Annotated in this window: 55 protein-coding genes, 3 tRNA genes and 1 pseudogene (2 of these 59 running past the window's edge); 34 read left to right on the top strand and 25 right to left on the bottom strand. The window is 70.9% G+C overall.

Annotated elements, in window-relative coordinates; genetic code table 11:
* From ACZ597_RS07485 to trxA, 7 genes are all read left to right on the top strand, one after another.
* A protein-coding gene (locus ACZ597_RS07485; RefSeq protein ID WP_471326197.1) for a DUF6049 family protein crosses the window boundary here: on the top strand, positions 1-1,110 show its 3' end. The gene continues 1,158 nt to the left of window position 1, outside the view; the window shows 1,110 of its 2,268 coding nt (coding positions 1,159-2,268); its start codon lies beyond the left edge, outside the window; it ends in the stop codon at positions 1,108-1,110.
* A gap of 46 nt (positions 1,111-1,156) precedes the next feature.
* Complete coding sequence (gene murJ, locus ACZ597_RS07480; RefSeq protein WP_471326194.1) at positions 1,157-3,343, top strand: murein biosynthesis integral membrane protein MurJ; 2,187 nt, start codon at positions 1,157-1,159, stop codon at positions 3,341-3,343.
* A gap of 117 nt (positions 3,344-3,460) precedes the next feature.
* A complete protein-coding gene (locus ACZ597_RS07475; protein WP_471326191.1) occupies positions 3,461-5,161 on the top strand; it encodes a protein kinase family protein in 1,701 nt (566 codons plus the stop codon).
* 25 nt (positions 5,162-5,186) lie between these two features.
* Positions 5,187-5,888, top strand: a complete 702-nt coding sequence (gene sigM, locus ACZ597_RS07470; protein ID WP_471326188.1) for an RNA polymerase sigma factor SigM — start codon at positions 5,187-5,189, stop codon at positions 5,886-5,888.
* Positions 5,885-6,856, top strand: coding sequence for an anti-sigma factor family protein (locus ACZ597_RS07465; protein ID WP_471326185.1), 972 nt, complete (start codon positions 5,885-5,887; stop codon positions 6,854-6,856). Before sigM ends, ACZ597_RS07465 begins: the two co-directional genes overlap by 4 nt.
* Positions 6,857-7,003: 147 nt before the next feature.
* The gene (gene trxB, locus ACZ597_RS07460) at positions 7,004-7,963 is read left to right on the top strand and encodes a thioredoxin-disulfide reductase (protein WP_471326182.1); all 960 of its coding nucleotides are present in this window, start codon (positions 7,004-7,006) and stop codon (positions 7,961-7,963) included.
* Positions 7,964-8,013: 50 nt separating this feature from the next.
* A complete protein-coding gene (gene trxA, locus ACZ597_RS07455; RefSeq protein ID WP_471326179.1) occupies positions 8,014-8,352 on the top strand; it encodes a thioredoxin in 339 nt (112 codons plus the stop codon).
* Between the two features lie 95 nt (positions 8,353-8,447).
* Here trxA and ACZ597_RS07450 read toward each other — a convergent pair whose 3' ends face one another.
* The 9 genes from ACZ597_RS07450 to rpmH form a co-directional block, all read right to left on the bottom strand.
* Complete coding sequence (locus tag ACZ597_RS07450; protein WP_007265237.1) at positions 8,448-9,071, bottom strand: GNAT family N-acetyltransferase; 624 nt, start codon at positions 9,069-9,071, stop codon at positions 8,448-8,450.
* An 87-nt stretch (positions 9,072-9,158) separates the two neighbouring features.
* A complete protein-coding gene (locus ACZ597_RS07445; protein ID WP_471326176.1) occupies positions 9,159-10,241 on the bottom strand; it encodes a ParB/RepB/Spo0J family partition protein in 1,083 nt (360 codons plus the stop codon).
* The gene (locus tag ACZ597_RS07440; RefSeq protein WP_471326173.1) at positions 10,238-11,338 is read right to left on the bottom strand and encodes a ParA family protein; all 1,101 of its coding nucleotides are present in this window, start codon (positions 11,336-11,338) and stop codon (positions 10,238-10,240) included. The genes ACZ597_RS07445 and ACZ597_RS07440 overlap by 4 nt, the downstream gene beginning before the upstream one ends.
* A 255-nt stretch (positions 11,339-11,593) precedes the next feature.
* On the bottom strand, positions 11,594-12,331 hold the full coding sequence (rsmG, locus tag ACZ597_RS07435; protein WP_471326171.1) for a 16S rRNA (guanine(527)-N(7))-methyltransferase RsmG: 738 nt from the start codon (positions 12,329-12,331) through the stop codon (positions 11,594-11,596).
* 128 nt (positions 12,332-12,459) lie between these two features.
* On the bottom strand, positions 12,460-12,972 hold the full coding sequence (locus tag ACZ597_RS07430; RefSeq protein ID WP_471326168.1) for a Jag family protein: 513 nt from the start codon (positions 12,970-12,972) through the stop codon (positions 12,460-12,462).
* 14 nt (positions 12,973-12,986) lie between these two features.
* Positions 12,987-14,093, bottom strand: a complete 1,107-nt coding sequence (yidC, locus tag ACZ597_RS07425; RefSeq protein WP_362456714.1) for a membrane protein insertase YidC — start codon at positions 14,091-14,093, stop codon at positions 12,987-12,989.
* A 3-nt stretch (positions 14,094-14,096) separates the two neighbouring features.
* Positions 14,097-14,378, bottom strand: coding sequence for a membrane protein insertion efficiency factor YidD (yidD, locus tag ACZ597_RS07420; RefSeq protein WP_007265231.1), 282 nt, complete (start codon positions 14,376-14,378; stop codon positions 14,097-14,099).
* On the bottom strand, positions 14,375-14,749 hold the full coding sequence (gene rnpA, locus ACZ597_RS07415; RefSeq protein ID WP_471326166.1) for a ribonuclease P protein component: 375 nt from the start codon (positions 14,747-14,749) through the stop codon (positions 14,375-14,377). The genes yidD and rnpA overlap by 4 nt, the downstream gene beginning before the upstream one ends.
* A 21-nt stretch (positions 14,750-14,770) precedes the next feature.
* Complete coding sequence (gene rpmH / locus ACZ597_RS07410; protein ID WP_018547628.1) at positions 14,771-14,908, bottom strand: 50S ribosomal protein L34; 138 nt, start codon at positions 14,906-14,908, stop codon at positions 14,771-14,773.
* A 358-nt stretch (positions 14,909-15,266) separates the two neighbouring features.
* On the opposite strand from rpmH, the gene dnaA reads away from it, so the two are divergent.
* The 11 genes from dnaA (at position 15,267) to ACZ597_RS07355 (ending at position 29,707) form a co-directional block, all read left to right on the top strand.
* The gene (gene dnaA / locus ACZ597_RS07405) at positions 15,267-17,057 is read left to right on the top strand and encodes a chromosomal replication initiator protein DnaA (protein WP_471326162.1); all 1,791 of its coding nucleotides are present in this window, start codon (positions 15,267-15,269) and stop codon (positions 17,055-17,057) included.
* Between the two features lie 864 nt (positions 17,058-17,921).
* Positions 17,922-19,052 (top strand): DNA polymerase III subunit beta, encoded by a 1,131-nt coding sequence (gene dnaN / locus ACZ597_RS07400; RefSeq protein WP_007265226.1) that lies wholly within the window; start codon positions 17,922-17,924, stop codon positions 19,050-19,052.
* A 216-nt stretch (positions 19,053-19,268) separates the two neighbouring features.
* Complete coding sequence (gene gnd, locus ACZ597_RS07395) at positions 19,269-20,144, top strand: phosphogluconate dehydrogenase (NAD(+)-dependent, decarboxylating) (protein WP_471326159.1); 876 nt, start codon at positions 19,269-19,271, stop codon at positions 20,142-20,144.
* A gap of 65 nt (positions 20,145-20,209) precedes the next feature.
* Positions 20,210-21,346, top strand: a complete 1,137-nt coding sequence (gene recF, locus ACZ597_RS07390) for a DNA replication/repair protein RecF (RefSeq protein WP_471326156.1) — start codon at positions 20,210-20,212, stop codon at positions 21,344-21,346.
* Entirely contained in the window at positions 21,343-21,870 is a 528-nt protein-coding gene (locus ACZ597_RS07385) for a DciA family protein (protein ID WP_471326153.1), read from the top strand. Before recF ends, ACZ597_RS07385 begins: the two co-directional genes overlap by 4 nt.
* Positions 21,871-22,317: 447 nt before the next feature.
* Positions 22,318-24,339 carry a DNA topoisomerase (ATP-hydrolyzing) subunit B gene (gene gyrB, locus ACZ597_RS07380; RefSeq protein WP_471326797.1) on the top strand — a complete coding sequence of 674 codons (2,022 nt, stop codon included), beginning with the start codon at positions 22,318-22,320 and terminating at the stop codon, positions 24,337-24,339.
* Positions 24,340-24,384: 45 nt separating this feature from the next.
* A complete protein-coding gene (gene gyrA, locus ACZ597_RS07375; protein WP_471326150.1) occupies positions 24,385-27,006 on the top strand; it encodes a DNA gyrase subunit A in 2,622 nt (873 codons plus the stop codon).
* Positions 27,007-27,009: 3 nt separating this feature from the next.
* Positions 27,010-27,738: a DUF3566 domain-containing protein gene (locus ACZ597_RS07370; RefSeq protein ID WP_471326147.1), complete on the top strand. Its 729-nt coding sequence runs from the start codon at positions 27,010-27,012 to the stop codon at positions 27,736-27,738.
* A 95-nt stretch (positions 27,739-27,833) separates the two neighbouring features.
* Positions 27,834-27,907: transfer RNA gene (locus ACZ597_RS07365), tRNA-Ile, on the top strand.
* A 144-nt stretch (positions 27,908-28,051) separates the two neighbouring features.
* Positions 28,052-28,186, top strand: coding sequence for a DLW-39 family protein (locus tag ACZ597_RS07360; protein WP_208809277.1), 135 nt, complete (start codon positions 28,052-28,054; stop codon positions 28,184-28,186).
* Between the two features lie 159 nt (positions 28,187-28,345).
* Positions 28,346-29,707, top strand: coding sequence for a hypothetical protein (locus tag ACZ597_RS07355; RefSeq protein WP_471326144.1), 1,362 nt, complete (start codon positions 28,346-28,348; stop codon positions 29,705-29,707).
* On the opposite strand, the gene ACZ597_RS07350 is transcribed toward ACZ597_RS07355, so the two are convergent.
* Both ACZ597_RS07350 and ACZ597_RS07345 read right to left on the bottom strand, forming a co-directional pair.
* Positions 29,704-31,020 carry a serine/threonine-protein kinase gene (locus tag ACZ597_RS07350; RefSeq protein WP_471326142.1) on the bottom strand — a complete coding sequence of 439 codons (1,317 nt, stop codon included), beginning with the start codon at positions 31,018-31,020 and terminating at the stop codon, positions 29,704-29,706. The genes ACZ597_RS07355 and ACZ597_RS07350 overlap by 4 nt on opposite strands.
* Before the next feature lie 31 nt (positions 31,021-31,051).
* A complete protein-coding gene (locus ACZ597_RS07345) occupies positions 31,052-31,600 on the bottom strand; it encodes a DNA-binding protein (protein ID WP_471326139.1) in 549 nt (182 codons plus the stop codon).
* Positions 31,601-31,761: 161 nt separating this feature from the next.
* On the opposite strand from ACZ597_RS07345, the gene ACZ597_RS07340 reads away from it, so the two are divergent.
* Positions 31,762-31,834, top strand: a tRNA-Ala gene (locus ACZ597_RS07340).
* 242 nt (positions 31,835-32,076) lie between these two features.
* A complete protein-coding gene (locus tag ACZ597_RS07335) occupies positions 32,077-32,556 on the top strand; it encodes a LysM peptidoglycan-binding domain-containing protein (protein WP_471326136.1) in 480 nt (159 codons plus the stop codon).
* Positions 32,557-32,625: 69 nt separating this feature from the next.
* Here the strand turns inward: ACZ597_RS07335 and ACZ597_RS07330 are convergent, their stop codons facing one another.
* Complete coding sequence (locus ACZ597_RS07330; RefSeq protein ID WP_471326133.1) at positions 32,626-33,336, bottom strand: DUF5324 family protein; 711 nt, start codon at positions 33,334-33,336, stop codon at positions 32,626-32,628.
* Positions 33,337-33,484: 148 nt separating this feature from the next.
* Here ACZ597_RS07330 and ACZ597_RS07325 point away from each other — a divergent pair, with 148 nt between their 5' ends.
* Positions 33,485-34,012, top strand: coding sequence for a peptidylprolyl isomerase (locus ACZ597_RS07325; RefSeq protein ID WP_469114014.1), 528 nt, complete (start codon positions 33,485-33,487; stop codon positions 34,010-34,012).
* A 106-nt stretch (positions 34,013-34,118) separates the two neighbouring features.
* Positions 34,119-34,991, top strand: coding sequence for a rhomboid family intramembrane serine protease (locus ACZ597_RS07320; RefSeq protein WP_471326130.1), 873 nt, complete (start codon positions 34,119-34,121; stop codon positions 34,989-34,991).
* Positions 34,992-35,120: 129 nt separating this feature from the next.
* Here the strand turns inward: ACZ597_RS07320 and crgA are convergent, their stop codons facing one another.
* A complete protein-coding gene (crgA, locus tag ACZ597_RS07315) occupies positions 35,121-35,375 on the bottom strand; it encodes a cell division protein CrgA (protein ID WP_469113869.1) in 255 nt (84 codons plus the stop codon).
* A gap of 91 nt (positions 35,376-35,466) precedes the next feature.
* Here crgA and ACZ597_RS07310 point away from each other — a divergent pair, with 91 nt between their 5' ends.
* The 6 genes and pseudogenes from ACZ597_RS07310 (at position 35,467) to ACZ597_RS07285 (ending at position 39,418) form a co-directional block, all read left to right on the top strand.
* Positions 35,467-36,243 carry a DUF881 domain-containing protein gene (locus tag ACZ597_RS07310; RefSeq protein WP_471326127.1) on the top strand — a complete coding sequence of 259 codons (777 nt, stop codon included), beginning with the start codon at positions 35,467-35,469 and terminating at the stop codon, positions 36,241-36,243.
* Complete coding sequence (locus tag ACZ597_RS07305; protein WP_471326124.1) at positions 36,212-36,931, top strand: class E sortase; 720 nt, start codon at positions 36,212-36,214, stop codon at positions 36,929-36,931. Before ACZ597_RS07310 ends, ACZ597_RS07305 begins: the two co-directional genes overlap by 32 nt.
* Before the next feature lie 103 nt (positions 36,932-37,034).
* A complete protein-coding gene (locus tag ACZ597_RS07300; protein WP_030011120.1) occupies positions 37,035-37,211 on the top strand; it encodes a hypothetical protein in 177 nt (58 codons plus the stop codon).
* Positions 37,208-37,846 (top strand): aminodeoxychorismate/anthranilate synthase component II, encoded by a 639-nt coding sequence (locus tag ACZ597_RS07295; protein WP_125595746.1) that lies wholly within the window; start codon positions 37,208-37,210, stop codon positions 37,844-37,846. The genes ACZ597_RS07300 and ACZ597_RS07295 overlap by 4 nt, the downstream gene beginning before the upstream one ends.
* Positions 37,831-38,673: pseudogene (locus ACZ597_RS07290) on the top strand (class E sortase); the annotation flags it as partial. The gene ACZ597_RS07295 and the pseudogene ACZ597_RS07290, both read left to right, overlap by 16 nt.
* Positions 38,674-38,686: 13 nt before the next feature.
* Positions 38,687-39,418, top strand: a complete 732-nt coding sequence (locus tag ACZ597_RS07285; protein ID WP_471326122.1) for a class E sortase — start codon at positions 38,687-38,689, stop codon at positions 39,416-39,418.
* A gap of 92 nt (positions 39,419-39,510) precedes the next feature.
* Here ACZ597_RS07285 and pknB read toward each other — a convergent pair whose 3' ends face one another.
* The 6 genes from pknB to ACZ597_RS07255 form a co-directional block, all read right to left on the bottom strand.
* Positions 39,511-41,559 (bottom strand): Stk1 family PASTA domain-containing Ser/Thr kinase, encoded by a 2,049-nt coding sequence (gene pknB, locus ACZ597_RS07280; protein ID WP_471326119.1) that lies wholly within the window; start codon positions 41,557-41,559, stop codon positions 39,511-39,513.
* 156 nt (positions 41,560-41,715) lie between these two features.
* Positions 41,716-43,179: a peptidoglycan D,D-transpeptidase FtsI family protein gene (locus tag ACZ597_RS07275; protein WP_471326116.1), complete on the bottom strand. Its 1,464-nt coding sequence runs from the start codon at positions 43,177-43,179 to the stop codon at positions 41,716-41,718.
* Entirely contained in the window at positions 43,176-44,600 is a 1,425-nt protein-coding gene (locus ACZ597_RS07270) for an FtsW/RodA/SpoVE family cell cycle protein (RefSeq protein ID WP_471326113.1), read from the bottom strand. Before ACZ597_RS07270 ends, ACZ597_RS07275 begins: the two co-directional genes overlap by 4 nt.
* Positions 44,601-44,631: 31 nt before the next feature.
* A complete protein-coding gene (locus ACZ597_RS07265) occupies positions 44,632-46,098 on the bottom strand; it encodes a PP2C family protein-serine/threonine phosphatase (protein ID WP_471326110.1) in 1,467 nt (488 codons plus the stop codon).
* Between the two features lie 141 nt (positions 46,099-46,239).
* Positions 46,240-46,740, bottom strand: coding sequence for an FHA domain-containing protein FhaB/FipA (locus ACZ597_RS07260; RefSeq protein ID WP_405979780.1), 501 nt, complete (start codon positions 46,738-46,740; stop codon positions 46,240-46,242).
* Between the two features lie 10 nt (positions 46,741-46,750).
* Positions 46,751-47,557, bottom strand: coding sequence for an FhaA domain-containing protein (locus ACZ597_RS07255; RefSeq protein WP_471326106.1), 807 nt, complete (start codon positions 47,555-47,557; stop codon positions 46,751-46,753).
* 292 nt (positions 47,558-47,849) lie between these two features.
* On the opposite strand from ACZ597_RS07255, the gene ACZ597_RS07250 reads away from it, so the two are divergent.
* From ACZ597_RS07250 to ACZ597_RS07225, 6 genes are all read left to right on the top strand, one after another.
* A tRNA-Leu gene (locus ACZ597_RS07250) sits at positions 47,850-47,932 on the top strand.
* Between the two features lie 130 nt (positions 47,933-48,062).
* On the top strand, positions 48,063-49,754 hold the full coding sequence (locus ACZ597_RS07245) for a sensor histidine kinase (protein ID WP_471326104.1): 1,692 nt from the start codon (positions 48,063-48,065) through the stop codon (positions 49,752-49,754).
* 10 nt (positions 49,755-49,764) lie between these two features.
* On the top strand, positions 49,765-50,424 hold the full coding sequence (locus ACZ597_RS07240) for a response regulator (protein ID WP_471326101.1): 660 nt from the start codon (positions 49,765-49,767) through the stop codon (positions 50,422-50,424).
* Between the two features lie 69 nt (positions 50,425-50,493).
* Positions 50,494-51,966 (top strand): DUF2252 domain-containing protein, encoded by a 1,473-nt coding sequence (locus ACZ597_RS07235; RefSeq protein WP_471326098.1) that lies wholly within the window; start codon positions 50,494-50,496, stop codon positions 51,964-51,966.
* 125 nt (positions 51,967-52,091) lie between these two features.
* On the top strand, positions 52,092-52,922 hold the full coding sequence (locus tag ACZ597_RS07230; protein ID WP_471326095.1) for a J domain-containing protein: 831 nt from the start codon (positions 52,092-52,094) through the stop codon (positions 52,920-52,922).
* A 66-nt stretch (positions 52,923-52,988) separates the two neighbouring features.
* Positions 52,989-53,333, top strand: coding sequence for a rhodanese-like domain-containing protein (locus ACZ597_RS07225; protein ID WP_401245765.1), 345 nt, complete (start codon positions 52,989-52,991; stop codon positions 53,331-53,333).
* A 7-nt stretch (positions 53,334-53,340) separates the two neighbouring features.
* Here ACZ597_RS07225 and ACZ597_RS07220 read toward each other — a convergent pair whose 3' ends face one another.
* From ACZ597_RS07220 to paaA, 6 genes are all read right to left on the bottom strand, one after another.
* Positions 53,341-54,483: an acyl-CoA dehydrogenase family protein gene (locus tag ACZ597_RS07220; RefSeq protein WP_471326092.1), complete on the bottom strand. Its 1,143-nt coding sequence runs from the start codon at positions 54,481-54,483 to the stop codon at positions 53,341-53,343.
* Between the two features lie 134 nt (positions 54,484-54,617).
* A complete protein-coding gene (locus ACZ597_RS07215) occupies positions 54,618-55,718 on the bottom strand; it encodes a 2Fe-2S iron-sulfur cluster-binding protein (RefSeq protein ID WP_471326089.1) in 1,101 nt (366 codons plus the stop codon).
* The gene (gene paaD / locus ACZ597_RS07210; RefSeq protein WP_471326086.1) at positions 55,719-56,225 is read right to left on the bottom strand and encodes a 1,2-phenylacetyl-CoA epoxidase subunit PaaD; all 507 of its coding nucleotides are present in this window, start codon (positions 56,223-56,225) and stop codon (positions 55,719-55,721) included.
* Entirely contained in the window at positions 56,219-56,950 is a 732-nt protein-coding gene (paaC, locus tag ACZ597_RS07205; protein ID WP_471326084.1) for a 1,2-phenylacetyl-CoA epoxidase subunit PaaC, read from the bottom strand. The genes paaD and paaC overlap by 7 nt, the downstream gene beginning before the upstream one ends.
* Positions 56,947-57,231: a 1,2-phenylacetyl-CoA epoxidase subunit PaaB gene (gene paaB, locus ACZ597_RS07200; protein ID WP_362456808.1), complete on the bottom strand. Its 285-nt coding sequence runs from the start codon at positions 57,229-57,231 to the stop codon at positions 56,947-56,949. Before paaB ends, paaC begins: the two co-directional genes overlap by 4 nt.
* On the bottom strand, positions 57,228-57,671 hold the final stretch of the coding sequence (paaA, locus tag ACZ597_RS07195) for a 1,2-phenylacetyl-CoA epoxidase subunit PaaA (RefSeq protein ID WP_125813337.1). The gene runs 573 nt beyond the window's last position; the window shows 444 of its 1,017 coding nt (coding positions 574-1,017); its start codon lies off the right edge, out of view; its stop codon occupies positions 57,228-57,230. The genes paaB and paaA overlap by 4 nt, the downstream gene beginning before the upstream one ends.

The raw sequence follows: 57,671 nt of genomic DNA, 5'->3' as shown, positions 1-57,671 counted from the left end.
ACCGGCGCGCTCGGCTACACCCCGACGGCCGCCCGTCCCATCGGCGCGGGTACCACCGCCGTAGTGGCCGACGCGGACCTCTCCACCGCCTTCGAGGGCGACATGGCCGCCGCCGGGAACTCCACGCTCGCCGTGCAGCGCTTCCTGGCCCACAGCCTCGCCCTGAACCTGCAGAACAGCGACGAGCCGCGCAGCTACGTGGTGACGCCCCAGCGCCGGCCGACCGCCAGCCAGGCGGATTCGATGGCCATCGCCCTGCGCGGGCTCCAGGCGGCCCGCTGGACCCAGCCCTCCGACCTGGAGGCGGCGGCCGCGGCGAAGCCCGACCCCGGCGCCGCGACCCAGGTGCCGGGCGCCGGCCAGTACCCGGAGGCACTGGCCAAGCAGGAGCTCCCGGTGACCGCCTTCGAGAAGATCCGGACCACGCAGAGCACCCTCGACCACTTCAAGGTCATCCTGTCGGCGCCGGACCGCGTCGAGATCCCCTTCGGCAACACCACCAACCGGGAGATGTCGACCTCCTGGCGGGGCCGCCCCGAGGAGGCCGCCGCCTACCGCGACCAGGTCCAGGCCTACCTGATCGGGCTGACCGACAAGGTCAAGGTCGTCCCCAAGTCCGACGCCACCCTGTCCGGCCACAGCGCGACGATTCCCGTCAGCGTCCAGAACAGCCTCGTCCAGGACGTCCACAACCTCGTGCTGCGGGTGAAGTCCGCCAACCCCACCCGTCTGATGTTCGGCGACAGCGGTGAAGCGGAACAGGAAGTCACCGTTCAGGGCGGTCACAGCCAGACGGTAAAGTTCACCGCCAACGCCACCGCGAGTGGTCCGGTCGAGGTCAGCGTACGTCTGTACACCAAGGACGGCGTGCCGTACGGCAAGGAACGCAAGTTCACGGTCGAGGCCACCGAGATCACTCCCACCGTCATGCTCGTCATCGCCGGCGGTGTGCTCCTCCTCGTTCTGGCGGGCATCAAGATGTACGCCAGCCGCAAGCGCGTGGCCGCGCGAGCGGCCGCGGAGGAGAGCACGCAGCCGAGTGACGAGTCCACGGACACCGGACCGCAAAGCACCGAGGGGTCCGGCACGAGTGAGACAGTGGACCGTTGAGCGATGCCGTGGCCGTTCGGCCTGGGGACGATGAGGTGGGGTTGCGATGAACGCGCCGTACAACGGTGACCGCGCGCAGGGCACTGGCGGGCCCATGCCCTCCCAGGGCACTGCCCCGGGCGCTCCGGTGCCCGGACAGGTTCCGGCGCCCGCGCCCGCACAGGACCACGACCCGTACGTCCAGGACGCCTACGACTACGACCCCTACCGGTCGCAGGACCTGTCGGCCCAGGACCCGGTGACCGAGGCCCTCTACGACCGGGCATCGCACCCCCCGCCGCCACCGGGCACCTATCAGGAGGCCGGTCCGCTCTACGCGGCCCCCCAGACGCCCTCGCACGGCCCCGATCCGCGCGTCTGGGCCCAGACCCCGCCACCGGAGCCGGACGGCCCCTCCCGCCACCTGCCCTACGGCGACCACGCGGCGACGACGCAGTTCGTCGGGGTGGACTCGCTGGTGACCAGGGCGTCCGAGGAAGAGCCCGAGCCCGACGCCTTCACGCACCTCTACCGCGACCAGCAGGCCGCCCCCGGCGTCCCCGGCCCGGCCGCCGAGGACGCCCCGGTCGCTGCCCCGGCACCGGCCAAGCCCGCCGGCAAGGCCGCGAGCCTGATGAAGTCGAGCGCCCTGATGGCGGCCGGCACGATCGTCTCCCGCATCACCGGCTTCGCGCGCACCCTGGTCATCGCCGGCGCCATCGGCGTCGCGTCCCTCAACGACTCCTACCAGGTCGCCAACACCCTGCCGACGATGATCTACGTCCTCGTCGGCGGCGGCGCCCTCAACGCGGTCTTCATCCCCCAGCTCGTCCGGGCCATGAAGAACGACGACGACGGCGGCGAGGCCTACGCCAACCGCCTGCTGACCCTCGTGGTGGTCCTGCTGGGCGCGGTCACCACCATCTGCGTGTTCGCGGCACCTCTGTTCATCGGCATGATGTCCCAGAAGATCGCCGACAACCCGGAGCGCATGGACGTGGCGGTGGCCTTCGCGCACTACTGCCTGCCCACCATGTTCTTCATGGGCGTGCACGTGGTCCTCGGTCAGATCCTGAACGCCCGCGGCAGGTTCGGCGCGATGATGTGGACCCCGGTCCTCAACAACATCGTGGTCATCGCCACCTTCGGCACCTTCATCTGGGCCTTCGGCGGCTTCACCGCCACCGGCGTCTCCGAGGCCACGATCACGTCCGAAGGCGTCCGCCTGCTGGGCATCGGCACCCTGCTCGGCCTCGTCGTCCAGTCCCTGGCGATGCTGCCCTACCTTCGCGACGCCGGCTTCAAGATGCGGCTGCGCTTCGACTGGAAGGGCCACGGCCTCGGCAAGGCCGCCGGACTGGCCAAGTGGACGTTCTTCTTCGTCCTCGCCAACCAGCTCGGCCTGGTCGTCGTGACCCAGCTCGCCACCTGGGCCGGTGAGCTCGCAGACAAGCAGGGCCACGGCGGTACCGGTATCACCGGCTACAACTACGCCCTGCTGCTCTGGCAGATGCCGCAGGCCATCATCACCGTCTCCGTCATGACGGCCGTCCTGCCCCGCATTTCGCGCTCGGCCCACGACGGCGACGCCGCCGCCGTCCGCGACGACATCTCCTACGGCCTGCGCACCTCGGCCGTCGCGATCGTCCCCTGCGCCTTCGCCTTCCTCGCGCTGGGCGTGCCGATGTCGACGCTGCTCTACGCCAGCACCGGTGCCGACGACGCCACCAACATCGGCTTCATCCTGATGGCCTTCGGTCTCGGCCTGATCCCGTACTCGGTCCAGTACGTGGTCCTGCGCGGGTTCTACGCCTACGAGGACACCCGGACCCCCTTCTACAACACGGTCATCGTGGCCGCCGTCAACGCCGGCGTCTCCGCCCTGGCCTTCTTCGTCCTCCCGGCCCGCTGGGCCGTCGTCGGCATGGCGGCCGCCTACGGCCTCGGCTACGCCGTCGGTGTCGGCGTGGCCTGGCGCCGCCTGAAGGCCCGCCTCGGCGGGGACCTCGACGGCGCCCACGTGATGCGCACCTACACCCGCCTGATCGGCGCGTGCGTCCCGGCGGCCGTCGTGGCGGGCGCCGCCGCCTACGGGGTCACCCGGCTGCTGGGGAACGGAGCCCTTGGTTCCCTCGCCGCCCTGGTCGCGGGCCTCATCGCCCTCGGCGCCGTGTTCCTGCTCGCTGCCAAGCGGATGCGGATCGAAGAGCTCAACTCCATGGTCGGAATGGTTCGCGGACGTCTGGGGCGCTGATGCGCACAACCGTCACCCCCCTTCGTGTGTCGTGCATAGCGGCGGACTGTGGGCACAATTGGCATGGCTTCGCAGACTGGCCTACAGCGCGTAACGGATGGGGAGGCAGGGACGACGGTGGCGGAACGTAGCACGGCTGCCGTCGACGTGGCCGACAACAGCGGCGAGCAGCCGCTGGCCGCAGATGCGGCCAAGGCCACGGCCGACGGGGTGGACGCCAAGAACGGACAAGCCTCGGACGGACCCATGCCCGAGAAGGACGGCGAACGCGGAACCGCGGCCCCCGCGGCCGCGCCGGAACTCCACAGCGGGCACAAGCTCGCGCGGCGCTACCGCCTGGAGGAGTGCGTCACCCGTCTGGACGGGTTCAGCAGCTGGCGCGCCATGGACGAGAAGCTGCGCCGCGCTGTGGGCGTCCACCTGCTGCCCGCGGACCACCCCAGGGCCCGCAGCGTCCTGGCGGCCGCCCGCTCCTCTGCCCTGCTCGGGGACCCCCGGTTCGTCCAGGTCCTCGACGCCGTGGAGGAGAACGACCTCGTCTACGTCGTCCACGAGTGGCTGCCCGACGCCACCGAACTGACCTCCGTCCTCGCCGCCGGCACCCTCGAACCCCACGAGGCGTACCAGCTGGTCAGCCAGGTGTCCCAGGCCATGGCCGCCGCCCACCGCGAGGGCCTGGCCCACCTGCGCCTGACGCCCAGCGCGATACTGCGCACCTCCACGGGCCAGTACCGCATCCGCGGCCTCGCGGTGAACGCCGCCCTGCGCGGCATCACCAGCGACACCCCGCAGCGGGCGGACACCGAGGCCATCGGCGCGCTGCTGTACGCCTCCCTCACCCAGCGCTGGCCCTACGAGAACGACGCGTACGGCCTACGCGGCCTGCCCAAGGGCGTCGGCCTGCTCGCACCCGACCAGGTCCGCGCCGGCGTCCACCGGGGCCTCGGCGAGCTCGCGATGCGCGCCCTCGCCAACGACGGGGCGACCGCGTCCCGCCAGGAGCCCGCCTGCACCAGCCCCGAGGAGCTGGCCAAGGCCGTCGCCGAGATGCCCCGCATCCGGCCGCCGGAGCCCGCCTTCACCGCGCCTCCGGAGTACCAGCACACCACCTACCAGCAGGGCACCTACGGCCGCCCCGCCCCGGTCGGCCTGCCCTCCACCCAGGCGGTCCCGTCCGTCCCCCCGCCGCCGCTGCAGAGCCGCACCGGCCGCGCCCTGAAGTGGGGCGTCGCCGCCCTGCTGATCGTCGCCCTGGGCCTCGGCAGCTGGCAGCTCGCCGACACCCTCCTGGAGCACAGCAAGTCGGGCGACGGTGACAACACCCAGACCCAGCAGCAGGGCCCCAACGACACCGCGCCGAAGAAGGAGCTCAAGCCGCTCTCCATCAAGGGCGCGAAGGAGCACGCCCCGGACGGCGTCCCGCAGAACGCGGCCGACGTCGGCAAGACGTACGACGACGACGCCTCCAGCTACTGGCGGACCAAGAGCTTCTCCGACGGCCCCAAGATCGTGATCAAGCCCGGTGTCGGAATCGTCTACGACCTCGGCTCCGAGCAGGAGGTCAGCGAGGTCTCGATAGCGCTGAAGTACCCGGGCGACCACACCACCCTGACGCTGTACGCGGCGGAGTCGGCCGACTCGAAGAAGAAGATCGCGGGCACGACCACCAAGGACAGCAACGTCAAGCTGACCGCGGAGAAGCCGGTGAAGACGCGCTACGTGCTCCTGTGGATCACGGCCATGCCGTACGCGGCCTACGACAACTTCAGTGGCGCCGGCTACAAGCAGGGCATCACGGACGTGCAGTTCAAGGGCTGACGCAGGCAGGGGAGGGGGCTCACCGTTGGACGACGCCGCGACCGGCGAGCACAGCGACCAGGATCTCCTTTCCCTGCACGTCGCCGGCGATCCCGACGCCTTCGGGGAGCTCGTACGCCGTCACCGCGACCGGCTCTGGGCCGTCGCGCTGCGCACCCTCGGCGACCGCGAGGAGGCCGCGGACGCCGTCCAGGACGCCCTTGTCTCCGCCTACCGGGCCGCCCACACCTTCCGGGGCGATTCCGCCGTCACCACCTGGCTGCACCGGATCACCGTCAACGCCTGCCTCGACCGCGCCCGCAAGGCCGCCTCCCGCCGGACCGCGCCCCTCGACGACACGGACCGCCTGGAGCGGCTGCTGGAGCCCCACGAGTCCGCCGAGGCGCCCGCGGAGCGCCAGGACCTCCACCGCCAGCTCCTGGCCGCCCTCGGCACCCTCCCGGCCGAGCAGCGGGCCGCCCTCGTCCTCGTCGACATGCAGGGATACCCCGTCGCAGACGCCGCACGCATCCTCGACATCCCCACCGGCACCGTGAAGAGCCGGTGCGCGCGCGGCCGGGCCAAACTCCTCCCGATGCTCACTCATCTGCGCACGAATGCCGGGGATAACACCACCTCGGAGCGGGGAAGGAACCGGACGCCGGGGACAGCCGTCCCACCTGCGGCAGACCCCAGGAATCCAGAACCGGATCCAGACGCTGTGAAGGGCGGAGGTGGACGACCGTGAGCCCCTCAACCGGCACGACCGGCACTGCCGGCACGACCTGGCACCCAGAGGTCTCGGAGATCTCCGACCTCACCGAAGGACTGCTTTCCCCCTCCCGCACCGCCGCGGTGCGCAGCCACCTCGGGGACTGCGCGCTGTGTGCCGACGTCCTCGCCTCCCTGGAGGAGATCCGGTCCCTCCTCGGCACCCTTCCGGGCCCGCCCCGCATGCCCTCCGAAATCGCCGGCCGGATCGACGCGGCCCTCGCCGCCGAGGCGCTCCTCGACTCGACGACCTCCAGGGCCGAGGCCGCCGCCCCCGAGGCACACCCCTTGGGCGATGTTTCACGTGAAACATCGCCGGCGGCCACGGGCGGCTCCGGCCGGAGCGAAGCCCACCGGCCCACCGGTCACCCATCCGGCCCAACGGGTCCCGGCCGTCGTCGCGCCCGGCGCCGTATCGCCGTCCTCACCGGACTGGCCGGGGCCGCCGCCTGCGCGCTCGGCATCTTCCTCTTCAGCGGGCTGGGCGGTACCGGCTCGCACGACACCGCCACGCGCAACGACACGGCCAGGTCCTCCACCTACTCCGCCGCACCCGGCGAGTACACGGCCCAGGGGCTCCGCCAGAGCGTCCGGCAGCTGCTCACGGGCGAAGCCGCCGCGAACGCCCCCAAGACCACACCCGGCGAGACCGACAAGAGCATGGGGCTCCAGAACACCTCCCCCGGTCTGGCTCCCGCCGAGCGGCTCGCCTCTCCGGAGCCGGTCGCGGTCCCGCCGTGCGTCCAGCAGGGCACCGGCCGCACCGAACCGCCGGTCGCCGCCGAGCGCGGCAGCTACCAGGGCGCTCCCGTCTACCTCGTCGTACTGCCCCACTCGGGCGACTCCGCCCGGGTGGACGCCTATCTCGTGCCCGCCGACTGTGCGGACAATCCGGCGCAAACACCGAACAAACCCCTGCTGACCAGTACATATCCCCGCAACTGACGGGATCACGGGGTGGCCTCCCGCGCGTTGAGGTACTGGAGGGGCCAAGCGGGGAATGTGCGCGCCGTAGGATCCGTTGGGTGGGGTGAGAGTCCGCACCGGCCCCCGGTAGGCAGCACGAAGTCCGCAGAGACGAGGAAAGAACCCGTGAGCGACGTACGAAACGTGATCATCATCGGCTCCGGGCCGGCCGGTTACACGGCCGCCCTGTACACCGCACGCGCTTCGCTCAACCCCCTGGTCTTCGAAGGTGCCGTCACCGCCGGCGGCGCGCTCATGAACACCACCGAGGTCGAGAACTTCCCCGGCTTCCGGGACGGGATCATGGGCCCGGACCTCATGGACAACATGCGCGACCAGGCCGAGCGCTTCGGCGCCGAGCTCGTCCCGGACGACGTCGTCTCCGTGGACCTCACCGGTGAGATCAAGACCGTCACGGACACCGCCGGCACGGTGCACCGCGCCAAGGCCGTCATCGTCACCACCGGCTCCCAGCACCGCAAGCTCGGTCTGCCCAACGAGGACGCCCTCTCCGGACGTGGCGTCTCCTGGTGCGCCACCTGCGACGGATTCTTCTTCAAGGACCAGGACATCGCCGTCGTCGGCGGCGGCGACACCGCGATGGAGGAGGCCACCTTCCTCTCCCGGTTCGCCAAGTCCGTCACGATCGTCCACCGCCGTGACAGCCTGCGCGCCTCCAAGACCATGCAGGACCGCGCCTTCGCCGACCCGAAGATCAAGTTCGCCTGGGACAGCGAGGTCGCCGAGATCCACGGCGAGCAGAAGCTCTCCGGCCTCACCCTGCGCAACACCAAGACCGGTGAGACCTCCGAGCTGCCCGTGACCGGCCTGTTCATCGCCGTCGGACACGACCCGCGCACCGAGCTGTTCACCGGCCAGCTCGACCTGGACGACGAGGGCTACCTCAAGGTCGACGCTCCCTCGACGCGCACCAACGTCACCGGTGTCTTCGGCGCCGGCGATGTCGTGGACCACACCTACCGTCAGGCAATCACCGCGGCCGGCACCGGCTGCTCCGCCGCCCTCGACGCGGAGCGCTTCCTCGCGGCGCTCGCGGACGCCGAGCCGGCGGCCGCGACCGTCTGATCCGGCTCCATCCCCACACCCCACACCCCGTAGAAGAGAAGGAGGCCGCTGTGGCCGGCACCCTCAAGAATGTGACCGACGCGGACTTCGACGAAGCCGTCCTGCGCAGCGACAAGCCCGTGCTGGTCGACTTCTGGGCCGAGTGGTGCGGCCCGTGCCGCCAGATCGCGCCCTCGCTGGAGTCCATCGCGGCCGAGTACGGCGACCAGATCGAGATCGTCAAGCTCAACATCGACCAGAACCCGGACACGGCCGCCAAGTACGGCGTCATGTCCATCCCGACCCTGAACGTCTACCAGGGCGGCGAGGTCGTGAAGACCATCGTCGGTGCCAAGCCCAAGGCCGCCATCCTGCGCGACCTGTCGGACTTCGTCGAGGCGCAGGCCTGAGCGGATTCCCGGCCCGCCGCTCCGTGCGGCCGGCGGTGACCACGTGAAACGGGGCCGCCCCCTCAGGGGCGGCCCCGTTCGCGTTTCCCGGAGCACTACAACGGGCGCAGCGCCGGCTCCTTGCGTGCCCTCGCTCCGCCCAACAGGCGGTCCAGGGCCAGCTCCACGTCTTCCTTCCACGACAGCGTCGTGCGCAGCTCCAGCCTCAGTCTGGGATGGGACGGGTGGGGGCGTACGGTCTTGAAGCCCACCGACAGCAGATGGTCGGCCGGCAGCAGACAGGCGGGCCGCTCCCACCGCGCTTCGCCGAACGCCTCGATCGCCTTGAACCCCCGCCGCAGCAGGTCCTTCGCGACCGTCTGGACCATCACCCGCCCCAGGCCCTGCCCCTGGTAGCCCGGCATGATCCAGCCCGTGATCAGCTGCACCGCGTCCGGGGACACCGGGCTCGTCGGGAAGGAAGCGGCCCTCGGCACATAGGCGGGAGGGGCGTACAGCACGAACCCGACCGGGACCTCGTCCACGTAGACCACCCGGCCGCAGGAGCCCCAGTCGAGGAGGACGGCCGAGATCCAGGCCTCCTTCTCCAGCTCCGGGGTACCCGCCTTCACGGCAGCCTCGCCGGTGACGGGATCCAGCTCCCAGAACACACAGCTCCGGCAACGCCTGGGCAGGTCCTGGAGGTTGTCCAGCGTGAGCGGTACCAGCCGACGACCCATGCCCACATCGTAAGCACTGCCCCCTGCTTCTTCGAGCGTGGACATCTCGAAGAAGCAGGGGGCAGCAAGTGGAACGAGCCGGGGCTACTACTCCCCGGAGAGGCCCTGTTCGAGGACGCGGCCCTCACCCGGGGCCAGGGTGCCCAGGATGCGCTCCAGGTCCTCCATCGAAGCGAACTCGACGGTGATCTTGCCCTTCTTCTGACCCAGATCCACCTTCACGCGGGTCTCGAACCGGTCCGAGAGGCGCGTCGCCAGCTCGCTGAGGGCCGGGGACACCCGTGTCCCGGCCCGCGGGCCCTTGGGCTTCACGGTGCTCGACGGCTCCGAGCCCATCAGCTGGATGATCTCCTCGACCGAGCGCACCGACAGGCCCTCGGCCACGATCCGCTCGGCGAGCCGGAGCTGCTCCCCGAAGTCCTCCACCGATACGAGGGCCCGGGCATGACCCGCCAAGAGCACACCGGAGGCCACCTTGAGCTGTACCTCGGGCGAGAGCCTCAGCAGCCGCAGGGTATTGGTGACCTGTGGACGCGAGCGCCCGATCCGGTCCGCCAGCTGGTCATGGGTGCAGCTGAACTCCTTCAGGAGCTGGTCGTACGCGGCAGCCTCCTCCAGCGGGTTCAGCTGTACCCGGTGCAGGTTCTCCAGGAGCGCGTCCAGCAGCAGCTTGTCGTCGTCCGTGGCCCGGATGATCGCGGGAATGCTCTCCAGCCCCGCCTGCCCGCAAGCACGGAAACGCCGCTCACCCATGATCAGCTCATAGCGGCCGGGCTGTGTCTCCCGGACCACCACGGGCTGGAGCAGGCCCACCGTCTGGATCGAGGTCACCAGCTCTGCCAGCGCCACGTCATCGAGGTGTTCCATGTTGCGCGGCTGGCGCGGGTTCGGCGCGATCGCGTCCAGCGGAAGCTCCGCGAACGTCGCCCCCGCCACCTCGTTGCCCTCCGGCTGCACCGCCGCTGTCTCGACCGGCACCGATGTTTCACGTGAAACATCCGCCTGGACCAATGCTGCGAGCTTCGCCGCGGCGATCCCCCGCTCCGACTGGAGCACCGGCACCGCCGACGGGTTCGTCGACCCGGTACCCATCGCCGGCGTCTTCTCCTGGGGAGCGGACGGGATCAGCGCGCCGAGCCCCCGCCCAAGACCCCTACGTCGCTCGCTCACTGGATCCCCTCCGCCACACTCTGCGTGCTGTTCATGCCCGCGCCCACATGGGCGTGCTGGGCGTCGTAATGGATTCCGGCCCCCCGCAGCGCGATCTCCCGCGCCGCTTCCAGGTAGGAAAGGGAACCGCTGGAACCCGGGTCGTACGTGAGAACCGTCTGCCCGTAGCTCGGAGCCTCCGAGATGCGCACCGACCGGGGGATGCTCGTGCGGAGCACCTCCTTGCCGAAGTGGGTGCGCACCTCATCTGCCACCTGCGAGGCCAGCCGCGTCCTGCCGTCGTACATCGTCAGGAGGATGGTCGAGACGTGCAGGGCCGGGTTCAGGTGGGCCCGCACCAGGTCGACGTTGCGCAGCAGCTGACCCAGGCCCTCCAGCGCGTAGTACTCGCACTGGATCGGGATCAGCACCTCCGCGCCGGCCACCATGGCGTTCACCGTCAGCAGGCCCAGCGAGGGCGGGCAGTCGATGAGGATGTAGTCGAGCGGCTGCTCGTACGCCTGGATCGCCCGCTGGAGCCGGCTCTCACGGGCCACCAGCGATACCAGCTCGATCTCCGCGCCCGCGAGGTCGATCGTGGCCGGGGCGCAGAAGAGCCCCTCCACGTCCACCACCGGCTGGACGACTTCCAGCAGGGGACGGCTGTCGACGAGCACGTCGTAGATGGACGGCACGTCCGCGTGGTGGTCGATGCCCAGCGCGGTGGAGGCATTGCCCTGGGGGTCGAGGTCGATGACCAGGACGCGCGCTCCGTGCAGGGCCAGCGAGGCCGCCAGGTTCACGGTCGTCGTGGTCTTACCGACTCCGCCCTTCTGGTTGGCCACGACCATGATCCGGGTCTGCGCTGGCCGCGGCAGAGCGACACCGGTGTGCCCCACGGCCTCGATCGCCTGCTGGGCGGCGCGGGCGATCGGGGTGTCCTCGATGTCGTCGTTGTCCACGAGGGGCGGGGACGATGTTTCACGTGAAACATCCTCACCCGGCGATTCAGAGCGGGGACCGGGGACCGGATCGGCCATCGGCCCCGCGAGGTTGGCGTCGGACCGCACGGTGTCACTCTCCTCGGCAGCGGGCTCGCGATGAACAGAGCCTGCCATGCCACCCGGGTCGCGAACCAGCGGGGCCCGTACTCCTGTGGATGAATCCACCGTTGTGGACAACTCCGTCACCCCCGCGTCCTTGCGGGAGCGGGGGGCCGCAGCAGCACGGCCGCGGCTGATGATTCCGTGCAGCAGAGAGCGACGTTTCACGTGAAACACGATGCCCGGACGGAGTCTTCAGCCCGCTACGACACTCCGAAATCCATACCTATAGGGCCCAACCCGCCCCAAACCGCACCGCCGGCGGCAGGGTCAGCGGCGCCTGCGCGCGCGCCCCACCCGGGCGGCCTTAGCCCGCTTGGCCGCGAACCTCACCCCACCGGGGCTTTCTCCGACCTCCACCCGGACCACCGTGGACAGCGGGTCGACGACACCCTCGCCCACATGGAGAACCGAGGTCTTCACCACACCCAGCTTGGTCAGCGCGACCTTCGCCGAGACCAGCTCCTCCTCGGCGGTGTCGCCCTTCAGGGCCAGCATCTCGCCGTAAGGACGCAGCAGCGGCACGCCCCAGCCCGCGAGCCGGTCCAGCGGTGCCACCGCGCGGGCCGTCACCACGTGCACCGGCTGGAGCTTTCCGAGCACCTCCTCGGCCCGGCCGCGCACCACGGTGACGTGGTCCAGCCCGAGCAGCTCCACGGCTTCCTGGAGGAAGGTCGTCCTGCGCAGCAGGGGCTCCAGCAGGGTGATCTTCAGGTCCCGCCGCACCAGGGCGAGCGGAATGCCGGGCAGGCCCGCGCCCGAGCCCACGTCGCACACGGTGACGCCCTCCGGCACCACCTCGGAGAGCACCGCGCAGTTCAGCAGGTGCCGCTCCCAGAGCCGGGGAACCTCACGCGGCCCGATCAGGCCCCGCTTGACCCCCGCGTCCGCCAGCAGCTCCGCGTACCGCACAGCTTCCGGGAAAAACTCACCGAACACCGCGCGCGCCTCTTCGGGCGCCGGGGGCGCCTCTTCAGGCGCCGCGGGAAGCTCCGCTGCCTCCGTCACGGGGACCGTCCTTCCGTACAGAACCGCTCACGCCAAAACCGTGTCGTTCAACCGTGTCGTTCAACTGCCAGGCTTACAAACTTCGGCCCCGCCTGCGACACAGGCGGGGCCGACGCACAACGTTCCGGTCAGGCCGGGAGCACGACGACGAAGCGCTGCGGCTCCTCGCCCTCGGACTCGCTCTTCAGACCGGCGGCCGCAACGGCGTCGTGGACGACCTTGCGCTCGAAGGGGGTCATCGGGGCCAGCTTCAGCGGCTCGCCCGAGGCCTTCACGTCCGCTGCGGCCTTCGCGCCCAGCGCCGCCAGCTCCTCGCGCTTCTTCGCCCGGAAGCCCGCGATGTCCAGCATCAGCCGGCTGCGGTCGCCGGTCTCCCGGTGCACGGCGAGACGGGTCAGCTCCTGGAGGGCCTCCAGGACCTCCCCGTCGCGGCCCACGAGCTTCTGCAGGTCGCGGCCGCCCGCGTCGCTGACGATCGACACCGCGGCACGGTCGGCCTCGACGTCCATGTCGATGTCGCCGTCCAGGTCGGCGATGTCCAGCAGACCCTCAAGGTAGTCGGCCGCGATCTCACCCTCCTGCTCGAGGCGGGTCAGGGTGTCGCCACTCTCAGCGGCGGCGGTGGTGGTGCCTTCCGTCACGGGAGGGACTCCTTCTACTTCTTGGAGGGCTTGCTGGGGGGCGTCTGACGCTTGGACTTCGTCTGCCGCTTCGGCTGCTGCCGCTTCGTGGCGACACCGCCGCTCGCCGCGTCCGAGTCGGCCGTGGCCTCGGAACTCTTGATCACGGAGCCGTCCGCCTGCGCGGCCATTCCCTGCTTCGTGAGCGCGGTGATGAACTTCCGCTCGTTGTCGTTGCGGTCCGGGCCCTTGGCCACGATCGCCGCGACGATCTTCTTCTTGCCCCGGCCCTTGACGTCCCCGTGGGTGGTGACGTGCTTCAGCAGACGGGTCAGGTACTGGTCCTGCGCCTTGCTGCCCGGCGTCGGGTTCTGGTTGATCACGTACATCTGCTGGCCCATGGTCCACACGTTGGTGGTCAGCCAGTAGACGAGGACACCGACGGGGAAGTTGATGCCCATGACCGCGAAGATCACCGGGAAGATGTACATGAGCATCTTCTGCTGCTGCATGAACGGCGTCTTGACCGAGAGGTCCACGTTCTTCTGCATCAGCTGGCGCTGCGTGTAGAACTGCGACAGCGACATCAGGACGATCATGACCGCGGTCACGATGCGCACGTTGGTGATCGAGGCGTCCAGGGCCGCGACCTTCTCGGCGCTGTCCATGAACTTGGCGGCCAGCGGGGCGCCGAAGATGTGCGCCTGGCGGGCGCTCTCCAGCAGCGGCTGGTTGATCACGCCGATGGTCTTGCCGTTGGCGATGCTCGCGAGCACGTGGTAGAGCGCGAAGAAGAACGGGGACTGCGCCAGGATGGGAAGGCACGAGGAGAGCGGGTTGGTACCCGTCTCCTTGTACAGCTTCATCATCTCTTCGGACTGACGCTGCTTGTCGTTCTTGTAGCGCTCCTGGATCGCCTTCATCTTCGGCTGGAGCGCCTGCATGCCACGCGTCGCCTTGATCTGCTTCACGAAGAGCGGGATCAGACAGATGCGGATCAGGACCACCAGGGACACGATGGACAGGCCCCAGGCCCATCCACTGTCCGCACCGAAGATCGCGCCGTAGACGCTGTGGAACTGGACGATGATCCACGACACGGGTGTGGTGATAAAGCTGAACAGACTGGCAATCGTGTCCACTAATCAGGCTCCTTGAGCATTGCGAGATCTACGCAACGCACTGCGCAGCTGCTCGTGCCAACGCGGGCGTTTCCGGGGTGGGACATGATCCACACCACCCGGGGACCACGGATTGCACCGCAGGATCCGCCAGGCGGTCAGAGCCGTCCCCTTCACCGCACCATGCCGGTCGATGGCCGTGAACCCGTAGTGCGAGCACGACGGGTAGTAGCGGCACACCGGCCCGAGCAGCGGACTGATCGTCCACTGGTACAGCTTGATCAAAGCGAGCAGCGGGTACTTCATCGAGCCACGCCTCCCAGCAGCCGCGCCAAGGCGGCGTCCAGGTCGCGGGCCAGCTCGTCGACGCCGGCGTCAGCGGCCCCGGGCAGGGCCCGCACCACCACCAGGCTACCGGCGGGCAGCCGGGACAGCCGATCACGCATGAGATGGCGGAGCCGGCGCTTGACCCGGTTGCGGACGACGGCGATGCCGACAGCCTTGCTGACGACGAAACCCGCACGGGACGAGGGATCGACATCCCCCGGCCCGTGCGGGTCCGTTGCACCGCTTGTACGTAGGTGGACGACGAGGAGAGGGCGACCGGCCCGGCGTCCTCGGCGCACCGCGCTCGCGAAGTCCTCGCGCCGCCTCAGCCGATTTTCGGGAGACAGCACGACGTCACGACCTGCGCGTTGTTACGCGGAAAGGGCGGCGCGGCCCTTGCTGCGACGGTTCGCGAGGATCGCGCGACCGGCACGGGTACGCATCCGCAGACGGAAGCCGTGGGTCTTGGCACGACGGCGGTTGTTCGGCTGGAAGGTGCGCTTGCTCACTCGGGGGCTCCAGAGAATGAATCGTTGTGGCGGTACATCGCCTGGCTGTCACCGTGCGCCCACGAGGAACTCGCGTGTTCGCCCGAGTGGACACCGCTAAATGATCACAATCAGTGACCTTCGCCCATCGGTAGGCAGGCGGCAGCAGCCATCGACAACTCGACCTCGTTACGGTACGCGCGGCTACGCCATCCGGTCAAACCGAGCGCCCCTGCCGCACACTGTGCACAGGCTGTGGACAACGACTTGAACCCTACCCACCGGCCTGACTACCGTTGCCTGATCCCGGATTTTTTGTCCCGACCGTCCCAAAGAACCACACATTCGTGGGACCGGGACCTGTGAGAGAGCGTGCTCTGTGGCTGACGTACCTGCCGATCTTGCCGCAGTGTGGCCACGCGTGCTCGAGAAGCTGCTCGGGGAGGGCCAGCAGGGGATCGAGCCCAAGGACAAGCAGTGGGTGGAACGATGCCAGCCGCTGGCCCTGGTCGCCGACACCGCACTGCTCGCCGTCCCCAACGAATGGGGCAAGCGGGTCCTGGAAGGCCGTCTCGCCCCGCTCATCAGCGACGCCCTGAGCCGCGAGTGCGGCCGTCCGATCCGGATCGCCATCACCGTGGACGACTCCGCGGGCGAGCCCGCGCCGCCGGCCCCGCCCGCCCCCTCGCCGCGCGAGGGGTACGAGCCCTACGGCGGCCAGCGCCCCGGCGGCGGCCCGGGCGAGGACCAGCTCCCCACCGCCCGCCCCGCCTACCCGGAGTACCAGCAGCCGCGCCAGGAGCCCGGCTCCTGGCCACGCGGCGGCCAGGACGAGTACGGCTGGCAGCAGCAGCGCCTGGGCGGCTTCCCCGAGCGCGACCCGTACGCCACCCCGCAGCCCGGCTACCTCCAGCAGCCCGAGCCCGGCGGCTACGACCAGGGCGGCTACGAGCCCTCCTCTTCTTACGAACCGCAGCAGTACGAGCCCAAGAAGTACGAATCCCAGCCGTACGAGCCCCAGGCCTACGAGCCGCAGCAGTACGAGCAGCCGTCCCCGCGCCCCGCGCCCGGCCGGCCGACGCCCGCGCCGCCGCCGTCGGCCCCGTCCGGCGGTTCCACCTCGGGCCCGCTGGAGCCGACCGCCCGGCTGAACCCCAAGTACCTCTTCGACACCTTCGTCATCGGCGCCTCCAACCGCTTCGCGCACGCCGCCGCGGTGGCCGTCGCCGAGGCGCCCGCGAAGGCGTACAACCCCCTCTTCGTCTACGGGGAGTCGGGGCTCGGCAAGACGCACCTGCTGCACGCCATCGGGCACTACGCGCGGAGCCTGTACCCGGGCACCCGCGTGCGGTACGTGAGCTCGGAGGAGTTCACCAACGAGTTCATCAACTCCATCCGCGACGGCAAGGGCGACGCCTTCCGCAAGCGGTACCGCGAGATGGACATCCTGCTCGTCGACGACATCCAGTTCCTCGCGAGCAAGGAGTCGACCCAGGAGGAGTTCTTCCACACCTTCAACACGCTCCACAACGCCAACAAGCAGATCGTCCTCTCCTCCGACCGGCCGCCCAAGCAGCTCGTCACGCTGGAGGACCGGCTCCGCAACCGCTTCGAGTGGGGCCTGATCACCGACGTCCAGCCGCCCGAGCTGGAGACCCGGATCGCGATCCTGCGCAAGAAGGCCGTCCAGGAGCAGCTCAACGCCCCGCCGGAGGTACTGGAGTTCATCGCCTCCCGCATCTCGCGCAACATCCGCGAGCTGGAGGGGGCGCTGATCCGGGTCACCGCCTTCGCGAGCCTGAACCGGCAGCCGGTGGACCTCGGGCTCACCGAGGACGTCCTCAAGAACCTGATCCCGGGCGGCGAGGACAGCGCGCCCGAGATCACCGCCTCCGACATCATGGCGGCCACGGCCGACTACTTCGGGCTGACCGTGGACGACCTGTGCGGCTCCTCGCGCAGCCGGGTCCTCGTCACCGCCCGGCAGATCGCCATGTACCTGTGCCGGGAGCTCACCGACCTGTCGCTGCCGAAGATCGGGGCCCAGTTCGGCGGGCGGGACCACACCACCGTCATGCATGCGGACCGCAAGATCCGCGCCCTGATGGCGGAACGGCGCTCGATCTACAACCAGGTCACGGAGCTCACCAACCGCATCAAGAACGGCTGACGCGGGTCCCGCGGGGGCCGGCTGGCGGTCCCTCAAACCTCACGACAGGGCGCCCCCGGATCGAACCGGGGGCGCCCTTCTTCGTCCGTGCGCCCCTGCTCTGTTCGAATGCGCCCCCGGGAGGGCCCGTCATCCACAGATTCCCCGGTTTTCTTCCGTCCACAGCCTGAGGACAGTCCCCATCGCCCACAATCTGTCCACAGGGGTGGCTGTTGAGGACCCATCAGGGCAGGTCAGACCCCTGTGGAATTGTGAGCAAGCGTCATCCACAGCCTGTGGACAGAAAAATCATCCACAGGCTCGTCCACTCCTCTGTCCACCGCCGACTCACAGGTTCCCGCATCCTGTGCACAGGTTCCCGACGGTTCTCCACACCGTTGTCCACTGTTCGGCAACACCACACCCCGAGTCACCGCCCCGAGTGAAAGCGGTCACACGGATGTCGACGTTTGCTCTGTGGACTTCTGGGGAAAAGCTGGGGACACACCTGTGGAGTAGTGGGGGTCACCTGGGGACGACCTGTGCAGAACTTTCCGTTCTCCACAGAGACACCGGGTTGTCCACCGGTCCCGCCCACAGGCTGTGGGGATAAAAAACGTAGGTTGACCTGCGAGAACGGGCTTATCCACCGTTTCCACAGGCCCTACTACTACCCCCATGGAGAGTTAGGCCGGTTTCGGTTTTCAAGCGGGTCCTGTGCACAACTCGCCGGACGGCCGTCCCGACTCCTCGCTCCCGACTTGACCGCCAGCCGCGACGACTGTCGGCGCCGTACGTCAGACTGGTCCCCGGCATCGGTCGAGGCATCGACGGGCCGACGACGAAGGCCGGCAGACGAGCGAGCAACAGCAGGAGGCGGTTCCGGTGAAGATCCGGGTGGAGCGCGACGTACTCGCGGAGGCGGTGGCCTGGGCTGCACGCAGCCTCCCGGCCCGGCCGCCGGTGCCCGTACTCGCGGGCCTGCTGCTGAAGGCCGAGGAGGGCACCCTGTCCCTCTCCGGCTTCGACTACGAGGTCTCGGCCCGCGTCTCCGTCGAGGCGGACGTGGAGGAGGACGGCACCGTCCTCGTCTCCGGCCGGCTCCTCGCCGACATCTGCCGCGCCCTCCCCAACCGCCCGGTGGAGATTTCCACAGACGGTGTACGGGCGACCGTGGTCTGCGGCTCTTCGCGGTTCACACTCCACACCCTGCCTGTGGAGGAGTACCCGGCGCTCCCGCAGATGCCGACCGCGACCGGCACCGTTCCCGGCGAGGTCTTCGCCTCCGCCGCCGCGCAGGTCGCCATCGCCGCCGGCCGCGACGACACGCTGCCCGTGCTGACCGGTGTCCGCATCGAGATCGAGGGCGACCGCGTCACCCTGGCCTCCACCGACCGCTACCGCTTCGCGGTCCGCGAGTTCCTGTGGAAGCCGGAGAACCCGGAGGCCTCGGCCGTGGCCCTGGTGCCCGCCAAGACCCTCCTCGACACCGCCAAGTCCCTCACCAGCGGCGACACCGTCACCCTGGCGCTCTCCGGCTCCGGCCAGGGCGAGGGCCTCATCGGCTTCGAGGGCGCGGGCCGCCGCACCACCACCCGCCTGCTCGAAGGCGACCTGCCGAAGTACCGCACCCTCTTCCCGACGGAGTTCAACTCCGTCGCCGTGATCGAGACCGCCCCGTTCGTCGAGGCCGTCAAGCGCGTGGCCCTGGTCGCCGAGCGCAACACCCCGGTCCGCCTCAGCTTCGAGCAGGGCGTGCTGATCCTGGAAGCGGGCTCCAGCGACGATGCACAGGCTGTGGAGCGCGTCGACGCGAACCTGGAGGGCGACGACATCTCGATCGCCTTCAACCCCACCTTCCTGCTGGACGGCCTGAGCGCCATCGACTCGCCCGCCGCCCAGCTCAGCTTCACCACGTCCACCAAGCCCGCGCTGCTCAGCGGCCGGCCCGCGGTCGACGCTGAGGCCGACGAGGCCTACAAGTACCTGATCATGCCGGTCCGCCTCTCCGGCTGACCCGCTCCCGCCGTACACCGGCACCGGGCCCGGTCTCGCAGCCGCGAGTGCCGGGCCCGGCGCCGTCCGGGCGCCCTCCGGCACTGTCCGGAGCGGCCCGACGCCATGGCCCGGCGTAGGCTCGGACCCGGCGGGCGACCCAGGAAAAACGACCGGAACCCACCGGTACCGGGGAAGCCCCGTACAGACGGCCCCAACGCTTAAGGAACCCACCTGATGGAGCTCGGTCTCGTCGGTCTCGGCAAGATGGGCGGCAACATGCGCGAGCGCATCCGCCGCGCAGGCCACACCGTCATCGGATACGACCGCAACCCGGACCTCGCCGACGTCCACAGCCTGCGGGAGCTTGTGGACAGCCTGCAGTCCCCCCGCGTCGTGTGGGTGATGGTCCCGGCCGGGGCCGCGACGCAGTCCACCGTCGACGAGCTGGCCGAGCTGCTCTCCCCCGGCGACATCGTCGTCGACGGCGGCAACTCGCGCTGGACCGACGACGAGAAGCACGCCGAGGAGCTGAAGGCCAAGGGCATCGGCTTCGTCGACTGCGGCGTCTCCGGCGGCGTCTGGGGCCTGGAGAACGGCTACGCGCTGATGTACGGCGGCGACGAGAAGGACGTCGCCGTGGTCCAGCCGATCTTCGACGCCCTCAAGCCCGAGGGCGACTTCGGCTCCGTGCACGCCGGCAAGGTCGGCGCGGGCCACTTCGCGAAGATGGTCCACAACGGCATCGAGTACGCCATGATGCAGGCCTACGCCGAGGGTTGGGAGCTCCTGGAGAAGGTCGACTCGGTCACCGACGTCCGCGAGGTCTTCCGGTCCTGGCAGGAGGGCACGGTCATCCGCTCCTGGCTGCTGGACCTCGCCGTCAACGCGCTGGACGAGGACGAGCACCTCGACCGGCTCAAGGGCTTCGCCCAGGACTCGGGCGAGGGCCGCTGGACCGTCGAGGCGGCCATCGACAACGCCGTCCCGCTGCCCGCGATCACGGCCTCGCTGTTCGCCCGGTTCGCGTCCCGCCAGGACGACTCGCCGCAGATGAAGATGATCGCCGCGCTGCGCAACCAGTTCGGCGGCCACGCGGTCGAGAAGAAGTAAGCGCACCACAGCAGCACAAGCACCACAGAGCACAGCAGCAGGAAGCCGGGGGAGGTCGGCGCCGCATGCACGTTTCGCATCTCTCGCTGGCCGACTTCCGCTCGTACGCCCGGGCCGAGGTTCCCCTCGCCCCGGGCGTCACGGCTTTCGTGGGCCCGAACGGCCAGGGCAAGACGAACCTCGTCGAGGCCATCGGCTACCTGGCCACCCTGGGCAGCCACCGCGTCTCCTCGGACGCCCCGCTCGTCCGCATGGGCGCCGACCGGGCGATCATCCGGGCCGCCGTCACCCAGGGCGAACGACAGCAGCTGGTCGAACTCGAACTGAACCCGGGCCGCGCCAACCGCGCCCGCATCAACCGTTCCTCGCAGGTCAGACCCCGTGACGTGCTGGGGATCGTACGCACCGTGCTGTTCGCCCCGGAGGACCTCGCCCTGGTCAAGGGCGACCCCGGCGAGCGGCGCCGCTTCCTCGACGAGCTCGTGACGGCCCGCTCCCCGCGGATGGCGGCCGTCCGCTCCGACTACGAGCGCGTGCTCAAGCAGCGCAACACCCTCCTGAAGTCCGCGGCGATGGCGCGCAGGCACGGCGGCCGCTCCATGGACCTGTCCACCCTCGACGTCTGGGACCAGCACCTCGCGCGCGCCGGCGCCGAGCTCCTCGCCCAGCGCCTCGACCTGATCGCCACCCTGCTGCCGCTCGCCGACAAGGCGTACGAACAGCTCGCGCCCGGCGGCGGCCCGCTCGGGCTGGCGTACAAGTCCTCCGCCGGCGAGCCGGTCGACAGCGGGGCGGCCCGCACCCGCGAGGAGCTCTACGAGGTTCTGCTCGGCGCCCTCACCCAGGTCCGCAAACAGGAGATCGAACGCGGGGTCACCCTGGCCGGCCCGCACCGCGACGACCTCCTGCTGCGCCTGGGCGAACTCCCCGCGAAGGGGTACGCCAGCCACGGCGAGTCCTGGTCGTACGCGCTGGCCCTGCGCCTGGCCTCGTACGAGCTGCTGCGCTCGGAGGGGGCGGAGCCGGTGCTGATCCTGGACGACGTCTTCGCGGAGCTGGACGCGCGCCGCCGCGAGCGGCTCGCGGAACTGGTGTCAGGCGGCGAGCAGGTCCTGGTGACGGCGGCGGTCGACGATGACGTTCCGGGCGTGCTGACGGGCACGCGCTTCGGGGTGTCCGGCGGTGAGGTGACCCGGCTGTGAACGACGGTGAGCGGCACGAGCGCAAGACCCCGGAGCCCTCCGGGGTGGACCTGGCCCGCCAGGCCCTCGCGGCCGCGCGCGAGCAGGCCCGCGCGCGGGGCAACGCGGTGGGCGGGAAGCAGCGCCGGCAGCAGCCCGGGCTGCGCTCGGGGGCCCGCGCCGACGGACGGGACCCGATGCCGCTGATGGCGGCCCTGGACCGGCTGCGCACCGAGCGCGGCTGGGAGATGCCGATCGCGGTGGCCGGGGTGATGGAGCGCTGGGCGGAGATCGTCGGCCCGGAGATCGCGGCGCACTGTGAACCGGAGCGCTACGAGGAACGTGAGCTCCTCGTACGGTGCGACTCCTCGGCCTGGGCCGCGCAGCTGAAGCTGCTGGCCCCGCAGCTGGTGGCGCGGCTCAACGCGGACCTCGGACAGGGCACGGTCCGGCTGATCAAGGTGCAGGGCCCCGGCGGCCGCCCCAAGCGGTACGGGCCGCTGCGGGCCCCGGGCAGCACAGGGCCGGGCGACACCTACGGCTGACCGGTCCGGTCCTGGGGCCGGTGCCGGGACCGAACGGGTTCCGGCCAGCACCGACGGCCCGCGGCGGGCCCGGAAGGAGCCCGCGACGGGCCTCGCACAGCCCTGGCGGGGGCCTCGCGGAGCGCCCTGGGCGGGCCCGGTCGGAGCGCTCCGGCGGGGCCGGAGCGGGTGGCGTCCCTCACGGTAGTGGAAGGTTGACAGGCCGAAGCGCTGGACGCCCGCGTGAGCCTCTTTGAGCCCCTCCCCGAATATGGGGAGTCTCAGAGAGGAGGTTCAGGGCGGCACATGCGGACTCAGGCACCGGCAAACCCCCATTCATGTCAGTGGTACCGGTAGACTGGAAGCAATCCCGCCCGATTCGCGGGGGACACCCGAACAACGCAGACAACGCAGATCGACGCGGCCGCTCCCCGCCGGCGCACACGCTGGTCCGGAGTACGGGCTGCGCTGTGCCAGAAAGGGCGCTTCGTGGCCGATTCCGGCGACTCCAACGAGAAGAATTACGACGCCAGTGCGATCCAGGTCCTCGAGGGCCTGGATGCCGTGCGCAAGCGGCCGGGCATGTACATCGGCTCCACCGGCGAGCGCGGCCTGCACCACCTGGTCCAGGAGGTCGTCGACAACTCGGTCGACGAGGCCATGGCCGGGCACGCGGACACGATCCACGTGACGATCCTCGCCGACGGCGGCGTGCGCGTGGTCGACAACGGCCGCGGCATCCCGGTCGGCATCGTGCCGTCCGAGGGGAAGCCGGCCGTCGAGGTCGTGCTGACCGTCCTGCACGCGGGCGGCAAGTTCGGCGGCGGCGGCTACGCCGTCTCCGGCGGTCTGCACGGCGTCGGTGTGTCCGTCGTGAACGCCCTGTCGACCAAGGTCGCGGTCGAGGTCAAGACGGACGGCTACCGCTGGACCCAGGACTACAAGCTCGGCGTGCCGACGGCCCCGCTGGCCAGGAACGAGGAGACCGACGAGCACGGCACGTCGGTGACGTTCTGGGCCGACGGCGACATCTTCGAGACCACCGAGTACTCCTTCGAGACGCTGTCGCGGCGCTTCCAGGAGATGGCCTTCCTCAACAAGGGCCTGACCCTGACGCTGACCGACGAGCGCGAGTCGGCCAAGGCCACCGCGGACGCCGACAACCCCGACGCGGACGCGCAGGAGCCCAAGGCGCGCACGGTCAAGTACCACTACGAGGGCGGCATCGTCGACTTCGTGACGTACCTGAACTCGCGCAAGGGCGAGCTCATCCACCCGACCGTCATCGACGTCGAGGCCGAGGACAAGGAGCGCATGCTCTCGGTCGAGATCGCGATGCAGTGGAACTCGCAGTACAGCGAGGGCGTCTACTCCTTCGCGAACACGATCCACACGCACGAGGGCGGCACCCACGAGGAGGGCTTCCGCGCGGCGCTGACCGGTCTGGTCAACCGCTACGCGCGGGACAAGAAGCTGCTCCGCGAGAAGGACGACAACCTCGCCGGCGAGGACATCCGCGAGGGTCTGACGGCGATCATCTCGGTCAAGCTGGGCGAGCCCCAGTTCGAGGGCCAGACGAAGACCAAGCTGGGCAACACGGAGGCCAAGACCTTCGTGCAGAAGGTCGTCCACGAGCACCTCAACGACTGGTTCGACCGCAACCCGGTCGAGGCCGCGGACATCGTCCGCAAGGCCATCCAGGCGGCCACGGCCCGCGTCGCGGCCCGCAAGGCCCGCGACCTGACCCGCCGCAAGGGCCTGCTGGAGAGCGCCTCGCTGCCGGGCAAGCTGTCCGACTGCCAGTCGAACGACCCGACCAAGTGCGAGATCTTCATCGTCGAGGGTGACTCCGCCGGCGGCTCCGCGAAGTCCGGCCGCAACCCGATGTACCAGGCCATCCTGCCGATCCGCGGCAAGATCCTGAACGTCGAGAAGGCCCGTATCGACAAGATCCTCCAGAACACCGAGGTCCAGGCGCTGATCAGCGCCTTCGGCACCGGTGTGCACGAGGACTTCGACATCGAGAAGCTCCGCTATCACAAGATCATCCTGATGGCGGACGCCGACGTCGACGGCCAGCACATCAACACCCTGCTGCTGACCTTCCTGTTCCGCTTCATGCGCCCGCTGGTCGAGGCCGGTCACGTGTACCTGTCCCGTCCGCCGCTGTACAAGATCAAGTGGGGTCGCGACGACTTCGAGTACGCGTACTCGGACCGCGAGCGCGACGCCCTGGTCGAGCTCGGCAAGCAGAACGGCAAGCGCATCCGCGAGGACTCGATCCAGCGCTTCAAGGGTCTGGGCGAGATGAACGCCGAGGAACTGCGCGTCACCACCATGGACGTGGACCACCGCGTGCTCGGCCAGGTCACGCTCGACGACGCGGCGCAGGCCGACGACCTGTTCTCGGTGCTGATGGGTGAGGACGTCGAGGCGCGGCGCTCCTTCATCCAGCGCAACGCCAAGGACGTCCGCTTCCTCGACATCTGAGTCGGCCCGACGCTGACCGCCGCCTGAAAGGATTCCTGACCAGCAATGGCCGACGAAACCACCCAACCCGCAAAGAACGCTGAGAACACTGCGGAGGAGCAGCCCGTGCTGCGCATCGAGCCCGTCGGGCTCGAGACGGAGATGCAGCGCTCCTACCTCGACTACGCGATGTCCGTCATCGTCTCCCGCGCGCTGCCCGACGTACGGGACGGCCTCAAGCCCGTCCACCGGCGTGTGCTGTACGCGATGTACGACGGCGGCTACCGGCCCGAGAAGGGCTTCTACAAGTGCGCCCGCGTCGTCGGCGACGTGATGGGCACGTACCACCCGCACGGTGACAGCTCCATCTACGACGCCCTGGTCCGCCTGGCCCAGCCGTGGTCGATGCGCATGCCGCTGGTGGACTCCAACGGCAACTTCGGCTCCCCGGGCAACGACCCGGCCGCCGCCATGCGTTACACCGAGTGCAAGCTCATGCCGCTGGCCATGGAGATGCTCCGGGACATCGACGAGGAGACCGTCGACTTCCAGGACAACTACGACGGCCGCAACCAGGAGCCGACGGTCCTGCCGGCGCGCTTCCCGAACCTGCTGGTCAACGGCTCCGCCGGTATCGCGGTCGGCATGGCCACCAACATCCCGCCGCACAACCTGCGCGAGGTCGCGGCCGGCGCCCAGTGGGCGCTGGAGCACCCGGAGGCCTCGCACGAGGAGCTCCAGGATGCGCTCATCGAGCGGATCAAGGGCCCGGACTTCCCGACCGGCGCCCTCGTCGTGGGCCGCAAGGGCATCGAGGAGGCGTACCGCACCGGTCGCGGCTCCATCACGATGCGCGCGGTGGTCGAGGTCGAGGAGATCCAGAACCGCCAGTGCCTGGTGGTGACGGAGCTGCCGTACCAGACCAACCCGGACAACCTCGCGCAGAAGATCGCCGACCTGGTGAAGGACGGCAAGATCGGCGGTATCGCCGACGTCCGCGACGAGACCTCGTCCCGGACGGGCCAGCGCCTGGTGATCGTGCTCAAGCGCGACGCCGTCGCCAAGGTCGTGCTGAACAACCTGTACAAGCACACCGACCTGCAGACGAACTTCGGCGCGAACATGCTGGCGCTGGTGGACGGCGTGCCGCGCACCCTGTCGATCGACGCGTTCATCCGCCACTGGGTGCAGCACCAGATCGAGGTCATCGTCCGCCGTACGCGCTTCCGTCTGCGCAAGGCGGAGGAGCGGGCCCACATCCTGCGCGGCCTGCTCAAGGCGCTGGACGCGATCGACGAGGTCATCGCCCTCATCCGGCGCAGCAACACGGTCGAGATCGCGCGCGAGGGCCTGATGGGCCTGCTGGAGATCGACGAGATCCAGGCCAACGCGATCCTGGAGATGCAGCTGCGCCGCCTGGCGGCCCTGGAGCGCCAGAAGATCGTCGCCGAGCACGACGAGCTCCAGGCGAAGATCAACGAGTACAACGCGATCCTGGCCTCGCCGGAGAAGCAGCGCTCGATCGTCAGCGAGGAGCTGGCCGCGCTCGTCGAGAAGTTCGGCGACGACCGGCGTTCCAAGCTGGTGCCCTTCGACGGCGACATGTCCATGGAGGACCTGATCGCCGAAGAGGACATCGTCGTCACGATCACGCACGGCGGCTACGTCAAGCGCACCAAGACCGAGGACTACCGCTCGCAGAAGCGCGGCGGCAAGGGCGTGCGCGGCACGAAGCTGAAGCAGGACGACCTGGTCGACCACTTCTTCGTGTCCACCACGCACCACTGGCTGCTGTTCTTCACCAACAAGGGCCGCGTCTACCGGTCCAAGGCGTACGAGCTCCCGGACGCCGGCCGGGACGCGCGCGGGCAGCACGTGGCGAACCTGATGGCCTTCCAGCCGGACGAGAAGATCGCCCAGATCCTCGCGATCCGCGACTACGAGGCGGCGCCCTACCTGATCCTGGCCACCAAGGGCGGCCTGGTGAAGAAGACGGCGCTCAAGGACTACGACTCGCCCCGCTCGGGCGGCGTCATCGCGATCAACCTCCGGGAGACGGAGGACGGCAGCGACGACGAGCTGATCGGCGCCGAGCTGGTGTCCTCCGAGGACGACCTGCTGCTCATCAGCAAGAAGGCGCAGTCGATCCGCTTCACGGCGACCGACGAGGCCCTGCGTCCGATGGGCCGTGCCACTTCGGGCGTGAAGGGCATGAGTTTCCGCGAAGGTGACGAACTGCTCTCGATGAGCGTTGTCCGGCCGGGTACTTTCGTCTTCACCGCCACCGACGGCGGCTACGCGAAGCGGACTGCGGTGGACGAGTACCGCGTCCAGGGCCGTGGCGGTCTGGGCATCAAGGCGGCGAAGATCGTCGAGGACCGCGGTTCGCTGGTCGGGGCCTTGGTGGTCGACGAGTCGGATGAGATCCTCGCCATCACGCTCGGCGGTGGTGTGATCCGCACGCGCGTCAACGAAGTCAGGGAGACCGGCCGTGACACCATGGGCGTCCAGCTGATCAACCTGGGCAAGCGCGATGCCGTGGTCGGCATCGCTCGTAACGCCGAGGCCGGTCAGGAAGCTGACGAGGCCGATGACATCGAGTCAGAGATCGAGGCCGCGGCGGCCGACGCACCGGCCGCCGGGGCGGCCGAGGGCACGGAGCCCTCGGTCGGGGAGCACGAGGAGTAAGTCGTGAGTGGAGCCGCGGGCGCCGGACCGGCCAAGACTGGAGCGAACGGTGCCCGTGGCCCTGCCGCGGACTCCCAGGGGGGAACCGTGACGGACACCCGAGAACCGGAACCCGAGCCGAAGGCGCAGACCAAGACGCAGCCGAAGGCGAAGGACCAGTCCAAGGAGCAGGCCACCGGCCCGGCTGCCAAGGAGCAGGCCAAGGACCAGCCGAAGGGCCAGGTCAAGGACCAGCCGAAGGGCCAGGCCAACCAGGCCAAGGACCAGGCCGGGCAGCCCCAGAAGCCCCCGCAGGCCTACGCGGCGCCCAAGGGCCCGGGCGCGCAGCGCGGGGCCGTCCCGGGGGTGCGTACGGCCCCCAGGACGCGCAAGGCGCGGCTGCGGGTGGCGAAGGCCGACCCGTGGTCCGTGATGAAGGTCAGCTTCCTGCTGTCGATCGCGCTGGGCCTGTGCACGGTCGTCGCGGCGGCGGTGCTGTGGATGGTCATGGACGCCATGGGCATCTTCTCGACCGTCGGCGGCACCATCAGCGAGGCGACCGGCTCGAACGAGGGCAACGGGTTCGACCTCCAGTCGTTCCTGTCGCTGCCGCGCGTGCTGATCTTCACGTCGGTGATCGCGGTGATCGACGTGGTCCTGATGACGGCGTTGGCGACGCTGGGTTCGTTCATCTACAACCTGTCGGCGGGCTTCGTGGGCGGCGTCGAGCTGACGCTGGCCGAGGACGAATGACCGGCTGACTGACCTGCGGGAAAGCCCCGCGGGAGCGGATTTGGGTTCCACTGCGTCTGTGCGCTAATCTTCAGGAGTCAGCGCGCAGGCGCGGAGGGGCTATAGCTCAGTTGGTTAGAGCGCATCCCTGATAAGGATGAGGCCACAGGTTCAAATCCTGTTAGCCCCACAGAGTCGAAGACCCCCAGGCCAAGGCCTGGGGGTCTTCTTCGTTGTGCCGTCCGGGGGAGTCCCAGGTAACCGATCGGTATCGGTCGGTGTGTATTGTTGGCCGCCAGAAGTCCCCAACGTCTACGAAAGACGAGGTCGCGCCGTGAAGAAGCTGCTCCTGGTCGCCCTGGCCGCCATCGGCGGGCTCCTCGTGTACCGCCAGATCCAGGCGGACCGTGCCGAGCAGGACCTGTGGACGGAGGCAACCGACTCCGTGCCCTCTGGTTCCGGTGTGTGAGCCCCACGATTGATTCCATGAAGCCCCGGCTGCCGCTGCTGCCGGGGCTTCGTGCTGTTCCGGGGGCGGGTCCCCGGGCGGATGCGCGGGCCGGTCCGCCGGCGGGAAGTTCGATTACGCAAAGATCTGGCTTGCAGTAGCAATTTCGGGGTGGTTGGGATGGATCGGACACGGCGGACGCCGCTGGCCGGGGCGGCGGCCCTGGGACTGGTGGCCTGGCTGGCCTGGCTCCCCGGGGCGGCGTACGCGGCGCCGGCCGCCGGGCCGTCGGGAGGGCCGTCGGCAGGGGCTCCCGGGGGCGGTGCCCTGCCGCAGTACCGGCGGGCGGACGGCGCCGAGGCGGTACGGGGCGCGCCCTCGACGGCGGACGCCCCGCTGCTGGAGGCCGGCACGCCCTACGAGGACACCCTCGCCCCGGGCGAGCGGGTCTACCGGCTCTCCCTCGACGCCGCCTCCACCGTGTACGTGTCCGCCGTGCTGCGGCCGCCCGCCGGTGCCGAGGTCGGCTACGGGGACGACCTGGAGGTCGAGGTGATGACCAGCGGCGGCCGGTCCTGCCCCGGCAACCCCGGCCGGGCCTCCTTCGGCTACGACCCCGTCCCGCTCGGCGCGGTGGGCCAGCGGCGGCTGGCGGAGGACGCCGAGTGCCAGAGCGCGGGCACGTACTACGCGAAGGTCACCCGGACCGCGGGCAAGGACTCCGACCGGGCCGGGTGGCCGGTGGAGATCATCGTCATGCGCGAGCCGGCCCCGGCCGCCGGCACCGCCCCCACGGCCGCGCCCAGCGTCCGGCCCTCGGCCTCCCCGGCCCTGCCGGGCACGGACCCGGTGGCCCGCACCGGGGGAACCGGCTTCAACGACGCGCGGGCCCTGGGCCCCGGGGTGTGGCGCGACGACCTGCGCCCGGGGCAGACCCGGTTCTACCGGGTGCCGCTGGACTGGGGGCAGCAGCTGGGGATCGGCGCCGAGATCGCCAAGGCGCGGATGACCAAGGACTACGGCTCCGCCTCCAACGGCCTCACCGTCTCGCTGTACAGCCCGTACCGGGGGCTCGTGGACTCCAAGGACACGTCGTACGACGGGAAGCAGGCGGCCGTGACGCTGCCGAGGACCGCGCCGGTGGCCTACGAGAACCGTTTCTCCAGCGCGACCGAGGTGGGGCCGGTACGGCTCGCCGGCTGGTACTACATCGCCGTCACCCTGGGCGGGAAGGTCGGGGAGTTCACCGAGGACGCGACGCCCGTGCCGCTCACGCTGCGGATGGAGGTGACCGGAGGCCCGGCCAAGCCCCCGGGGTACAAGGAGAGCCTGGCCGCCGCCGGGTTCGGGGTCGGCGAGGCCGACCGGACCGCCGCGAAGGAGGGGCTCACCGCCCCGGAGGCGGCGGCCGCGCGGGACGACGCCTCGGCCATGCGGCTCGTGGCCGGGGCCGGCTTCGGCACGGGGACGGCACTGCTGCTCGTGCTCGGGGTCTGGACCCTGCTGGCCCGACGCGGCGGGGCCGCGGGCCGCACCCCCTAGAACCGCGTCAGGGCCCAGACGCCGACCGCGAAGCACAGCAGGGCGGCGGTGAGGATGCCGGCGGCGACCTTCGCCGGGGGCGGGGCGATCCCGCCGGGCCGGGGCGCCCGCGGAGCCGGAGCCGGGGGTACGGCCTGCGGTGCGGCGGTGGCGGCCTGCGGGGTGGCGTACGCGGTGGGTGCGCCGGCGGTGGGCGTGCCCGCGGTGGGTGCGCCGGCGGTGGGCGTGCCCGCGGTGGCCGTGCCGGCGGGGTACGCGGTGGGCGTGCCCGCGGTGGCGGGCCGCGCGGCGGGGTGAGCGGCCGGCACGGGCCGCGCGGCGGGGGTGGGCGGGGCCAGGTGGAAGCCGCTCGTGGCCGGCGCCCCGGCGGGCTCCGCGGGACCGTACGCGGCCGACGGAGGACCGAAACCCACCGGCGGTGCGGATGAGGCGATTTCAGGCCCCTGGGGGCCGAAACCGGCCGGAAGCGGACCGAGTTGGTCGGACACCTCGACCGGATACTCGTCCGACGCGGCGTCGGGCAGCAACTGGACGGCCTCGGCAAGGGCCTTGCGCGCCCCTGTGGCGGTCCGGAACCGGTTGTCGGGGTCCGGGTGCAGGAGGTTCGAGATCACGCCCCACAGGGGCGTGGGGACGCCTTCGGGGGCGTCGGGGGTGCCGTGCGCCCTGAACTGCTCCACCAGCGCCTGCGAATCGGGCTTGCGGCCCCACAGCAGGTACAGGGCGACCAGGCCGACGGCGAAGAGGTCGGCGGGGAAGTCGGGCTCGGCGCCCGCCAGTTGTTCCGGGGCGAAATAGCCGGGCGTGCCGACGACGTAGTCGGTCTCCGTGAGCCGGGGCTCGCCCTTGCGCATGGAGATCCCGAAGTCGGACAGCCGCAGGTGCGGCCGCCCGGTTCCGGTGGCCTCCATCAGGATGTTGGCCGGTTTGATGTCGCGGTGGACGACGCCTTCCGCGTGCACCGCCGCCAGCCCCGACAGGAGCTGGTCGAGCAGCACGCACACGAAACGGGGCGGCAGCGGCCCGTAGTCCCCGATCACATGGGCCAGGGAGCCGCCGGCGACGAGGTCCATGGTGAACAGGACCTTGTCGTCGTCCGCCGCCCAGCTGGCGGGGGCCAGGACGTGCGGGTGGTCGATGCGCAGGGCCTGCTCGCGCACGAAGCGCAGGAGCATGTGGGCATCGCCCTGGAGGAGGACCTTCGCGGCGACGTACTTGCGGCGGCGCTGGTCCCAGGCCCGCCAGACTGCGCCCGCGCCGCCCCGCCCGATCGGGTCGACCAGCTCGTACCTGCCGGCGAAGACCTCACCCATCGCTGCGCCCGTCCCCCGTCACCCGCGTGTGTCAGTTCTGGTGGGCCTCGTAGTGGGACACCGCCTCGGAGGTGCGGCCCGCCCCGTAGACCCGGAGGAACTCTGCCAGTTCCGGATGGGTGGGTGCGAGCGTGTCCGCCGCCTCGATGATGTCGCCGGCCGCGGCGACCGAGCGGAGCAGCGACTGGATCTCGCGGACGACCCGCTTGACGGTGGGGGCGCCGGAGCCGGTGCTGGTCTGGCTGCTGCTGCTGAGGACGGAGCCGCCCTGGGTGTTCTTGATCTCGTCCATCCGGTCGGTGGCCTCGGCGGCGCTGACGCTGCCGTCGGCCACCTGGCCCGCGAGGTCCTGGAGGGCCTGGACCCGCTGGACCACTGCCGGGTTGCCGATCTTGGCGCGCTGCCCGCTCATCAGCTGGGACAGCATCGGCGCCGAAAGCCCGAGCACGGCAGCGAGGCGGGCCTGGTTGAGACCGAGGTCGTCTATGAGCCGCCGGAACAGCGCGCCGAGCGGCTCCCCGTACCAACTGCGCTGGAGTTCCCTGGCTCTGGCCGTGGCCTCCTGCTGTACTGCGTCCACTCTTCCTACTCCCCTTCGCTGGTGCGAACCTCGCGAGCATCTTACGGAGCGTGGTCGCGGGGCGGGAGTCCCTATCATTTTGCGGGATGCGGGGGTGCACCGGGTACTCTGTCCTGCGGAACGGACGCTCCCCGCCGGGGGGTCTCCGCGTCCAGTTGCTCGGGGCCTTAGCTCAGTTGGTAGAGCGCTGCCTTTGCAAGGCAGATGTCAGGAGTTCGAATCTCCTAGGCTCCACTTCGGAAAGACCCCCTGACCAGCGGGAACGCTGGTCAGGGGGTCTTTTTTCGTTTGCCCCGGAGCGGGCGGTCGGCTTCGCCGCGCCGCCGGGGGAGGCCCCGCCCGGACCGGCGTGCCCGGGGGCGGTGACCGCGCCCGTCCCCCGTACGGCCCAGTCACCCGGCCGTTCGGCGGAGGGTGGACGAGAGTGGTGGGAGGCAATGAGGCCAGGGGGCAACAGCACGCCGGAGGCGCACGCGATGGGACTCTTCGATTTCCTGAAGTCGGACAAGAAGAAGGAACACGAGGCCGCGGAGAAGGCGAAACGGGAGATGGAGCGGCAGGGGCCGAAGACGGGATCCGACATGGGATCCAAGTACGCGGACTCCTACGCGGACGCCGCCTCCGCCACCAAGGCGGCCGCCGAGCGGATGGCCGCCGCCGCTCCGCCCAAGGCGGCGCCGCCGCCGGCGTCCAAGCCCGTGGCGCCCGCCACGCCGAGCCCCACCTCGGCGGCGCACAAGGCCGTGCCGGTGTCGCCGAAGCAGGCACCGAAGCCGGCGCCGGCCGCCAAGAAGCGCACGTACACCGTCAAGCCGGGCGACTCGCTCTCCGCGATCGCCCGCCGTGAGCTGGGCAACGAAGCCCGCTGGCGCGAGCTGTACGCCATGAACCGGGGCGTGGTCGGCTCCAACCCGGACCTCATCCGGCCGGGGATGGTGCTGACCCTGCCCGGCTAGCAGCCGACGCCGTGCACGAGGGGCCCGGATCCACCTGCGGATCCGGGCCCCTCGTGCGCGCGTCGTGCGTCAGGCGTCCTTGCCGTTGCTCGCCTCGCGCTCCTTCGCCGCCAGCTCGTCGTCGAAGCTCGCCGGCGCGGCGTCCTGCGCGGACAGCTCGGTGGCCGCCGGGGGCTCCACCAGCCAGTCCGGGTTCGACTGCTGGTCCCACCACTTCCACGCCGCGAAGGCGCCGCCCGCCAGGAGCCCGACCAGCGCGGCCCCCTTCACCCAGCGGCCGCACCGCGCCCTGCGCTCGTGCCGCCGCACCAGGCGCTGCACCTCCTTCGCCGACACCTGGCCGCGCAGCGCCGCGAGGGCGGCCGTGGAGCGGGACGCGGCCTCCTCGGCCACCGGCCGGCTCGCCGCGAGGGCGCTCTCGAACCGGGGCGCCGTGTAGTCGGCCGCCTGGCGCGCGGCGAGGCGCGTGTGGTGGACGGCCTTCACCGCCGCCCGGTCCACGTTCGGGGGCACGTGCGTGCGCGCGGCCTGCATCCTCGGATGAAGGTGGTTGTCGTACGCCGCGCGCGCGTGCAGCGAGGCCTGGCAGGCCGCCTGGGAGACCTTGGGCGCCAGCCGCTCGTTCGCCTCGTGGGCGTAGTGCGCGGCCGTGTCCATGGCGGTCTCTGCGTACGGAGCCACCACTTCCGCTGCGTGCTTCACGGCGTCCCTGGCGTTTTCGGCGGCCAGGCGCACGCTGTCCTTGCGGGTCACGGGATCCTCCTCCTCGGTGGCGGACACGGTTCACCTTTCCACCCTTTGTCGGATCATGCCTGCCATAGCGCCGCCCACGCATGCGCGACAGGGCATACGGGTGGAGGATTTCCGTGGCCTTCCGCCCTCCGTGGGAGGATCGGGGCCGACAGTGATGACTATGGAAGGCAGATCCGTGGCCGAGAAGCTCTACGCCACCCTGAAGACCAACCACGGCGACATCGAGATCGAGCTGCTGGAGAACTTCGCTCCGAAGACCGTCCGCAACTTCGTGGAGCTCGCCACGGGCAAGCGTGAGTGGACCCGTCCCACCGACGGCCAGAAGACCACGGCCCCGCTCTACGACGGCACCGTCTTCCACCGCGTCATCAGCGGCTTCATGATCCAGGGCGGCGACCCGCTCGGCAACGGCACCGGCGGCCCCGGCTACCAGTTCGCCGACGAGTTCCACCCCGACCTGGCCTTCACCAAGCCCTACCTGCTGGCCATGGCCAACGCCGGCCCGGGCACGAACGGCTCGCAGTTCTTCATCACGGTCGCCCCGACGGCCTGGCTGACCCGCAAGCACAGCATCTTCGGCGAGGTCACCGACGCGGCCAGCCGCAAGGTCGTCGACGCCATCGCCTCCGGCGCCACCAACCCGCGCACCGAGCGGCCGCTCGACGACGTGATCATCCAGTCGGTCTCCGTCGAGCGTCGCTGACCGCCGGGACGGCGGGGCGGGAACCTTCGGGCCCCGCCCGTCCGTACTCGATGTGTACCGGACCCGCGGGGCGCGGGCCCCGTCACGCCGCCGATCGAGGGGACCGATGGACACCGACCGCCTGCCGGGCTGCTACCGCCACCCGGACCGTGACACGGGGATCAGCTGCACCCGCTGCGAGCGGCCCATCTGCCCCGAGTGCATGATCAGCGCCTCGGTCGGCTTCCAGTGCCCCGACTGCGTCCGGGGCGGCTCCGGTACCGGGCACTCCCCCGCGGCCAACGCCCCGCGCACGGTCGCGGGCGGGCTGGTGGCCGCCGATCCCCAGCTCGTCACCAAGATCCTCATCGGGATCAACGCGGCGGTGTTCCTCGCCGTACTGGCGATGCCCGGGCTGGCCGTGAGCCTGGAGCTGCTCGGCCGCTACGCGGAGTACTACGGGGCGCCCGTGGAGGGGATCTCCACGGGGCAGTACCACCGGCTGCTGACCTCGGTGTTCCTGCACGTCGAGTGGTGGCACATCTTCGGCAACATGCTCGCCCTGTGGGTGATCGGCGGCCCGCTGGAGGCCGCCCTGGGCCGCGTCCGCTACCTCGCGCTCTACCTGCTGTCCGGGCTGGGCGGCAGCGCCCTCGTCTACCTGCTGACCGCGCCGAACACCCCGACCCTCGGCGCCTCAGGCGCCGTCTGCGGCCTGCTCGGCGCCACGGTGGTCCTCGCCCGCCGGCTCCGCTACGAGATGCGGCCCGTGCTGGTCACGCTCGGGCTGATGCTGCTGATCACCTTCGTGCCGTTCGGCGGGCTGTCGGTGTCCTGGCAGGCCCACATCGGCGGCCTGGTGACCGGCGCGCTGGTCGCCCTGGGCCTGCTCGTGCCCGCCGCGGGCCGCAAGCGGGCGTTCGTCCAGACGGCGGCCTGCGCGGCGGTGTTCCTGCTGGCCGTGGCGGCGATCATCGTCCGGACAGCCGAACTCACCTGATCACACCGGCGTCAACTCTCCACAGAGTTATCCACAGATCTTCTGTCTTTTCCTCAGGTGTGGATGACGCTGTGGATAACTCATGGGGAGAGCTTGCGCCGCTCGGCTATCCGGGTATAGCGCCCGGCGCTACTTCCACTGGGTGGAGACGCCGAAACCGGCCGCGATGAAGCCGAAGCCGACCACGATGTTCCAGTTGCCCAGTGCCTCCACCGGCATCTGGGTGTCGGTCACGTAGAAGACCACGATCCACGCGAGACCGATGAGGAAGAAGGCCAGCATGACCGGGGCGACCCAGCTGCGGTTCGTCAGCCTGATCGCCTGCGCCTGCTTCGCCGGCGGCGGCGTGTAGTCGTCCTTCTTGCGGGTACGTGACTTCGGCACGAGGGGCTCTCCTGTCGACGCGCTGGGGACCTTGCCTGCCCCGGGCGTCCGTTAGCGTAGTGGACCTCTGGCGTTGAAGGAGAAGGGTACGTTGAGCAATTCCGACGACTCCTCCACGGGTGCGCGCCGCCGGGCCAGGCCCGTCCGGCTGCTGACGGCCGCCGTCTTCGCCCTCGCCGGCCTCATCTTCGTCACCAGCTTCAACACCTCCAAGGGTACGAACATCCGGACGGACGCCTCGCTCCTGAAGCTGTCCGACCTCATCCACGAGCGCAGCGCCAAGAACGCCGAGCTGGAGAAGACCGCCGCCGCCGCGCGCGCCCAGGTCGACGCCCTCGCCGAGCGCGACAACGGCAGCACCAAGGCCGAGGAGGCCAAGCTCGCCGCCCTGCGCGTCGCCTCGGGCACCGAGGAGCTCACCGGCCGCGGCCTGACGGTCACCCTCAACGACGCGCCGCCGAACGCCACCGCCCGCGTCCCCGGCGTCCCCGAACCGCAGCCCAACGACCTGGTGATCCACCAGCAGGACCTCCAGGCCGTGGTGAACGCGCTGTGGCTGGGCGGGGCCGAGGGCATCGAGGTCATGGGCCAGCGGCTGATCGCCACCAGCGCGGTGCGCTGCGTCGGCAACACCCTGATCCTCCAGGGCCGGGTGTACTCGCCCCCCTACAAGGTCTCCGCCGTCGGCGACCCGGGCGCGTTGCGCAAGGCCCTGAACGCCTCCCCCGCCATCCAGAACTACCAGCTGTACGTCAACGCGTACGGGCTCGGCTGGAAAGTGGACGAGGAGAAGCGGCTGACACTGCCCGGCTACTCCGGCACAGTGGACCTCCACTATGCGAAGCCGCTGGAGTCCGCCGCGTCCTGACGTCGTACTGCGCCTGGTGGTACGGACGTTCAGCGAGGTGTGCCTGACGGCCGGGACGCTGATCGTGCTGTTCACGGCGTACGTACTGCTGTGGACCGGGGTCAAGGCCCACCGCGCCGCGGAGGCCGAGCGCGACCGGCTGCGCGACCGCTGGGCGGCGTCCGCCCCCGCCGCGGCCCCCCTCCCCGGTGGCGCGCCCGCCCCGGCGCGGCAGGAGCCGGCGCCCTACGAACCCGGGCGGGCCTTCGCAGAGCTGTACGTGCCCCGCTTCGGCAAGGACTGGAGCAGGCCGGTCCTGGAGGGCACGGACCCCGAACCGCTGAAGAAGGGCCTGGGCCACTACACCGGCTCCGCCCGCCCCGGAGGCGACGGCAACTTCGCGGTGGCCGGGCACCGGCGCACCTACGGCGACCCCTTCAAGGACATCCCCGAGCTGCGCCCCGGGGACACCGTGACCGTCCGGGACGCCACCGGCCGGTACACCTACACCGTCCGGGCCGCGCCGCTGCGGATACTGCCAACCGAGACCGGGGTGGTCGCCCCGGTGCCCCGCCGGTCCCCCTTCGCCACCCCCGGCAAATACCTCACCCTCACCACCTGCGATCCCGAATGGGGACACAGCCACCGGCTGGTCGTCTGGGCGGAGCTCACCGGCACCGCGCCCGCGGGCGCCGCCGGAAGCGGGTGATTGCCCCGCTGACCCCCGCCGCGGGGCCCCGGGCCCTTAGGCTGTTGCGGTACCGCCCCCGCGGTACGAGGAACGAACGTGGACGACGAAGGAAACGGACGCAATGTACGGCTGGATCTGGCGGCATCTGCCGGGCAACGCGTGGGTGCGCGCGCTGATCTCCCTCGTACTGGTCCTGGCGGTGGTGTTCGTGCTGTTCCAGTACGTGTTCCCGTGGGCCGAGCCGCTCCTTCCGTTCAACGATGTGACGGTGGACGAGGGATCGGGAGCCACTCCGTGAGCGCGCGCATTCTGGTTGTCGACAACTACGACAGCTTTGTCTTCAATCTGGTCCAGTACCTCTACCAGCTCGGGGCCGAATGCGAGGTGCTGCGCAACGACGAGGTGGAGCTCGCGCACGCACAGGACGGCTTCGACGGCGTCCTGCTCTCGCCCGGCCCCGGCACGCCGGAAGAGGCGGGCGTCTGCGTGGACATGGTCCGGCACTGCGCCGACACGGGCGTACCGGTCTTCGGCGTCTGCCTCGGCATGCAGTCCATGGCGGTCGCCTACGGGGGCGTCGTGGACCGAGCCCCCGAGCTGCTGCACGGCAAGACCTCACCCGTGGTCCACGAGGGGCTCGGCGTCTTCGCCGGACTGCCGTCGCCGTTCACCGCGACCCGCTACCACTCGCTCGCGGCCGAGCCGGCGACCCTGCCCGACGTGCTGGAGGTGACCGCGCGTACCGAGGACGGGATCATCATGGGCCTGCGGCACCGGGAGCACGACGTGGAGGGCGTCCAGTTCCACCCCGAGTCGGTGCTGACCGAGTGGGGCCACCGGATGCTCGCGAACTGGCTCGTGCGCTGCGGTGACGCCGGAGCCGTCGAGCGGTCGGTGGGGCTGGCCCCGGTGGTGGGCAAGGCCGTCGCGTGACGGCGGTCGCGCCGTCCGCGCCCAGCGAGGGCCGGGCCGCGCGGCGCAAGGCAGCCCAGGAGGCCGCGAAGCGCTCGCACGCGCGCGCCCGCAGGCGCGGCGGCGGACGGGGCCGCAGGCGGGCCCGGCCGCGCTCCGGCGGGGCGGTGGTGGTGCTCAGCAGGGCCGCCGGCGAGCTGTTCATCACCGCCGGCGTGGTGATGCTGCTCTTCGTCACCTACCAGCTCTGGTACACGAACGTCCTGGCGGAACGGGCGGCCGACGGGGCCGCGGGCTCGCTCCAGCAGACCTGGGAGCACCCGCCGGGGGCGGGCGCGCCGCCGCCGGTGGCCGCCTTCGAGCCCGGCCAGGGCTTCGCGATCCTGCACATCCCGAAGCTGGACCTGAAAGTGCCGGTGGCCGAGGGGATCAGCAAGGCGAAGGTCCTCGACAAGGGTATGGCCGGCCACTACGGCGAGGGGGCGCTGAAGACGGCGATGCCCTCCGACAAGCAGGGGAACTTCGCGGTCGCCGGACACCGCAACACCCACGGGGAACCGTTCCGCTACATCAACCGGCTGGTGCCGGGGGACGCGATCGTCGTGGAGACCCGGGACGCCTACTACACGTACCAGATGACCTCCGTGCTCCCGCAGACCCCGCCGGCGAACGTGGCGGTGATCAAGCCGGTGCCGGAGGGCTCCGGATTCACCGGACCGGGCCGCTACATCACGCTGACGACCTGCACCCCGGAGTTCACCAGCACCTACCGGATGATCGTATGGGGCAGGATGACCGATGAACGCCCCCGAAACCAGGGCGCCCCGCCCGCGCTGACCAGCTCGTAAGGACGAACCCGCAGTGTCTCGTGCCCGCCGCCGTTCCGCACCGCCGCCCGCCGACCGCAGTGTGATCGCCGGGGCCCTGAGCCTGCTGGGAGAGCTCCTGATCACGGTGGGCCTGGTCCTGGGCCTGTTCGTGGCGTACTCGCTCTGGTGGACCAACGTCCTCGCCGACCGGCAGGCCTCGGCGCGCGGCGACGAGATCCGCCAGCGCTGGGGCAGCCCCTCGCCCTCGGCGAGCGGTCCCGTGCAGCCGGGTGCCCTGGACACCGGGGACGGGGTCGGCTTCCTGCACGTGCCCGCGATGAAGAACGGCGAGGTGCTGGTCAAGGAGGGCACCGCGCCGGACGTGCTGAACGACGGCGTGGCCGGGTACTACCTGGATCCCGTGAAGTCCGCGCTGCCCTGGGACGACAAGGGCAACTTCGCGCTGGCCGCGCACCGCGACGGGCACGGGGCGAAGTTCCACAACATCGACAAGGTGAAGAACGGCGACGCGATCGTCTTCGAGACCAAGGACACCTGGTACGTCTACAAGGTCTTCGCCGAACTGGCCCAGACCTCGAAGTACAACACGGACGTGATCAACCCGGTCCCGAAGCAGTCGGGGAAGACCGCCCCGGGCCGCTACATCACGCTGACGACCTGCACCCCGGTCTACACCTCGAAGTACCGCTACATCGTCTGGGGCGAGCTGGTGCGGACGGAGAAGGTGGACGCCAAGCGCACCAAGCCGGCGGAGCTGCGCTGAGGGGGATCCCCCCAGCCGTTTGTTTCACGTGAAACGGGCCCGGGCCCCTCTCAGGAGGGGGCCGGGCCCGTTTCACGTACTGCTCGCGGCGCCTAGCGGCGGTTGCCGCCGGTGAGGCCGCCGAACCAGCCTCCGCCCTGCTGGCCGCCGTCCTGCGGCGGGTTGGGGTTGGCCATGGTGCGGACGTTGATTACCGTTCCAGCCGGGACCGGTGAGGCGACGGCGGGCTCGGAGGTCATGATCACGGCGTTGTCGTCCGTGGGCCCGCCCAGGACCGCCCCGAAGGTCAGGTTGGCCTGCTTGAGGGTGGTCTTGGCCTGGGCCACGGTCTGGCCGGCCAGCTGCGGGACCACGGTCGGCTGGGAGGACGCCTTGGAGATGCTGACGTTGACCGGGGTGTCCTTGGGGAGCTGCGTCCCGGCCTCGTACTGCTGCGCGACGACCGTCTGGGGCGCGGCTCCCGGGGAGTCGACCTCGGTCGTGCTGCCGAGCTTCAGCTTGGCGTCCTGGAGTGCCTTGGTGGCGGCCGCCTTGTTCATGCCCTTGAGGTCCGGGACGAGGCCCTTGGCGATTTCCTTGGCGACCTGGAGGGTGATCACCGAACCCTGCTCGGCCTGGCTGCCGCTCTTGGGGTTCTGCTCCACCACGGTGCCGGGAGCGGCGGTGTCGGACTCGACGAGCTTCTTCTCGACCTGGAACTTCTTGGACTTCAGGTTCGACTCGGCGTCCTCGAACTTCAGCCGCGTGACGTCGGGGACCGCGACCTTGGGGACGCCCGAGGACACCTTGACCTTGATGGCGGTGCCCTTGTCGACCTTGGTTTCGGGTGCCGGGTTCTGCGAGCAGACGTTGCCCTTGGGCTGGTCCGCGCAGGGCTCCTCGGCCTCCTTCTCCACGGACAGGCCCACGTTCTTGGCGCTGGTCTGCGCCTGCTCGAAGGTCTGGCCGACGAGCTTGGGCACGTCCGGGCGGTTGTCGGCGGTGTTGCTGAAGAGGGTCCGGCCGATCAGGATCGCGCCGACCAGGACGAGTACGGCGGCGACCGCCAGCAGGATCGTCGAGGCGCGGCTCTTCTTCTGCTGGCGGCGGCCGTGGCCCTGGTCGTAGCCGCCGTGGCCCTGGCCCTCGTACGCGTAGTTGCCGTCGCCGCCCCCGGGGGGCATCGGCGGCATCATCGAGGTCTGGCCGGCGTCCGGGGAGCGCAGGGCGGTGGTGGGCTGGTCGTAGCCCTGGTGTCCGTAGCCGCCCTGGTCGGGGTAGCCGTAGCCGGCGGCGCCCATGGAGGCGGTCGCGGCGACGGGCTGGCCCTCGAGGCAGGCCTCGATGTCGGCCCGCATCTCGTCCGCGGACTGGTAGCGGTAGTCGGGGTCCTTGACCAGTGCCTTGAGGACGATGGCGTCCATCACGGGCGTGATCTCGGGGTCGAAGTTCGACGGGGGCTGGGGCTCCTCGCGTACGTGCTGGTACGCGACGGCCACCGGGGAGTCGCCGACGAACGGGGGACGGACGCACAGCAGCTCGTAGAGCAGGCAGCCCGCGGAGTAGAGGTCGGAGCGCGCGTCGACCTGCTCGCCCTTGGCCTGCTCCGGGGAGAGGTACTGGGCGGTGCCGATCACGGCGGCCGTCTGCGTCATGGTCATGCCGGAGTCGCCCATGGCGCGGGCGATGCCGAAGTCCATGACCTTGACCTGGCCCGTCCGGGTGAGCATCACGTTGGCGGGCTTGATGTCACGGTGGACGATGCCCGCGCGGTGGGAGTACTCCAGGGCCTGGAGGATGCCGATGCACATTTCGAGGGTGCGCTCGGGGAGCAGCTTGCGGCCGGAGTGCAGCAGCTCGCGCAGGGTCGAGCCGTCGACGTACTCCATCACGATGTACGGGATGGAGATGTTGTCGACGTAGTCCTCGCCGGTGTCGTAGACGGCGACGATCGCCGGGTGGTTCAGCGAGGCGGCCGACTGGGCCTCGCGGCGGAACCGGGCCTGGAAGGACGGGTCACGGGCGAGGTCGGCACGCAGGGTCTTGACGGCTACGGTACGGCCGAGCCGGGTGTCGTGTCCGAGGTAGACCTCGGCCATGCCACCGCGGCCGAGCACGTGGCTCAGCTCGTACCGGCCGCCGAGGCGACGCGGCTCTTCCATAACGTTCCAGCCCTCTCCGTCAGTCCCGACCGCACCGGTGTGTGGTCCGGCGGTGTGCTGTTCGCGGCAAGGCTACCGGCCGATCGTCGGTGATCGGTTCGTGACCACAGGCTGATACCGGACCGGTACCGAGCGCTCGGATCCTGTCTGTGGTTCTCATCCCTTGTTCTTCAGGACGGCTTCCATGACGGCCTTCGCGACCGGCGCGGCCAGGCCGCCACCGCTGATGTCCTCGCGGTCGGCGTCGCTGTCCTCGATGACGACGGCGACGGCGACGGGCGAGCTGCCGTCGGCGAGCTCGGCGTAGGAGATGAACCAGGCGTAGGGGCGCTTGGCGTTCTTCTCGCCGTGCTGGGCGGTACCGGTCTTGCCGCCTACCTTGACGCCCTTGATCTGGGCCTTGGTTCCCGTGCCGTTCTCGACGACGTTGATCATCATCTGCTGGACCTTCTGCGCGTTCGCCGCGCTGAGGGGCCGGCTCATCTCGGACGGCTCGTGCTTCTCGATCGTGTCGAGGCCGGGCGCGGTGAGTTCGTCGACCATGTACGGCTTCATCAGCTTGCCGTCGTTGGCGATGGCGGCGGTGACCATGGCCATCTGGAGCGGGGTGGCCGCGGTGTTGAACTGGCCGATGGAGCTCTGCGCGTTGCCGTCGCGGCCCATGGTCTTGTCGTAGACGCTGGCGAAGGCGCGGACCGGGGTGTCGATCTTGTCGTTGTTGAAGCCGAACTTCTGGGCCGTCTCGACCATCTTGTCGCGGCCGACCTTGTCGCCCAGGTTCGCGAAGACCGAGTTGCAGGAGACCTTGAGCGCGTCGTTCAGGCTCGCCTTCTCGCAGCCGGAGGCGTGGTTGACCATCGGGGTCTTCGTGCCGGGCAGGATGTACGGCTCGGGGGTGTCCGTGGGGGCGTTGATGTCGCTGACCACGCCGTTCTCCAGCGCGGCGGCGGCCGTGACCACCTTGAAGGTGGAGCCCGGCGGGTACGTCTCGCGCAGGGCGCGGTTGACGAGCTTCTTGTCCTCGGAGTCCTTCAGCTCGACCCAGGCCTTCTCGTCGGCCTTGGAGTTGCCGGCGAAGCTGGACGGGTCGTACGAGGGGGTGCTGACCAGGGCCAGGATGGCGCCGGTGCGCGGGTCGATCGCCGCGACCGCGCCCTTCTTGTCGCCGAGCTTTTCGAAGGCGGCCTTCTGGGCGGCGGCGTTCAGGGTGGTGATGACGTTGCCGCCCCGCTTCTTCTCCCCGGTGAACATGCCGATGGTGCGGTCGAAGAAGAGCCGGTCGTCGTTGCCGGTGAGGATGCCGTCGTCCAGGGACTCCAGCTGGGTGGAGCCGAAGGCCTGCGAGGCGTAGCCGGTGACGGGCGCCCACAGGGGGCCGTCGAGGTAGGTCCGCTTGAACTTGTAGTCGCTGCCGGCGGTGACGGCGGACCCGGTGATCGGCTGGCCCTGGACGATGATGTTGCCGCGTTCGGTGCCGTACTGGGCGATCTGGACCCGGCGGTTCTCCTTGCGCGTGCTGAGGTCCTCGGCCTGGACGTACTGCAGCCAGTTGGTCCGGATCAGCAGGGCGAGGACGAGCAGCCCGCAGAACAGCGAGATGCGGCGCAGGGGCTTGTTCATGACGGGCGGACCACCTGGGTCATCTCGGAGTCGGGGGACGGGGCGGGGGCCGGGGCAGGTCGGCGTGCGGTGTCGCTGATCCGGATGAGGATGGCGATGAGGACCCAGTTCGCCAGGACGGAGGAACCGCCGGAGGCGAGGAAGGGCATGGTCATGCCGGTGAGGGGGATGAGGCCCATGACTCCGCCGGCGACGACGAAGATCTGCAGGGCGAAGGCGCCGGAGAGCCCGATGGCGAACAGCTTGCCGAAGGGGTCGCGCGCGGCGAGGGCGGTGCGGACGCCCCGCTCGATGATCAGGCCGTAGAGCAGGAGGAAGGCCATGACGCCGGTCAGGCCGAGTTCCTCGCCGACGGTGGAGAAGATGAAGTCGGAGTTGGCGGCGAAGCCGATCAGGTCCGAGTTGCCCTGGCCCCAGCCGGTGCCGAGCACCCCTCCGGAGCCGAAGCTCATGATCGACTGGCCGACCTGCTCGCAGGCGCCGGACGTGGAGTAGCAGGCGAAGGGGTCGAGCCAGGCGGTGACACGGGCCTTCACGTGGCTGGCCGTGGCGCCGACGACGGTTGCGCCGCCGACCGACATGAGCAGGCCGATGACGATCCAGCTGGTCCGCTCGGTGGCCACGTACAGCATGATCACGAACATGCCGAAGAAGAGCAGCGAGGTGCCGAGGTCGTTCTCGAAGACGAGGACGAGCAGGCTCATCGCCCAGATCATCAGGATCGGGCCGAGGTCGCGGCCGCGCGGCAGGTAGAGGCCCATGAAGCGGCGGCTGGCCAGGGCCAGGGCGTCGCGCTTCACCATCAGGTAGCCGGCGAAGAAGATCGCGATGACGATCTTCGCGAACTCGCCCGGCTGGATGGAGAAGCCGCCGACGCTGATCCAGATCTTGGCGCCGAAGACGTCCGCGCCCAGACCCGGGATGACGGGCAGGATCAGCAGGACGAGGGCACCGGCCATGGAGATGTACGTGAACCGCTGGAGCACGCGGTGGTCCTTGAGGACCAGCAGCACGACGCAGAACAGGGCGATGGCGAGCCCCGTGTACATCATCTGGCGCGGCGCGGACTCCGAGAAGTTGCCGAAGCTGCGCTTGGCGAGGTTCTGCAGCCGCTCCGACTGGTCGAGCCGCCAGATCAGGACGACGCCGAGCCCGTTGAGCAGCGTCGCGATCGGCAGCAGCAGCGGGTCGGCGTACTTGGCGTAGCGGCGTACGACCAGGTGGGAGATCCCGGCGAGCACGGCGAAGCCGAGTCCGTAGAGCAGCATGCCCGGGGGCAGCTCGCCGTGGATCGACAGGCCCACGTTGGCGTAGGCGAAGATCGGGATGACCACGGCGAAGGCGAGCAGCAGGAGCTCGGTGTTCCGTCGGCTCGGCGCCTCGATGGCGCCGATGGTGGTCGTGTTGGTGACAACGCTCATGGTGTGGCAGGCCCCCTGTGCCCGCGTATGTCTACTGCTTTTCGCACTGGCCGACGACAGCCTGCTCCGCGGGAGTCAGGCTGGGGCCGGGCGTCTGGTTGCCCTGGGCTTCGGAAGCGCGGCGGGCCTCGTCCTGCTTGCAGGCGGAGACCTGGACCCCGAGCTCCTCGACCTTCTTGCGCGCGCCGTCGAGGCTGCTCTCGCTGATCGTGGTCTCGACCTGCTTGCGCTTGAAGGGCGGGAGGTACTTCAGTTCGATCTCGGGGTGATCAGTCTCCACCTCCGAGAGGTGGATCCAGGCCAGGTTCTGGCTGATGCCGCGGTACAGCGCGACGTGGTCACCCTTGACGCCGACGTAGTACTGCGTCTGCGTCCACCGGTGCGCCGCGTACAGGCCGCCGCCGACGACACCGGCCACGAGCAGCAGGATCAGCGTGCGCGTGGTCCACTTGCGGCCCTTGCTGCGCCGCTTGCGCGGGTGGTCGTAGGTGTCCTCGTACTGGCCGTCGGCGTCGTAGGCCTCGTGGGCCTGGGGCGCGCCGTAGCCGCCGGGTGCGCCGCCCTGGCTCTGGTCGGGGTATCCGTAGCCGGGGGCTTCGCCGCTGCCGGGAGGGCCGAAGGCGCCTGCGGGCGGCGGGGCCTGGCGGCCGAGCCCGGAGGCGCGGCCGGCCGGGGTCTGCATGGCGTTGCCGTCGAAGAGCTGGTGCTGGTTCTCGGCGACCGCGCCGACGACGACCGGGGTGTCGTTCAGCTGGGCGGCCATGGTGTCGCCGCTGTCGGTGTCGAGGACGTCCGCGACGATGCAGGTGATGTTGTCCGGACCGCCGCCGCGCAGGGCGAGCTGGATCAGGGACTGCACGGTCTCGTGCGGGCCGTGGTAGTCGGCGAGGGTCTCTTCCAGGGTCTGGTGGGAGACCACGCCGGACAGGCCGTCGGAGCAGATCAGGTAGCGGTCGCCGGCCCGGACCTCGCGGATGGAGAGGTCGGGCTCCACGACGTCGCCGCTGCCGAGCGCCCGCATGAGGAGGGAGCGCTGCGGGTGGGTGGTCGCCTCCTCCTCGGTGATCCGGCCCTCGTCGACGAGGCGCTGCACCCAGGTGTGGTCCTGGGTGATCTGCGTGAGGACGCCGTCGCGGAGCAGGTAGGCGCGCGAGTCGCCGACGTGCACGAGACCGAGGCGCTGGCCGGTCCACAGCAGGGCGGTGAGCGTGGTGCCCATGCCTTCGAGCTGGGAGTCGTCCTCGACCATGACGCGCAGCTGGTCGTTGGCACGCTGCACGGCGACGCCGAGGGCGGTGAGGATGTCGGAGCCCGGGACGTCGTCGTCGAGCTGGACGAGCGAGGAGATGACCTCGGAGCTGGCGACCTCGCCGGCTGCCTGGCCGCCCATGCCGTCGGCGACGGCGAGGAGCCGGGGACCGGCGTAGCCGGAGTCCTCGTTGCCCTCGCGGATCATCCCCTTGTGCGATCCGGCGGCGAAACGCAGGGACAGACTCATGCGCACCTGCCCTGTCGACGCCTCGGGGTACAACCGGTCTCGAGCCACACTGCCCACCCTCCGGTCGGGAGCGCGCTCGGGTCCGTGTCCCCGGTGGGACGGACCGCCGCGGCTCGCTCGCTCCGCTCGCTCATTCTCGTACTACTTCCGCAGCTCGATGACGGTCTTGCCGATGCGGATCGGGGCGCCCGGCGGAATGGGCGTCGGGGTGGTCAGCCGGGTCCGGTCGAGGTACGTGCCGTTCGTGGACCCGAGATCCTCGACGATCCACTGGCCGTCACGGTCGGGGTAGATCCTGGCATGCCTGCTGGAGGCGTAGTCGTCGTCCAGCACGATCGTGGAGTCGTGTGCGCGGCCCAGCGTGATCGTCTGGCCGGCGAGGGCCACCGTGGTGCCCGTGAGGGTGCCCTCGGAGACGACCAGCTTGGTCGGCGCGCCCCTGCGCTGGCGCTGCTGCGGCGGTGCGGCCTGCCGCCCCGTCTGCTGCTGGGCGCCCGCGGCGGCGCCGCCGCGGCGCGAGCCGCGCTGCGTGACGCGCGTACCGAAGAGGTCGCTGCGGATGACCTGAACGGCCACGATGACGAACAGCCACAGAACGGCCAGGAAACCCAACCGCATGACCGTCAGGGTCAGCTCTGACATTGCCCCCGCTTCACCCTTCGGCTTGCCGGTAAATGATGGTGGTGCTGCCCACGACGATCCGCGAGCCGTCGCGGAGCGTAGCGCGGGTGGTGTGCTGCCCGTCCACCACGATGCCGTTGGTGGACCCGAGATCCTGGATCGTCGGGGGTGTTCCGGTCCGGATCTCACAGTGCCGGCGGGAAACGCCGGGGTCGTCGATCCGCACATCGGCCTCGGTGCTGCGGCCGAGTACGAGCGTCGGGCGCGAGATCTGGTGGCGGGTGCCGTTGATCTCGATCCAGCGGCGCGTGGCCCCCGGGGTGCCGGGAGCCGCCGGCGCGGCGCCGGAGCGCGCGCCGGGTCCGCCCGGAGGCGGGCCGGGGGGCATGGGCGGGGCGCCGACCGGCGGGTAGCCGTATCCGCCCTGCTGGCCCTGGCCGGCCTGGGGGGAGTCCTGGGAGGTGCTGGAGGCGAGGGTGCGACTGCGGACCCGGTAGAGGCCGGTGTCCAGGTCGTCCGCCTTCTCCAGGTGCACCTTGATGGGGCCCATGAAGCTGTAGCGCTGCTGCTTGGCGTAGTCGCGCACGAGGCCCGCGAGTTCGTCGCCGAGCTGACCGGAGTAGGGGCTCAGGCGCTCGTAGTCGCCCGCGCTGAGCTCCACGATGAAGTCGTTGGGTACGACGGTCCGCTCGCGGTTCCAGATGGTGGCGTTGTTGTCGCACTCCCGCTGGAGGGCGCCGGCGATCTCCACCGGCTGGACCTCGGACTTGAACACCTTGGCGAAGGTGCCGTTCACCAGACCTTCGAGGCGCTGCTCGAAACGCTTCAGGACTCCCATGGGGCACCTCCTCCGTCGTTGTCGCCCTGTACTGCTTACTGATCGTATCCACGCGTGGCGGATTCGGCTGGTTCCCCTTCGGTCCTGCGCGCAGGAGTGTTGGTGCTCACAAGGGATCGTAGGGGTGCGCCAGGGACAGTGTCCCGCACCCGGAGCGGACAGCGGGAGGGGCCGTGCCGGTCGTCGTGAGGGGGCCGCGGAAAGCGATTTCAATCCGACCCGTCCGACGTGTTAATGTTTCGACGTCGCCAGGGGAACGGCCCGAAAGGGAAGAACCACTGGGACGCTGCTCGGGCGAGTGGCGGAACGGCAGACGCGCTGGCTTCAGGTGCCAGTGTCCTTCGGGACGTGGGGGTTCAAATCCCCCCTCGCCCACATCGGGGAAGCCCCGATCCGGAATCCGGATCGGGGCTTCTCGCATGTCCGGTCCCGTACGACTTTCGTCGTCAGGCACGCGACGAAAGAAGGCGGCCGGCGGCACGGGCCGGTGTCTAGGGTCGGGCGTGTGGATGCCAAGGCGAGGACGCGTGCGGGCTGGGACTGGCTGAAGGGGCCGGAACCCTGGTCTCGGCGGATGCTGGCCGGTGACCTGACGAGCGCCGCGATGCTGGCGCTGCTCGGTGTCGGCGTGGACGAACTCAGCAACAGCTCCGGACTGAAGACGGCCCTCGGGGTCGTGGCCGTGGTGTCGCTGACGCTGCTGCGCCGGAGGCTGCCGGCGGTCACGCTGGTGGTGGGCGCCGCGGCCAGCGCGCTGCTGCCCGGGGTGTTCCTCGTGACCATCGTGCTGGGCTGGTCCGCGGGCCGCCGCATCGTCGGCGTGGGCCGGGCGCTCGGCGCGTTCCTGCTGGCCTTCCTCGCCGAGGTCGGCGTCACCCTGGTCGACCAGTGGGCGCAGATGCGGCCGCTGCTGGTGGTCGTCTTCTCCACCCTGCTGTTCCTCGCGGCGACCGTCATGCCGGGTCTGGCCAGCCGCTACTGGCACCAGCGCCGGACCCTGCTGAGCGCGCTCCAGGAACGCAACGACCGGCTGCTGCGCGAGCGGACCATGGTCGCCGGGCAGGCCAGGCTGCGGGAGCGGCAGCGGATCGCCCAGGACATGCACGACAGCCTCGGCCACCAGCTGGCGCTGATCTCGGTGCACACGGGGGCGCTGGAGGTGGACCCCGCGCTCACCGACCGCCAGCGCGAGGCGGTGGGGGTGCTGCGGCAGGCCTCGGTGGCGGCCATGCACGAGCTGCGCGAGGTCGTCGGGATCCTGCGCGACGGGGTGGAGGCGCCCGCGCCGGTGGAGGAGGCTCAGCCGGCCGCACGGGGGGTGGCCGGGATCGCCGGCATCGTGGAGGCCGCGCGGGCCGCGGGGACCGATGTACGGCTCGGCACGGCGGGGCAGCCGCGGCCGCTGGTCGCCGCCTGCGACCACGCCGCGTACCGGATCGTGCAGGAGGCGCTGACCAACGCCTACAAGCACGCTCCGGGTTCGCCGATCACCGTGGAGCTGCGCTACGAGGACGACTCGCTGGTGGTGGAGATCGCCAACGGTCCGGCGACCGACCGGGGTCCGGGCGAGGTCGTGTCGGGCGGGCAGGGGCTGACGGGGCTCCGCGAGCGGGCCCGGCTGGTCGGCGGCATGGTGCACGCGGGGGCGACCGAGGACGGCGGGTTCCGGGTGGCGGGCGTGCTGCCGTACGGGACGGAGCCGGCCGGGCTCGTCGAGGACGTGGCCGACGACTTCGGGCAGCGTTCGCAGGCCCGTGCGCTGGCGCTGAAGGGCGCGCCGCCGCTGGACTGGGCCGCGCTGGACCGCGAGCTGTCGGTGCCGGTGCGCACCCGGACCGGGGGCGTCGCCATGGGATGCGGGATCGCCGTCGCGGCGCTGGTGCTGCTGATCATCGTGATGGGAGCCGCGGTGGTGATGCTGGTCGGCTCCGCGAACAAGGCGATGATCGGCAAGGAGGAGTACGACGCGGTCCACGTGGGCGAGTCCGAGAAGTCGGTGCGGGAGCGGCTGCCGAACGGCGACAGCGTCCTGACGGCCGGGATGGACCGCAAGGGCCCGCGGCGGCCGGAGGGCTCGGAGTGCCTGGCGCTGCTCTCCAGCGGTACCTCGGAGTGGTCCGCCGACGACACCGTTTTCCGGTTCTGCTTCAAGGACGGCAAGCTCGTCGACAAGCAGGCGTACGAGGTCAAGCAGTAGGAGCGCGCGGGTGACAGCCAAGGTGATCAGAGTGGTGATCGCTGACGACGAGCCGCTGATCCGGGCGGGGATCAGGATGATCCTGACCTCGGCTCCGGACATCGAGGTCGTCGCCGAGGGAGCCAACGGCCGGGAGGCGGTCGACCTGGCCCTCTCGCACGCCCCGGACGTGGTGCTGCTCGACATCCAGATGCCGGTGATGGACGGGCTGACGGCGCTGGGCGAGCTGGGGCGGGCCGCGCCGGCGGTGCGGGCGCTGATCCTGACCACCTTCGGGGAGAAGGAGAACGTGCTGCGGGCGCTGAGCCAGGGCGGCGCGGGCTTCCTGCTGAAGGACTCGGCGCCCGGTGAGCTGATCGGCGCCGTCCGTGCGGCCGCGGCCGGGGACGCGTACCTCTCGCCCGGAGCGACCCGGCACGTGGTCGACCAGCTGGCCGCCGGGCCGGCCGCGGGGCGCGGCGAGGAGGCCCGTCGGCGGGTCGCGGAGCTGAGCGAGCGGGAGCGTGGGGTCCTGGCGCTGCTGGGGGAGGGCTTGTCCAACGCGGATGCCGGGCGCAGGCTCCACATGAGCGAGGCGACGGTGAAGACGTACGTGAGCCGGATCCTCGCCAAGCTGGGGTGCGAGAACCGGGTGCAGGCGGCCCTGCTGGCCAGGGACGCCGGGCTGTAGGTACGGTCTGCCCGGACTTGATCGGCCACGAGGTGGCCGACGTGGCGCGAACAGGGCGGGGCAGCGCGGATGGTGGCGATACCGGAGCAGTACGCGGCGGCGGGCCTGGTGGCCGGAGCGTCGGGCGTGGCGGCGGAGGCGGCCGGGGGGCGTGACGGCGGGCGGATCCCGCGCGTCGCGGGCTTCGCGCCGCGGAACGTGACGGGTTCGCCCAAGGAGGCCGGGAAGGCGCTGCGGCTGCGCGTACCGCGTGCGGCCCACGCCCGGTTCGAAGCTCCCGCGGACCGTCCGGACGCCGTCCGCGCGGTGGAGGAGTCCAATGTGGGGCGGGTCGCCGAGCTGACCCCGATACGTGTGGGCCGGATGGCCGCGAACCCCTTCGCCTTCCTGCGCGGGGCGGCCGGGCTGATGGCGCACGACCTGTCCGGCGGTCCGGTGACCGGGGTGGGCGCGCAGATCTGCGGTGACGCCCACGCGGCCAACTTCGGCCTGTACGGGGACGCGCGCGGCCGGCTCGTGATCGACCTGAACGACTTCGACGAGACCGTCTTCGGCCCGTGGGAATGGGACGTGAAGCGGCTGGCGACCTCCCTGGTGCTCGCCGGCCGGGTGGCGGGCGCCTGCGAGGACACCTGCCTGGCGGCGGCGCGGGACGCGGTGGGCGCCTACCGGCGCACCATGCGGCTGCTGGCGAAGCTGCCCGCGCTCGACGCGTGGAACGCGATCGCGGACGAGGAGCTGGTCTCCCACACCGATGCCCGCGACCTGCTGGGCACGCTGGAGCGGGTCTCGGAGAAGGCCCGCAACAACACTTCGGCCCGCTTCGCCGCCAAGTCGACCGAGGTCCTCGCCGACGGAGGCCGCCGCTTCGTGGACGCGCTGCCGGTGCTGCGGCGGGTCGGGGACGGAGAGGCCGCGGCCGTGGCCGCCTCGCTGGGCCCGTACTTGGCGACCCTGTCGGGGGACCGGCTGCCGCTGCTGGCCCGCTACGCGATCCACGACGTGGCCTTCCGCGTCGTCGGCACCGGCAGCGTCGGCACCCGCTCGTACGTGGTGCTGCTGCTGGACCACCGGGGCGAGCCGCTGGTGCTCCAGGTGAAGGAGGCGCGGCCGTCGGTGCTGCTGCCGCACCTGCCCGCGCTGGGCTTCCACGCGCCGGAGGAGGAGCACGAGGGCCGGCGGGTGGTGGCCGGGCAGAAGCGGATGCAGGTGGTCTCGGACATCCTGCTGGGCTGGACCACCGTCGAGGGGCGCCCGTACCAGGTCCGGCAGTTCCGCAACCGCAAGGGCAGCGTGGACCCGGCGGCGCTGGCCGTGGACCAGATCGACGACTACGGCCGGATGACCGGCGCCCTGCTGGCCCGGGCGCACGCGCACAGCGCCGATCCGCGGCTGCTGGCGGGGTACTGCGGCAAGAACGAGGAGCTGGACGAGGCGATGGCCGCCTTCGCCATCGCCTACGCCGACCGGAGCGAGGCCGACCACGCGGATCTGGTGGCGGCGGTGCGCTCGGGACGTATCGCGGCGGAGTTCGGCGTCTGAGCGGACGGACCGGCGGCCCCGGGCCTGGACGTTTCACGTGAAACATCCCCCGCGTTTCACCGGGGGCACCTCCCGGCGGCGGCCGGGGGAGGAACGTGGCCCGGGGCGGGCCGTAGGCTGGCCGGGTGAGCGAGCAGACCGAACCCACCGCCCCCGAAGAGTCCGCCGTCCCCGGTGACGGGCGGCCCGAGGCGCGGCTGGAGCGCGCCGTGCGGGCCGCCGAGCAGGCGCTGATCGAGTTCGAGATCGCGGTGGAGACCTTCCGGGTCGAGGTCGAGAACTTCTCCCGGCTGCACCACCAGAAGCTCGGCCCGATGTACTCGCGGCTCGACGAGCTGGACGCGCTGATCGCGGAGGCGAAGGCGGCCCGCACCGGTGATCCCGAGGACCTGCGGCGGGCCCGGGAGGCCCGCTCGCTGGTCATGCCGATGCCCGGGGTGGAGGAGCTGTTCCACGACTGGCTGGGCTCGGACGGGCTCTCCGACGACGCCGCCGCGATGCTCACCGACCGGTCGGTGCAGCCGCCGCAGCGGGTGCGGCCCACCGAGGAGGTGCGGCGCCTGTACCGCGAGCTGGTCCGCAAGGCCCACCCCGACCTGGCGCAGGACGAGGCCGAGCGGACGCGCCGCGACGCCTTCATCGCCCGGGTCAACGCCGCCTACGGGCGTGGTGAGGAGCGGCTGCTGCGCGAGCTGGCCGAGGAGTGGGAGGCCGGCCCGGCGCCCGAGGAGGTCCGGCCGAGCGAGAGCGAGGAGCTGTACGCCCGCCTGGAGTGGCTGGCCCAGCGCAAGGAGCTGCTCTCGCTGGTGGCGAAGGAGCTGGAGGACAGCGCGATCGGCGCCATGCTGCGGATGGCTCCGGACGACCCGGACCGGCTGCTGGAGGAGATCGCGGAGCAGCTGCTGGCGCAGGTCTCCGAGCGCGAGGCGGAGCTGGCGTCGTACAGCGCCGGTTGAGCCCGGCTCGGCCGGGGCTTCGGATAGGTTGGCAGACCAGATCCGTGAAGAGAGAAGGCGACTGTTATGAACCTCGGACCGCTTCCCTCGGTGGACGCCGCCGCGGTGCCCGCCGAAGGCTTCGTCCTCGACGTCCGTGAGGACGACGAATGGGCGGCCGGGCACGTCGAGGGTGCGCTGCACGTCCCGATGAGCGACTTCGTGGCGCGCTTCGGCGAGGTCACGGAGGCGGTCGCGGACGGCCGTACCGCGTACGTGATGTGCCGGGTGGGCGGCCGTAGCGCGCAGGTCACCCAGTACCTGGTGCGCCAGGGCATCGAGGCCGTGAACATCGACGGCGGGATGCAGGCGTGGGACCGCGCCGGGCGCCCGATGGTGACGGACAGCGGGAACCCGGCCTTCGTGCTGTAGTCCCTGCTCAGGCCAGGGGGTGGGCGGCCAGCAGGTCGCCCAGCGCCTCCTCGTGCGCGGCGGCCGGGCCGAGCTGGAGCTCCAGCTGCTTGGCCCACGCGTGGTAGCGGTGGAGCGGGTAGTCGGTGTCGGCGCCGAAGCCGCCGTGCAGGTGCTGGGCGGTCTGCACGACCCGGCGTACGCCCTCGGAGGCCCAGATCTTGGCGACGGCGACGTCCCCGGCGATGGGCAGCGGGCCGCCCGCCCCGCCGGTCGCCGCGTCGAGCCGCCAGGCGGCCTGCCAGAGGGTGGCCTCCATGGCGCGCAGGTCGATGTAGCGGTCGGCCGCCTGCACCGCGACGGCCTGGAAGGTGGCCACGGGGAAGCCGAACTGCTCCCGCTTGCCGGTGTACTGGCTGGTCATGGTGAGGGCGGCCTCGCCGAGGCCGAGCGCGAGGGCGCAGGTCCCGGTGGCCAGGAGCTGGTGGAGCCGGTCCCAGGCGCCGGGGGCGTCGATCACGTGGGCGGCGGGCGCCCGTACCGCGTCGAGGGTGAGTTCCGCGAGCCGCTCGCCGCTGGTGGAGTACTGGTCGGCGGGCGTGAGCCCCGGGGTGGCGCGGGGCAGGAGCGCGAGGACGGCCTCGCCCCCGCCGCTGTGGGCGGGTACCGCGACCCAGTCGCAGCCGTGGGCCCATGCCACGGAGGTCTGCACCCCGTCCAGGAGCCAGTCCGCGCCCTCGCGGCGTGCGGTGACGGCGAGTTCGGCGGGGTCGTGGCCGGTCCGGCCGTGCGCTGCCGCGGTGAGGACGAGCGTGCCGTTCCCGGCGCCGGGCAGCAGGGCGGCGGCCAGCTCGGGGCTGCCGTGGGCCTGGACGGCCATGGCGGTGGCGCAGTGCTCCAGCAGGGGCACCCGGGCCAGCACCCTCGCCGCTTCGCGCAGCACGAGGCACAGGGCGATGGCGTCGAGGCCCGCCCCGCCGTACTCCTCGGCGAGGACGAGGCCCAGCAGGTCGGAGCCGGCGAGCCTGGCCCACAGCGGCCGGTCGAAGTCGTCCGCGACGGCCCCGGGCGTGAGCGCGGGGCTGGGGACGCCGTCGGGGGCCACGCCGGCGAAGACGGCCCGGGCGGCCTCGACGGCGGCCTGCTGTTCCTCGGTGAAGGTGAAGTCCACTGCCTGTCCTCCTGCGCGCACCGGATCGCCGTGATCTGACGGTGCGTCAAGATAGAGCAGCTTCCGGCAATTGGACAGGCCCGGGACACCCCGGACGGGGCCCTCCGGACGTGACGCCCGGACGCCCCACGGGCCTACCGGTCGAAGTCGATCTCCACTTCCTCCGTCAGGGCGTGGGACTGGCAGGCCAGCACGAACCCGGCGTCGGTCTCCTCCGCCTCCAGCGCGAAGTTGCGGTCCATCCGCACGTCGCCGGAGACCACGAAGGCCCGGCAGGTGCCGCACACCCCGCCCTTGCAGGCGTACGGGGCGTCCGCGCGGTTGCGCAGCACCGTGTCCAGCAGGGACTCGCCGTCCTGCACGGGCCAGGTGCCCGAGCGGCCGTCGAGCCGGGCGGTCACCCGGCCGTGGGCCGGCGACGGGACCGAGCGGGCCGGAGCCTGCGGGGCGGTCTCCTCGACGTGGAAGATCTCCTCGTGCACCCGGGTCCGTACGACGCCCAGCGCACCCAGCGCCCGCTCCGCACCGGTCACCAGGCCGTAGGGCCCGCACAGGAACCAGCCGGTCACCTCCTCGACCGGCAGCAGCGCGGGCAGCAGGGACACCAGCCGGGCCTCGTCGAGCCGTCCGGACGGCAGCCCGGCCTCCTGCTCCTCGCGGGAGAGCACGGTGACCAGCTGGAAGCGGTCGGGGTAGCGGTCCTTGAGGTCGGCGACCTCCTCCAGGAACATCGTCGAGGCCGCCGTGCGGTCGCTGCGCACCAGGCAGAACCGGGCGTCGGGCCTCGCGGCCAGCACCGAGGCGGCGATCGACAGCACCGGGGTGATGCCGCTGCCGCCGACGATCGCGCCGTAGTGCGCGGCCTGCGGGGCGGCGGCCGGCTCCAGCACGAACCGTCCGGCCGGGACCATCACGTCCAGCACGTCGCCGGCGGCGACCTCCTTGTGCGCGAACGTGGAGAACTCGCCGCCCTCCACCAGGCGCACGCCCACCCGCAGCTCGGACGGGCCGGGGCCGTCGGCGGCCGGGGCGGGGGAGCAGATCGAGTAGGTGCGGCGGACCTCGGTGCCCTCGGTGCCTCCGCGGCGCAGCGTCAGGTGCTGGCCGGGGGCGTGGCGGTAGTCCTCGCGCAGTTCCTCCGGGACCCGGAGGGTCAGTGCCACCGAGTCGTCGGTGAGCCGGTCGACTGCCGCCACCGTCAGCGGGTGGAACGCGCCGTGGCGGGGTGCGGCCATCTACAGCTCCTTGAAGTGGTCGAACGGTTCGCGGCAGGCCACGCAGCGGCGCAGCGCCTTGCACGCGGTGGAGGAGAAGCGGCTGAGCAGCTCGGTGTCCGTCGAGCCGCAGTTGGGGCAGCGCACCGACAGCGTCAGCGGCACCGGTCCGCCGGTGGAGTGCGGGCGGGGCGGCGCGATGCCGAACTCGGCCAGCTTGCGCCGGCCTTCGGCGCTGATGTCGTCGGTGGACCAGGCCGGGGACAGCACGGTGGTGACCCGCACCTCGGGTATGCCGTGGCCGGTGAGGACCCGCTCGATGTCGGCGGACATGGCCTCGATGGCCGGGCAGCCGGTGTAGGTCGGGGTGAGGACCACCTCGGCGTGGCCGTCCTCGTGCATCCGGACCCCGCGCACGACGCCCAGCTCGGCCAGGGTCAGCACAGGCAGTTCGGGGTCGGGGACGGAACCCGCCAGCTCGGCCAGCTCCGCCTCCAGGCGGGTGGTTCCGGCCCCGGCGCTCACCACGACGCTCCGGGGTGGCTGCGGTGCAGGTGCTGCATCTCGGCGATCAGCCGCCCGAACGGCTCCGTGTGCAGCCCCTGGCGGCCGGCACCGGCGGCCCAGGCGCCCGTACGCGGTCCTTCGGGCAGTGCGAGCCCCGCCCGGTCCAGTACGTCGCCCAGCGCGGCCAGCCAGCGGCCCTCCAGGGCCTCCATGGCGGCCTGGTCCAGGACGCCCTCGACCGGCTGGAACATCTCCCCGGTGAACTTCCACAGGGCGTCCAGCGCCGCGCGCATCCGGGACCGGCTCTCCTCGGTGCCGTCGCCGAGGCGCAGCGTCCACTGCTCGGCGTGGTCCCGGTGGTAGGCGGTCTCCTTCACGGCCTTGGCCGCGAGCGGGGCGAAGGGGCCGTCCCCGGCGGCGAGGTCCGTGTACAGCTCGTGCTGGTAGAAGGAGAAGTACAGCTGGCGGGCGATGGTGTGGGCGAAGTCCCCGTTGGGCTGCTCGACCAGCTGGAGGTTGCGGAAGGAACGCTCCTCGCGCAGGAAGGCCAGCTCGTCCTCGTCGCCCGCCATGGACAGCAGCAGGCGGGCCTGTCCGAGCAGGTCGAGGGCGATGTTGGCCAGGGCGACCTCCTCCTCCAGGACGGGGGCGTGGCCGGCCCACTCGCCGAGGCGGTGGGAGAGGATCAGCGCGTCGTCGCCGAGGGCGAGGGCGGCCGTGGTGCGGGTGTCGGTGCCGGCGCTCACAGGTGGCGCACCCCCTCGGGGATGTCGTAGAAGGTGGGGTGCCGGTAGGGCTTGTCGGCGGACGGGGCGAAGAACGGGTCCCGCTCGTCCGGCGAGGAGGCGGTGATCTCGGTGGAGGGCACGACCCAGATCGAGACGCCCTCGTTGCGCCGCGTGTAGAGGTCGCGTGCGTTGCGCAGGGCCATCTCCGCGTCGGGGGCGTGCAGGCTTCCCGCGTGCGTGTGCGAGAGGCCGCGGCGCGAGCGCACGAACACCTCCCACAGGGGCCAGTTCTGCGTCATGCCTGTACCTCTCGTCCGGTGCTGGTGTGCTTCGCGGCGTAGGCGGAGGCGGCCTCGCGGACCCAGGCGCCTTCCTCGTGCGCCGTGCGCCGCTGGCTGATCCGCTGTTCGTTGCAGGGGCCGTTGCCCTTGAGGACGTCCCAGAACTCGGCCCAGTCGATGGCGCCGAAGTCGTGGTGGCCGCGCTCCTCGTTCCACTTGATGTCCGGGTCGGGCAGGGTCAGGCCCAGCGACTCGGCCTGCGGGACGGCGATGTCCACGAAGCGCTGGCGCAGCTCGTCGTTCGAGTGGCGCTTGATCTTCCAGGCCATGGCCTGTGCGCTGTGGACCGACTCGTCGTCCGGCGGGCCGAACATCATCAGGGAGGGCCACCACCAGCGGTTCACCGCGTCCTGCGCCATCGCGTGCTGGGCCTCGGTGCCCTGCGAGAGGGCGAGGAG

It is taken from the genome of Streptomyces sp. NPDC040718 (assembly GCF_055593565.1).
This window is presented reverse-complemented; position numbering and strand designations above follow the sequence as displayed.

Excerpts from the sequence above, each read along its gene's own strand:
- paaB (WP_362456808.1), bottom strand. The coding sequence starts at position 57,231 with ATGACGCAGAACTGGCCCCTGTGGGAGGTGTTCGTGCGCTCGCGCCGC.
- ACZ597_RS07275 (WP_471326116.1), bottom strand. The coding sequence starts at position 43,179 with ATGAACAAGCCCCTGCGCCGCATCTCGCTGTTCTGCGGGCTGCTCGTC.
- gnd (WP_471326159.1), top strand. The coding sequence starts at position 19,269 with ATGGAGCTCGGTCTCGTCGGTCTCGGCAAGATGGGCGGCAACATGCGC.
- ACZ597_RS07270 (WP_471326113.1), bottom strand. The coding sequence starts at position 44,600 with ATGAGCGTTGTCACCAACACGACCACCATCGGCGCCATCGAGGCGCCG.
- yidD (WP_007265231.1), bottom strand. The coding sequence starts at position 14,378 with ATGAAGTACCCGCTGCTCGCTTTGATCAAGCTGTACCAGTGGACGATC.
- ACZ597_RS07350 (WP_471326142.1), bottom strand. The coding sequence starts at position 31,020 with ATGGGTGAGGTCTTCGCCGGCAGGTACGAGCTGGTCGACCCGATCGGG.
- pknB (WP_471326119.1), bottom strand. The coding sequence starts at position 41,559 with ATGGAAGAGCCGCGTCGCCTCGGCGGCCGGTACGAGCTGAGCCACGTG.
- ACZ597_RS07320 (WP_471326130.1), top strand. The coding sequence starts at position 34,119 with ATGGACACCGACCGCCTGCCGGGCTGCTACCGCCACCCGGACCGTGAC.
- ACZ597_RS07215 (WP_471326089.1), bottom strand. The coding sequence starts at position 55,718 with ATGGCCGCACCCCGCCACGGCGCGTTCCACCCGCTGACGGTGGCGGCA.
- ACZ597_RS07260 (WP_405979780.1), bottom strand. The coding sequence starts at position 46,740 with ATGTCAGAGCTGACCCTGACGGTCATGCGGTTGGGTTTCCTGGCCGTT.
- recF (WP_471326156.1), top strand. The coding sequence starts at position 20,210 with ATGCACGTTTCGCATCTCTCGCTGGCCGACTTCCGCTCGTACGCCCGG.
- ACZ597_RS07305 (WP_471326124.1), top strand. The coding sequence starts at position 36,212 with ATGCGAAGCCGCTGGAGTCCGCCGCGTCCTGACGTCGTACTGCGCCTG.
- ACZ597_RS07265 (WP_471326110.1), bottom strand. The coding sequence starts at position 46,098 with ATGAGTCTGTCCCTGCGTTTCGCCGCCGGATCGCACAAGGGGATGATC.
- ACZ597_RS07440 (WP_471326173.1), bottom strand. The coding sequence starts at position 11,338 with ATGGCAGGCTCTGTTCATCGCGAGCCCGCTGCCGAGGAGAGTGACACC.
- ACZ597_RS07300 (WP_030011120.1), top strand. The coding sequence starts at position 37,035 with ATGTACGGCTGGATCTGGCGGCATCTGCCGGGCAACGCGTGGGTGCGC.
- murJ (WP_471326194.1), top strand. The coding sequence starts at position 1,157 with ATGAACGCGCCGTACAACGGTGACCGCGCGCAGGGCACTGGCGGGCCC.
- ACZ597_RS07225 (WP_401245765.1), top strand. The coding sequence starts at position 52,989 with ATGAACCTCGGACCGCTTCCCTCGGTGGACGCCGCCGCGGTGCCCGCC.
- ACZ597_RS07335 (WP_471326136.1), top strand. The coding sequence starts at position 32,077 with ATGGGACTCTTCGATTTCCTGAAGTCGGACAAGAAGAAGGAACACGAG.
- gyrA (WP_471326150.1), top strand. The coding sequence starts at position 24,385 with ATGGCCGACGAAACCACCCAACCCGCAAAGAACGCTGAGAACACTGCG.
- ACZ597_RS07235 (WP_471326098.1), top strand. The coding sequence starts at position 50,494 with ATGGTGGCGATACCGGAGCAGTACGCGGCGGCGGGCCTGGTGGCCGGA.
- ACZ597_RS07255 (WP_471326106.1), bottom strand. The coding sequence starts at position 47,557 with ATGGGAGTCCTGAAGCGTTTCGAGCAGCGCCTCGAAGGTCTGGTGAAC.
- ACZ597_RS07355 (WP_471326144.1), top strand. The coding sequence starts at position 28,346 with ATGGATCGGACACGGCGGACGCCGCTGGCCGGGGCGGCGGCCCTGGGA.
- ACZ597_RS07450 (WP_007265237.1), bottom strand. The coding sequence starts at position 9,071 with ATGGGTCGTCGGCTGGTACCGCTCACGCTGGACAACCTCCAGGACCTG.